Source organism: Herpetosiphon sp., assembly GCF_003512625.1.
GTDB classification, from domain to species: Bacteria; Chloroflexota; Chloroflexia; order Chloroflexales; family Herpetosiphonaceae; genus Herpetosiphon; species Herpetosiphon aurantiacus.
Window position 1 is genome coordinate 24964 of sequence record NZ_DOPT01000081.1, and the last position, 57671, is coordinate 82634.

General features: G+C 51.7%; 50 protein-coding genes and 1 riboswitch (1 of these 51 running past the window's edge). Of the genes, 24 read left to right on the forward strand and 26 right to left on the reverse strand.

Going from position 1 to position 57671, the window contains the following annotated elements; all coding sequences use genetic code 11:
* Positions 1-41: 41 nt before the first annotated feature.
* From DEF47_RS17420 to DEF47_RS17435, 4 genes are all read left to right on the forward strand, one after another.
* A complete protein-coding gene (locus DEF47_RS17420) occupies positions 42-1313 on the forward strand; it encodes an acyl-CoA dehydrogenase family protein (protein WP_012188513.1) in 1272 nt (423 codons plus the stop codon).
* A 67-nt stretch (positions 1314-1380) separates the two neighbouring features.
* Positions 1381-2532 (forward strand): oxygenase MpaB family protein, encoded by a 1152-nt coding sequence (locus DEF47_RS17425; protein ID WP_012188512.1) that lies wholly within the window; start codon positions 1381-1383, stop codon positions 2530-2532.
* 80 nt (positions 2533-2612) lie between these two features.
* A complete protein-coding gene (locus tag DEF47_RS17430) occupies positions 2613-3917 on the forward strand; it encodes a phytoene desaturase family protein (RefSeq protein ID WP_012188511.1) in 1305 nt (434 codons plus the stop codon).
* A complete protein-coding gene (locus DEF47_RS17435) occupies positions 3914-4765 on the forward strand; it encodes an RNA polymerase sigma-70 factor (RefSeq protein WP_012188510.1) in 852 nt (283 codons plus the stop codon). Before DEF47_RS17430 ends, DEF47_RS17435 begins: the two co-directional genes overlap by 4 nt.
* 169 nt (positions 4766-4934) lie before the next feature.
* Here the strand turns inward: DEF47_RS17435 and DEF47_RS17440 are convergent, their stop codons facing one another.
* Complete coding sequence (locus tag DEF47_RS17440) at positions 4935-5405, reverse strand: SRPBCC family protein (protein ID WP_012188509.1); 471 nt, start codon at positions 5403-5405, stop codon at positions 4935-4937.
* A gap of 195 nt (positions 5406-5600) precedes the next feature.
* On the opposite strand from DEF47_RS17440, the gene DEF47_RS17445 reads away from it, so the two are divergent.
* From DEF47_RS17445 to rdgB, 4 genes are all read left to right on the forward strand, one after another.
* The gene (locus DEF47_RS17445; protein ID WP_012188508.1) at positions 5601-6041 is read left to right on the forward strand and encodes a GNAT family N-acetyltransferase; all 441 of its coding nucleotides are present in this window, start codon (positions 5601-5603) and stop codon (positions 6039-6041) included.
* A 129-nt stretch (positions 6042-6170) separates the two neighbouring features.
* On the forward strand, positions 6171-7403 hold the full coding sequence (ilvA, locus tag DEF47_RS17450; RefSeq protein WP_041304061.1) for a threonine ammonia-lyase: 1233 nt from the start codon (positions 6171-6173) through the stop codon (positions 7401-7403).
* A 47-nt stretch (positions 7404-7450) separates the two neighbouring features.
* Positions 7451-8257, forward strand: coding sequence for an HAD family hydrolase (locus DEF47_RS17455; protein ID WP_012188506.1), 807 nt, complete (start codon positions 7451-7453; stop codon positions 8255-8257).
* An 11-nt stretch (positions 8258-8268) separates the two neighbouring features.
* Positions 8269-8868 (forward strand): RdgB/HAM1 family non-canonical purine NTP pyrophosphatase, encoded by a 600-nt coding sequence (gene rdgB, locus DEF47_RS17460; RefSeq protein WP_012188505.1) that lies wholly within the window; start codon positions 8269-8271, stop codon positions 8866-8868.
* Positions 8869-9054: 186 nt separating this feature from the next.
* Here the strand turns inward: rdgB and DEF47_RS17465 are convergent, their stop codons facing one another.
* On the reverse strand, positions 9055-10932 hold the full coding sequence (locus DEF47_RS17465; RefSeq protein ID WP_012188504.1) for an ABC transporter ATP-binding protein: 1878 nt from the start codon (positions 10930-10932) through the stop codon (positions 9055-9057).
* 4 nt (positions 10933-10936) lie between these two features.
* Positions 10937-12853 carry an ABC transporter transmembrane domain-containing protein gene (locus tag DEF47_RS17470; protein WP_041305451.1) on the reverse strand — a complete coding sequence of 639 codons (1917 nt, stop codon included), beginning with the start codon at positions 12851-12853 and terminating at the stop codon, positions 10937-10939.
* A gap of 470 nt (positions 12854-13323) precedes the next feature.
* Here DEF47_RS17470 and DEF47_RS17475 point away from each other — a divergent pair, with 470 nt between their 5' ends.
* The 10 genes from DEF47_RS17475 (at position 13324) to DEF47_RS17520 (ending at position 26332) form a co-directional block, all read left to right on the forward strand.
* Positions 13324-15723 (forward strand): tetratricopeptide repeat protein, encoded by a 2400-nt coding sequence (locus DEF47_RS17475; protein ID WP_012188502.1) that lies wholly within the window; start codon positions 13324-13326, stop codon positions 15721-15723.
* A gap of 77 nt (positions 15724-15800) precedes the next feature.
* Positions 15801-17063, forward strand: a complete 1263-nt coding sequence (gene purD / locus DEF47_RS17480) for a phosphoribosylamine--glycine ligase (protein ID WP_012188501.1) — start codon at positions 15801-15803, stop codon at positions 17061-17063.
* Positions 17060-17680, forward strand: coding sequence for a phosphoribosylglycinamide formyltransferase (gene purN / locus DEF47_RS17485; protein ID WP_012188500.1), 621 nt, complete (start codon positions 17060-17062; stop codon positions 17678-17680). The genes purD and purN overlap by 4 nt, the downstream gene beginning before the upstream one ends.
* 77 nt (positions 17681-17757) lie before the next feature.
* Positions 17758-19308: an acyl-CoA carboxylase subunit beta gene (locus DEF47_RS17490; RefSeq protein WP_012188499.1), complete on the forward strand. Its 1551-nt coding sequence runs from the start codon at positions 17758-17760 to the stop codon at positions 19306-19308.
* Positions 19309-19670: 362 nt separating this feature from the next.
* Positions 19671-20066, forward strand: coding sequence for a hypothetical protein (locus DEF47_RS17495; protein WP_124033424.1), 396 nt, complete (start codon positions 19671-19673; stop codon positions 20064-20066).
* Between the two features lie 100 nt (positions 20067-20166).
* On the forward strand, positions 20167-20676 hold the full coding sequence (locus tag DEF47_RS17500; protein ID WP_012188497.1) for an RNA polymerase sigma factor: 510 nt from the start codon (positions 20167-20169) through the stop codon (positions 20674-20676).
* Positions 20639-21718: a LysM peptidoglycan-binding domain-containing protein gene (locus DEF47_RS17505; protein WP_012188496.1), complete on the forward strand. Its 1080-nt coding sequence runs from the start codon at positions 20639-20641 to the stop codon at positions 21716-21718. Before DEF47_RS17500 ends, DEF47_RS17505 begins: the two co-directional genes overlap by 38 nt.
* Before the next feature lie 10 nt (positions 21719-21728).
* Complete coding sequence (locus tag DEF47_RS17510) at positions 21729-23522, forward strand: CHASE2 domain-containing protein (protein ID WP_012188495.1); 1794 nt, start codon at positions 21729-21731, stop codon at positions 23520-23522.
* A 6-nt stretch (positions 23523-23528) separates the two neighbouring features.
* A complete protein-coding gene (gene amaP / locus DEF47_RS17515) occupies positions 23529-24365 on the forward strand; it encodes an alkaline shock response membrane anchor protein AmaP (protein WP_012188494.1) in 837 nt (278 codons plus the stop codon).
* A gap of 206 nt (positions 24366-24571) precedes the next feature.
* Complete coding sequence (locus tag DEF47_RS17520) at positions 24572-26332, forward strand: DUF11 domain-containing protein (protein ID WP_012188493.1); 1761 nt, start codon at positions 24572-24574, stop codon at positions 26330-26332.
* A gap of 84 nt (positions 26333-26416) precedes the next feature.
* Here DEF47_RS17520 and DEF47_RS17525 read toward each other — a convergent pair whose 3' ends face one another.
* Entirely contained in the window at positions 26417-28021 is a 1605-nt protein-coding gene (locus DEF47_RS17525) for an ATP-binding protein (RefSeq protein WP_012188492.1), read from the reverse strand.
* A gap of 125 nt (positions 28022-28146) precedes the next feature.
* On the opposite strand from DEF47_RS17525, the gene DEF47_RS17530 reads away from it, so the two are divergent.
* Entirely contained in the window at positions 28147-28614 is a 468-nt protein-coding gene (locus tag DEF47_RS17530) for an Hsp20/alpha crystallin family protein (RefSeq protein ID WP_012188491.1), read from the forward strand.
* Positions 28615-28664: 50 nt separating this feature from the next.
* On the opposite strand, the gene DEF47_RS17535 is transcribed toward DEF47_RS17530, so the two are convergent.
* Positions 28665-31637, reverse strand: a complete 2973-nt coding sequence (locus DEF47_RS17535) for a Kelch repeat-containing protein (RefSeq protein ID WP_012188490.1) — start codon at positions 31635-31637, stop codon at positions 28665-28667.
* A 460-nt stretch (positions 31638-32097) separates the two neighbouring features.
* On the opposite strand from DEF47_RS17535, the gene DEF47_RS17540 reads away from it, so the two are divergent.
* From DEF47_RS17540 to DEF47_RS17560, 5 genes are all read left to right on the forward strand, one after another.
* Positions 32098-32436: a hypothetical protein gene (locus tag DEF47_RS17540; RefSeq protein ID WP_012188489.1), complete on the forward strand. Its 339-nt coding sequence runs from the start codon at positions 32098-32100 to the stop codon at positions 32434-32436.
* 21 nt (positions 32437-32457) lie between these two features.
* A complete protein-coding gene (locus tag DEF47_RS17545) occupies positions 32458-32823 on the forward strand; it encodes a roadblock/LC7 domain-containing protein (protein ID WP_012188488.1) in 366 nt (121 codons plus the stop codon).
* Positions 32824-32960: 137 nt separating this feature from the next.
* Complete coding sequence (locus DEF47_RS17550; RefSeq protein WP_012188487.1) at positions 32961-33455, forward strand: roadblock/LC7 domain-containing protein; 495 nt, start codon at positions 32961-32963, stop codon at positions 33453-33455.
* 78 nt (positions 33456-33533) lie between these two features.
* Positions 33534-34109, forward strand: a complete 576-nt coding sequence (locus DEF47_RS17555; RefSeq protein WP_012188486.1) for a GTP-binding protein — start codon at positions 33534-33536, stop codon at positions 34107-34109.
* Between the two features lie 54 nt (positions 34110-34163).
* Positions 34164-34970, forward strand: a complete 807-nt coding sequence (locus DEF47_RS17560; RefSeq protein ID WP_012188485.1) for a DUF4388 domain-containing protein — start codon at positions 34164-34166, stop codon at positions 34968-34970.
* A gap of 55 nt (positions 34971-35025) precedes the next feature.
* Here the strand turns inward: DEF47_RS17560 and metX are convergent, their stop codons facing one another.
* The 21 genes from metX to DEF47_RS17665 form a co-directional block, all read right to left on the reverse strand.
* On the reverse strand, positions 35026-36198 hold the full coding sequence (metX, locus tag DEF47_RS17565; RefSeq protein WP_012188484.1) for a homoserine O-acetyltransferase MetX: 1173 nt from the start codon (positions 36196-36198) through the stop codon (positions 35026-35028).
* On the reverse strand, positions 36195-36566 hold the full coding sequence (locus DEF47_RS17570) for a hypothetical protein (RefSeq protein ID WP_012188483.1): 372 nt from the start codon (positions 36564-36566) through the stop codon (positions 36195-36197). The genes metX and DEF47_RS17570 overlap by 4 nt, the downstream gene beginning before the upstream one ends.
* A 283-nt stretch (positions 36567-36849) precedes the next feature.
* Positions 36850-38130: a homocysteine synthase gene (locus tag DEF47_RS17575; RefSeq protein ID WP_012188482.1), complete on the reverse strand. Its 1281-nt coding sequence runs from the start codon at positions 38128-38130 to the stop codon at positions 36850-36852.
* 149 nt (positions 38131-38279) lie between these two features.
* Positions 38280-38387: riboswitch (SAM riboswitch) on the reverse strand.
* 153 nt (positions 38388-38540) lie between these two features.
* Positions 38541-39251 (reverse strand): ABC transporter permease, encoded by a 711-nt coding sequence (locus tag DEF47_RS17580; RefSeq protein ID WP_012188481.1) that lies wholly within the window; start codon positions 39249-39251, stop codon positions 38541-38543.
* Between the two features lie 163 nt (positions 39252-39414).
* Positions 39415-40185 carry an ABC transporter ATP-binding protein gene (locus DEF47_RS17585; RefSeq protein ID WP_012188480.1) on the reverse strand — a complete coding sequence of 257 codons (771 nt, stop codon included), beginning with the start codon at positions 40183-40185 and terminating at the stop codon, positions 39415-39417.
* A 96-nt stretch (positions 40186-40281) separates the two neighbouring features.
* Positions 40282-41304 (reverse strand): thiopeptide-type bacteriocin biosynthesis protein, encoded by a 1023-nt coding sequence (locus tag DEF47_RS17590; protein WP_012188479.1) that lies wholly within the window; start codon positions 41302-41304, stop codon positions 40282-40284.
* Between the two features lie 30 nt (positions 41305-41334).
* Positions 41335-42333, reverse strand: coding sequence for a lantibiotic dehydratase C-terminal domain-containing protein (locus tag DEF47_RS17595; RefSeq protein WP_012188478.1), 999 nt, complete (start codon positions 42331-42333; stop codon positions 41335-41337).
* Positions 42330-45017 (reverse strand): lantibiotic dehydratase, encoded by a 2688-nt coding sequence (locus tag DEF47_RS17600; RefSeq protein WP_012188477.1) that lies wholly within the window; start codon positions 45015-45017, stop codon positions 42330-42332. The genes DEF47_RS17595 and DEF47_RS17600 overlap by 4 nt, the downstream gene beginning before the upstream one ends.
* 11 nt (positions 45018-45028) lie before the next feature.
* On the reverse strand, positions 45029-46225 hold the full coding sequence (locus DEF47_RS17605) for a M50 family metallopeptidase (RefSeq protein WP_012188476.1): 1197 nt from the start codon (positions 46223-46225) through the stop codon (positions 45029-45031).
* The gene (locus DEF47_RS17610; protein WP_012188475.1) at positions 46218-46940 is read right to left on the reverse strand and encodes a nitroreductase family protein; all 723 of its coding nucleotides are present in this window, start codon (positions 46938-46940) and stop codon (positions 46218-46220) included. The genes DEF47_RS17605 and DEF47_RS17610 overlap by 8 nt, the downstream gene beginning before the upstream one ends.
* Positions 46937-48769 (reverse strand): nitroreductase family protein, encoded by a 1833-nt coding sequence (locus DEF47_RS17615; protein WP_012188474.1) that lies wholly within the window; start codon positions 48767-48769, stop codon positions 46937-46939. The genes DEF47_RS17610 and DEF47_RS17615 overlap by 4 nt, the downstream gene beginning before the upstream one ends.
* Positions 48766-49584 (reverse strand): TOMM precursor leader peptide-binding protein, encoded by an 819-nt coding sequence (locus DEF47_RS17620; RefSeq protein ID WP_012188473.1) that lies wholly within the window; start codon positions 49582-49584, stop codon positions 48766-48768. Before DEF47_RS17620 ends, DEF47_RS17615 begins: the two co-directional genes overlap by 4 nt.
* Positions 49585-49601: 17 nt before the next feature.
* On the reverse strand, positions 49602-50915 hold the full coding sequence (locus DEF47_RS17625) for a YcaO-like family protein (protein WP_012188472.1): 1314 nt from the start codon (positions 50913-50915) through the stop codon (positions 49602-49604).
* A gap of 2 nt (positions 50916-50917) precedes the next feature.
* Positions 50918-51448 (reverse strand): hypothetical protein, encoded by a 531-nt coding sequence (locus tag DEF47_RS17630; protein WP_012188471.1) that lies wholly within the window; start codon positions 51446-51448, stop codon positions 50918-50920.
* A 153-nt stretch (positions 51449-51601) separates the two neighbouring features.
* Complete coding sequence (locus tag DEF47_RS17635) at positions 51602-51790, reverse strand: thiocillin family RiPP (RefSeq protein WP_012188468.1); 189 nt, start codon at positions 51788-51790, stop codon at positions 51602-51604.
* A gap of 36 nt (positions 51791-51826) precedes the next feature.
* Positions 51827-52015, reverse strand: a complete 189-nt coding sequence (locus DEF47_RS17640; protein WP_012188470.1) for a thiocillin family RiPP — start codon at positions 52013-52015, stop codon at positions 51827-51829.
* A 38-nt stretch (positions 52016-52053) separates the two neighbouring features.
* Positions 52054-52242, reverse strand: coding sequence for a thiocillin family RiPP (locus DEF47_RS17645; protein WP_012188469.1), 189 nt, complete (start codon positions 52240-52242; stop codon positions 52054-52056).
* 37 nt (positions 52243-52279) lie between these two features.
* Positions 52280-52468 (reverse strand): thiocillin family RiPP, encoded by a 189-nt coding sequence (locus tag DEF47_RS17650; protein ID WP_012188468.1) that lies wholly within the window; start codon positions 52466-52468, stop codon positions 52280-52282.
* Between the two features lie 37 nt (positions 52469-52505).
* Positions 52506-52694, reverse strand: a complete 189-nt coding sequence (locus DEF47_RS17655) for a thiocillin family RiPP (RefSeq protein WP_012188467.1) — start codon at positions 52692-52694, stop codon at positions 52506-52508.
* 198 nt (positions 52695-52892) lie between these two features.
* Complete coding sequence (locus DEF47_RS17660) at positions 52893-56045, reverse strand: AfsR/SARP family transcriptional regulator (protein WP_041304047.1); 3153 nt, start codon at positions 56043-56045, stop codon at positions 52893-52895.
* 22 nt (positions 56046-56067) lie between these two features.
* A protein-coding gene (locus DEF47_RS17665) for an ABC transporter permease (RefSeq protein WP_012188465.1) crosses the window boundary here: on the reverse strand, positions 56068-57671 show its 3' portion. Its footprint extends 838 nt past the window's final position; only the last 1604 of its 2442 coding nucleotides appear in the window; its start codon lies off the right edge, out of view; the stop codon is at positions 56068-56070.

Below are 57671 nucleotides of genomic sequence, written 5' to 3' on the forward strand. Positions count from 1 at the left end.
CTTTTGACTTTTGATTTCTGCCTTAATACATGGGGGTTCTCATGGCGATTGATTTTAAATTATCCGAAAGCATTGATACCCAACGCCAAATGGCGCAGATGGTTGCCGAACAAATGATGCGGCCTGTTTCACGCCATTTCGATGAGCACGAACACGATATTCCATGGGATTATATCAATGCGATGTGGCCAATTATGCGCCAAAATCCAATGTTTGGTGCTGTTGATAAACCGGAAACTGCAACCGACCCCAGCAAACCCAAAAAGCCCAAAACAGGCAATGTGCGCATGGTGCATTTGATCGAGGCGCTTTCGTGGGGCGATGCAGGTATGTATCTGACCACTCCAGGCGGCGCGTTGGGTGGAGCTGCCGTCGCCGCTGCTGGCACCAACGACCAAAAAAATCGCTTCTTGGCACGCTTCGGCGAGAGCGAAACTCCGGTTTGGGGTTCGATGGCGATGACCGAGCCACAAGCTGGCTCGGATACCTCGGCAATTCGCACCACCGCCGTGCGCGATGGTGATTCGTGGATCTTAAACGGCGAAAAGATTTATTGTACTGGCGGTCGTTTGTCGCTCGAAGAATCACAAGGTTTGGTGGTGGTTTGGGCGACGGTCGATCCCAAATTGGGTCGCGCTGGAATGAAGGCTTTTGTGGTCGAAGCTGGCACACCAGGCATGCAAGTAACCAAGCTTGAGCACAAGATGGGGATTCGCGCCAGCGATACCGCCGCAGTTGTATTCACCGATTGCCGCATTCCATTTGATAACGTGCTCGGCAACCCCGAAATTCCGAAGGCCGAGGCAACAGCTGCCAGCGCTGACGCGCCCAAGGGCTTCAAAGGTGCGATGAAAACCTTCGATGCCACCCGCCCAGCCGTGGCTGCTTCAGCCTTGGGGATCGCCCGCGCCGCCTTGGAATTGTTGCGCGAACAACTTAGCCTTGCTGGCATCCCAATCCGCGACGATGTGCCAGTTAATGAGATGAGCGCGATCGAACGTGATGTGTTGGAATTAGAAGCCCAGCACAAAGCAGCGTGGTTGCTCACCCTCAAAGCCGCTTGGATGATGGATTCGGGTGAAGCCAACACCGTCGAAGCCTCAGCCTGCAAAGTCAAAGCTGGCGAAGCTGCAACCGTCATCACCCAAAAAGCGGTTGAACTCTTGGGGCCATTAGGCTACACGCGCGAACTGCTAGCTGAAAAGTGGATGCGCGATGCCAAGATCAACGACATTTTTGAAGGCACTGGCCAAATCAACCGCTTGATCATTGCCCGCCGGATTTTGGGCTTCTCGTCACGCGAATTGAAATAGGCTTTACTATTGAGCACGTGCTGGTTTGCCAGTACGTGCTTTTTGATTTTTAGCCAAGAGGTCGTCCATGCAAGCCCCTGCGAGCGTTATCAACCATGCCAAACTTCAAGCCACCTTTGGTCAAGCCAGCTTCGAACAACTCGTCCAAGCCACCTATCAGGGCGATCCATTAGCCGATGCAGTGATTGCTGAATTTGCTCAATGTGGGCGAACTGCCCGCCAAGTGCTACAAACCGGCTTGGTTGAAGGGCTGGCTCAGATTGAGGGCGATTTTCCGGCAATTCGCGCCTTTGTTGCTGCCGCCGAAAGCTTGCCCGCTTGGGTTGAAGTTTCACGGCTTGAACGCGGAGCACAAGCCTATTGCTCAATCGGCGTGCTTTGGCTAACCTTGGCGCTCGGCCCAGGTTCGTTGGTGCATACCTACAGCGCTCCGACCATCGCCGATCTGTTGGTGCAAACAGGCGATCTTGAGCATATGGCGACCAAACGGATCATCGAAACGGGCACGTGGGGCATGGCGATCGCCATTCCACAGCAACTGCAACGCGGCGGCTTGGGCTACGTGCATAGTTTGCAAGTACGCTTGTTGCATGCCCAAATCCGCAGCGCCATGCTCAAACGCGGCTGGGATCAAACCAAAACGGGCTTGCCGATTAATCAGCTTGAAATGGTACGAACGTGGCTCGATTTTACCTATGTGCCATTTACCGCGCTGGCACGTTTTGGTATCGATTTCACTGCCGCTGAATTAAGCGATTTGTATCATCTGTGGCGCTATATTGGCTATTTACTAGGAATTGACCCCAGCATTTACCAGCATGTCGTCGATCAAGCCTCGGCAGCAGGTTTGTTGGCATGGGTTGATGGTAGTATGCAGCCGCCCAATGCTAACTCACGCCGTTTGACCGCCGCTATGATCCAAGCAGTGAGTGAATTGGTGCAACCGTTGATCAAGCGTTCGTTTAAATTTTCGTTTGCCTTGGTAACCGCGCTGACTCACCATTTTCATGGTCGCCAACTTTCGCAACAACTGGGCATCAAACGTTCATGGATTAGCCTGCTGGTTCCATTGGTTGTTTTGGCAAATCGTTGGCAACGCCGTAAATTGCGCCGCAATCCCAACGCTTGGCAAACCCAAATTCAGGCTACCGCTGCCGATTTTCGCGAACGAGTGGTCAATGCCAACCCAACTGCCTATCAACCCAAAAAAGATGGCTAAAATCAAATAGCTTGCATGTCACATTGCAGGCTACTCAATCGTCATAGCTCTAGAATGTTTTTTACAAACTGGAGTTAACGATGCATACGCAAAAACCGGTGGTGGTGATTGGCGGTGGGTTGGCAGGCCTGACGGCGGCAAATTATCTGGCGCGGGCAGGCAAACAGGTGATCATTTTGGAGCGGGCTAAGCACTTGGGCGGGCGTGCTCGAACTAATCGTGAGCATGGCTTTGAGATTAATTTTGGCCCGCATGCTTTATATTTGAAGGGTGCTGGAGCACGCGTGCTACGCGAATTAAACGTGTTGCCATTTGGCTCGAAGCCGATCGCACCCGACGTGCTGTTGGCTGAGCAACAGCTTTATCCAACCAAATCAATTAAAGCAGCACTCAGTACATCGTTGCTCAATCGCCGCGCCAAATGGCAATTTTTGCGTAGCTTTGCCAAACTTCCATTCACCAACCCAACGCATTATGCCGATCGCAGCTTTGCCCAATGGATCGCGCAGCAAGCCGATGAGCCACGCGCTCGCCAATTGTTGGCGATGTTTGGGCGTTTGACCACCTATGGCGCTGCTAACGACCTGCAAAGTGCTGCTGCCACCCTCGAAAATATCAAAACTGGCTTGGCTGGAGTGTTATATGTTGATCATGGTTGGCAAGTGATCGTTGAATCGTTGATCAACAAAGCGCGGCAAACAGGCGTTGAACTACGCACCAGCCAACGGGTTCAAGCAATCCAGCCAAGCCATGCAGGGGTGACAATTCAACTAGCTGATGGGACGAATATTCAAGCCGAAGCAGTGGTTTTGGCGGTTACGCCGCAGGCAGCCAACGAATTAATCGGCACAAGCCAGCACTTTCAGCGCCACTATCAACGGTTGTTGCCGATTACCGCCGCTTGTTTGGATGTGGGCTTGCGCCAATTGCCCCAACCACAGCGACGCTTTTTGCTCGGCGTTGATCGGCCTTATTATGCGGTTGCCCACTCTAGCTATGCCAAACTTGCCACTCAAGGTCAAGCATTAATTCATGTGATGAAATATCTCGACCCGCGCCAAACCTATGATCCCAAGCAAACCCGCGCCGAATTAGAACAATTATTGGATCAATATCAGGCTGGCTGGCGTGATCAACTGGTTACCAACCAATTTTTGCCGTCGATCACCGTTAGCTATGATACACCGCAGGTGCAATTTGGCGGCTTGGCGGGGCGAACACCCGTGGTTTTGAATGATTGCCCGAACGTTTATTTGGCGGGCGATTGGGTCGGAATCGAGGGTCAATTGGCCGATGCCAGCTTTGCCAGCGGCTACACCGCAGCCAAACAGCTGCTGCAACCAGCCACTCAAAGCCAGATGCGCAGCGTAGGAGCTTTGGCATGAACCATGTTGAGCTATTCGAAAGCTATCGCGGCTACGTGTTTGGCATTGCCTATCGCATGCTTGGCAGCGTGATGGATGCCGAAGATTGTTTGCAAGAGACCTTTTTGCGCTGGCAAAGCCATGCCGAGCAAGTTGAAAACCCACGGGCTTGGCTGGCAACCGTGGCAACGCGCTGGTGCCTTGATCAGCTTAACACGGCACGCCATCAACGTGAGCAATACATCGGCGAATGGTTGCCAGAACCATTAATTATCGCCGCGCCTAGCAGTAACGTAGAACAACTCGAATCGTTATCAACCGCATTTTTGGTGCTGCTTGAACGGCTTTCGCCAGCTGAACGCGCAGTTTTCTTGCTACACAAAGTTTTTGGCTACGAATATAGCGAAATTGCCGAGATTGTGGGCAAAACTCCAGCGGCCTGTCGCCAACTTGGCCATCGGGCCGCCGACCATGTGGCCCAAGCTCGTCCACGCTTCAAGGTTGAGCCAAGCGTGCAGCAACGGCTGAGCGAACAATTTTTACAAAGTTGTGCAACTGGCGATTTAAATGGCTTGATGAGTTTGCTTACCGAGGATGTTGTATTGCGCAGCGATGGCGGCGGCGTAGTCCAAGCAGCGCGGAACCCAATTTATGGGCCGACGGCAGTTGGGCGTTTCTTGCTCGGCGTATTGCCCAAATTGCCTGCCAATAGCATATTTGAGCCACGCCTGATCAATGGTCAAGCTGGGTTTGTAGCACTGGTCGATGGGCAGGCCAGCGGCACGTTAATCTTAGATATGCTTGATCAACAGATTGCTGGGATTTATATTATGCTCAACCCGCAAAAATTACAGCATCTTAAGCCTTGAACTACTTGTCATGGATCGTTGAGTTGGCAACCCATGACATGCCTGCATCCCCTGCCCCTGCCCTGCTCCCGCACGCGAGGTGAGGGAAATCCCTCGATCATGAAGTTTGGAAAGCCCCTCGCCCGCCGCAGTGGGAGAGGGGTTGGGGGTGAGGGTATGTACTCAATCGTTAGGTACTTTGGGCACGATATTGATTGCTGCGCAGGTATTGATTGAAGGTCTCAAATTCGGCCAAATACATCTTGCGTAACAATCCAGGTGATAAAAAGCGCTCGATCAAACCCATCAGGCCGGGTTTTGGCTCAGATCGAGTGTGCAAAGTTAGCTTCGAGCGATTTTCACCATCGGGCGTAACCGTAAACGTGGTGATAATCCCCAAATCATAATCAGTTTCGACCAACACACTGCCTGGGCTTGGCTCGGTCACGTGCATACGCATGGTTTGCTTGCGACCAAAGGCTTCGGTTTCAGTGACAAAAATCGTGCCCTTGCCAATGCCGCCTTGCTCAACTGTCAGGCTTTTAAAATATTTCTTCGGCACAATATGTGGATGCCCATCGCGATAATCAGCAATAATTTGATACACCAGTTCGGCGGGGGCTTCGATCTCCCCGGTAATTTCAAAAATAATTGGTTTCATAGCACTTAGCTCCTCACTAAAATACTTAAGCATTAAAGGCTACTATCGATCAAAAATCAAACAGACCTAACCTAGACGAAACAGGAACTCGATCTGTGACATGCCAATTAATGCGCTATTCTAGGCCGAATTATGGTACGATACTAGCTACCATAGTCGGATATTAATTGTGTGCAGCCGCACGAAGGAGTTGCGATGCAAATTATCCAAGCGAGTTTGGATGAACTTGAGCGCCTTGTACCATTATTTGATGGCTACCGCCAATTTTATCGTCAAACAAGCGATCTTGCTGCCGCCCGCGCATTTTTACACCAAAGGCTGAGCAATAACGAATCGATCATCTTTTTGGCGCAAACTCCTGAGGCTGGTTTAGGCTTCTGCCAACTGTACCCTAGTTTTTCATCGGTTTCAATGCAGCGCTTATGGATTTTAAACGATCTGTTTGTGGCAGAACATGCCCGTGGCCAAGGTGTGGCTTCAGGCTTGCTGAATGTGGCTCGTGATTGGGCCGTTAGCACCAATAGTAAAGGACTCGTATTAGAAACCGAAGCGAGCAATACAAGCGCTCAACGGCTCTACGAGCAGCATGGCTGGCAACGAGATCTGGCCGAGTACTATTACTTTCTCAACGTCTAACCGTTATTCAATCGTTTACCAACTAGCCAAAAATCCAAAGTGGCTATGGTACAATAGCCCCATTGACTCGCAACGATGCGGGTCAATCCTCATTGTGGAGGATTTGAACTCACCATGGTAGAAAAGTCTATGCCAACGATTGATGACATTTATGCCGCAGCCCATGTTTTAGGCTCGATTATCACCCAAACGCCGCTCTTGCCAGCTGAACAACTGAGCCAAGAGCTTGGTGGCCAAATTATTTACAAAGCCGAAAATACTCAACGTGCTGGTTCGTTCAAAGTGCGTGGAGCGTATACCAAAATCAATTCGCTCTCCGATGAAGAAAAAGCCCGTGGCGTAATTACCCATTCGGCAGGCAACCATGCCCAAGGCGTGGCCCTCGCTGCTCAATTGAATGGCATTAAAGCTACCGTCGTGATGCCGGAATTTGCCCCATTGGCCAAAATTACGTCGGCCCAACGTATGGGTGCAGAGGTTATTTTGCATGGAGCTTCGTTTGATGATGCTGGGTCGTATGCCCGCGAACTGCAAGCCCAAACTGGCGCAACCTATGTCCATGCCTTCGACGATCCCTTTACAATTGCTGGCCAAGGCACGCTCGGCTTAGAAATTGCCGACCAACTGCCCGACCAAGGCGGCACGGTCGTCGTACCAATCGGCGGTGGCGGGATGATGGCAGGGATTGCCCTGGCCTTGCGTTCGCTGCGCCCCAATGTGCGATTGATTGGGGTGCAGGCAGCAGGCTGCCCATCGATGATCGCCTCGCAGCAAGCAGGCAAGCCAATTGCTGTGCCCCATGCCGCGACCATCTGTGATGGAATTGCGGTCAAACGCCCAGGCGAATTGACCTTGCCGATTATCAATCAATTAGTTGATGATATTGTAACGGTTGATGACGATGCAGCAGCGCGGGGCTTAGTGCATATTTTGCAATATAGCCGCATGGTGGTCGAGGGAGCAGGAGCAGTTGGCGTGGCCGCCTTGCTTGAAGGCGCAATTCGCTTGCGACCAAATGAGCCAACGTTGGTAGTGCTCAGCGGTGGCAATATCGATGGCAACTTCCTTGCTCGAATTATTGAGCAAGTTTTGGTCAAACAAGGTCGCTATTTACGCGTTCGGACTAGTGTTCCTGATCGTCCGGGAAATCTCGCTCCCTTAGTTAATGCGATTGCCCAGGCTGGGGCGAATGTGATCGATATTAGCCATCGGCGGGCAGTGTGGCAACTCCCGCTTGATCGGGTGGGAATAGAGATGATTCTCGAAGTGCGCGATGAAGCGCATGGCCAATCTATCATTGACATGTTGGAAACACACGGCTATCACATCGAGCGTTTTGGCCAGCGTGTGTGGCCGGTGTAATCGATGGTTGATGCGAATGCTCGCATGAACTATCTACGGTAGGGCTTATGCCAATTCGAATGATTGCAACCGATATTGACCTTACCCTGCTTGATGACCGCGGCCAATTGCCCCCGACCAATATCGAGGCGTTGGCCTTGGCTGCTCGTCAAGGGATTCGCGTGGTTTTAGCCACTGCCCGCCGTCGTGAAGCTGCCCAAGAAGTTGCCCAGCGTTTGCATATTCCAACTGCGCTGGTTTGCCATAATGGCGCGCGTATTTGGGATGAACGTGGGCGCGAAATTGCCCATCACACCATCGATTTGGAGTTGGCTCAGCGCATCGCGGCCATGGCCGATAAACGCAGTTTACCAGTGGTTTTCACGATTGATGAAACTAACTTTGTCACGGCCCAAGCCAGCAATTTAGTCGGCTCGCGTACCGTTTGTACGCCTGTATCATCACTTGAATTGATTGTGCGGCTGGCTCCCACCCGTATTTTATGCCATGGCGAGCTGGCAACCCGCGCAGTTGAAGAGATTTTGGGGCGTAATTCACAATTAAAGCAATTTCGCTATTTGCGCAGCACTGGTGAAGTTTATTCAGCAGTTATTTCGCATGCCGAGGCCACCAAAGAACGGGCCTTGGAACATCTCTGTCAGGCATGGAGTATTCAGCAAAGCGAGGTGCTAGCAATTGGCGATGCTGATGCTGATGTCGGGATGTTGCGCTGGGCTGGCGTTGGGGTTTCACTAACTGGCAGTATGCAGCAGGCCATCGAGGCCGCCGATTGGGTTGCACCTTCGGCGCGTTTCGGCGGAGTCGCCGTCGCGGTGCATCGTTATGTCTTACAACATCAAAATGTCCGTTCCTAGGGTAAGGATGTATGCAAAAGCTATTAATTGGTTCAAATAATGCCCATAAAGTCGGTGAACTGCGGGCAATTTTCAGTGGCTTGCCCTTTGAATTGCTAACCTTGGCCGATGCAGGCATCGATTATGAGGTTGAGGAAACGGGCACAACCTTTGTTGAAAATGCCCGTTTGAAGGCCGAAACCTATGCCCAAATCAGTGGCTTGCCAACCTTGGCCGACGATTCAGGGCTGGAAGTCGCAGCCCTTGATGGCAAACCTGGCATCTACACCGCCCGCTGGGCCTTGCCCGACCTAAATAACCCACATCGGGCTTACGCTCGGGTACTAGAAGAACTCAAAGGCAAGCCATTCCACGACCGAATTGCCCGTTTCGTCTGTGTAATTGCAATTGCTTGGCCCGGCCAACCAACCGAGGTGGTTGAGGGTATTCTGCCTGGGGTAATTGCCGAGGAGCCTCGCGGTGTTGGTGGTTTTGGCTATGATCCGGTGTTTTACCTTTTGGATTATGATAAGCATTTGGCAGAGCTTGACCCTGAGGAAAAAAACCGCATCAGCCATCGCGGCCAAGCCTGTGCACTTGCACGTGAGGTTTTGGAGCTTTTAGCCAAATAAGCTTTTGATCCACGAAGGGCACGAAGAGCACGAAAAATTCTGTTTCGTGTACTTTGTGCCCTTTATTTTCAATTCCGCACTTCTGCTTTAAGCACAAAACCACGAAGGATACAAAGAGCTGAATTATTGAAGAATACATTCTTCGTGCCCTTCGTATCCTTCGTGGATCAACAACAAACCGCTTTTCTAAACTGCTACTTCCTCTTCGCGCCGAAATTGGCTCATATACAAATCGTAGTATGCGCCCCGTTGCGCCAAGAGTTCGGTATGTGTGCCACGCTCGATCACTGCACCATCTTTGAGCATCAACACCAAATCGGCGTTGCGAATTGTACTCAAACGGTGGGCAATCACAAAGCTGGTTCGGCCTTGCAACAAGCTATCAAAGGCCTGCTGAATCAAGCGCTCGGTACGAGTATCAACACTCGAAGTCGCTTCATCCAAAATCAAAATACGTGGATTGGCCAGCGCAGCACGGGCAATCGAAATTAATTGACGTTGGCCTTGGCTCAAACCACCACCACGCTCGCCGAGCACCGTTTGGTAACCATCACTCAAACGCTCGATAAAATCGTGAGCCGAGGCTAATTTAGCCGCTGCAATCACTTCTTCATCGCTGGCATCGAGCCGCCCATAGCGAATATTGTTGATCACCGTATCGGAGAACAAGAACGAATCTTGTAGCACGATACCAATTTGGCGGCGCAAGCTAGCAGCTGTTACATCGCGCACATCGATTCCATCAATCTTAACTGCGCCACCAGTGACATCATAAAAACGTGGCAGCAAGTTGATGATTGTGGTTTTACCAGCTCCAGTCGGCCCCACAATCGCAATTGTTTGGCCTGGCTCAGCCGTAAAACTGACACCGCGCAACACGGGTTCGCCCTTTTTGTACTCAGCTTTAGCATCAACCAACTCAACTTTGCCCACAATCGCCGGCATTTCGCGAGCATCGGGCTTGTCGGTCACATCGGGAGCTTCATCGAGCAAATTGAAAATCCGTTCGCCGCCAGCAATCGCATTTTGCACGTTGGTCCACATCACAGCAATTTGCTGAATTGGTTGGTTGAAGCGTTGGACATATTGCAAAAAGGCAAATACCAAGCCCAAGGAAATTGCGGTCGAGCCAAATAATGGTTGATCGCGCAACACTGAAAGCCCGCCAACCACCACAACAATCGCAATCGCCACATAACCCAAGGCTTCGAGCACTGGGTTGAGCGCACTGGTAAAAGTGGCGGCCCGCACGTTGGCATCGCGATTGGCGGCGTTGGTACGCACAAATTGGGCGATGCTTTCTTCTTCGCGATTGAACGCTTGTACTTCCCGCGCTCCTGCGATGCTTTCTTGCAAGCCAGCGTTGACGCTACCCATCTGTTGACGAGTTTTGCGGAAGGCTTTGCGAGCTTGGCTTGAAAAATAGAAGGTTGCAATCGCCATAAACGGCACAACGCTCAAGCTCAGCAAAGCATACGGCACATTTTCTTGCAACATCTTGATGGCAACCCAGCCGATCAGCAAAATGCCGCCAAGCACGTTGAGCAAGGCAAAGCCCAGCATCTGCTGAATCGTATCGGTATCGCTGGTGATGCGGCTCATAATGTTGCCAGCTTCATTGCGTGAGTAAAAACCCAACGACAAGCGATGAATCTGAGCAAATAGATCTTCGCGCATTTGGCGCAGGGCATGCTGGCCCGACCAGTTCATGGCATAAAAGGCCAAGCCCTGCAAAATCGATGTGCCAATGAACAAGCCACACAACAACAGCACCAACGAGCCAAGTCCACTCAAACGATCAGCATTGCTAATCTCGCTGTTGATCGTATCAAACCAGCAGGCGCTGGGGTTGGGCAGCAAATAGCAATCGATCGATTGGCCGATCAAATCGGGAGTAAGCACCTGACCCCATGTGCCGATAACAATTAATAGAATGGCAAAGGCAAAGCCAAACCATTTTTTGCGAAAGTAAAACCCAAAGCGAGCCAGCGTCGCACCTAAGCGTTGGGGCTTCTGAGCTTCGGCTTCGAGTAAGTGGCGGGGACCGCCTAATCCACCCATCATAGCGCTAAGCCTCCTCAACGCTTGAGCTTTCAAGCGCTGCAATGTCGGCATCGCCGACCAGTTGTGAATTGTAAATTTCGGCGTAGATGGCGCTACTTTCCATTAATTCTTCATGGTTGCCACGCGCCACGACTTGGCCTTTTTCGAGCACCAAAATTTGGTCGGCATTCAAAACGGTGCTAATCCGTTGGGCAATTACCACGCTGGTGCGGCCTTGCATCAATTGATCAAGCGCCTTTTGAATCCGATATTCAGTCATCAAGTCAACGCTGCTGGTCGAATCATCCAAAATTAAGAGCCGTGGATTGAGCAACAAAGCGCGGGCAATTGCGATCCGTTGCTTTTGACCACCAGACAAGGTTGCACCACGTTCGCCAACCGAGGTATCGTAGCCTTGCGGGAAAGTCATAATAAAATCGTGAGCTGATGCAGCTTTAGCGGCTGCCTCAACTTCTTCAAATGTCGCCTCAGGCCGCCCGAAAGCGATGTTATCGCGAATTGAACCACTAAACAGATTGGTTTCTTGCAGCACAATCCCAATCTGCGAGCGCAAGCTATCAAGTTTGACATCGCGCAAATCATGACCATCGATCAAGACTGCGCCTTCGCTGACATCGTAAAAGCGTGGCAGCAAGTTGATGATCGTCGATTTGCCGCTACCAGTTGCGCCGAGCAAGGCGATGGTTTGGCCTGGTTTGGCCTCGAAACTCACATCACGAAGCACTGGATCGCTGCTACCAAAGTAGCGGAAGGTTACATTGCGAAATTCAACATTACCTTGAATGGCAGGCAATTCTTGGGCATCAGGTTTGTCGGTAATTTCGCTCTTGGCATCGAGAATTTCGAAAATCCGCGAGGCCGAAGCCCCAGCCTGCGCCATCAGCGAGATAATAAAGCCAAGCTGACCCAAGGGAAAAAACACATAGACCAAGTACAAGCTAAATTTTTGATATTCACCTAAATCAAGCGTGCCGCCCAAAATTTGGCGACCGCCGAAATAGAGAATTCCCGCTTGGCCAAGTTGGGCCACCAAAAAGATTACCGGAAACAAAAACGAAAAGACTTTGCTAATTCGCAGTTGTTGCGACATCAAATCGGTTGCCGCCAGATCAAAGCGTTGCGATTCATATGGCTCGCGGGTAAACGCCTTGACAACTTTGATCCCCGCTAGGTTTTCTTGCAAAATCGTGTTAAGCGCCGAAAGTTTGCGTTGCACCACCCCAAACAAAGGCTGACTGACCTTGCCAAAGATCATAAACATGACCATGGCGACGGGCAACAAGGGTACAACCACTAATGAAAGCTTCCAATTGGTGAAGAACAAAATCACCAACGCGCCAACCAAGAGCAACAACGCTTGAGCAGTTAAAATCAAACCTTGGGCAATGAAGGTTCGCACTTTTTCCACATCATCGGTAGCGCGAATCATCAATTGGCCTGTTTGATTTTGATCGTAGTAGGAGAATGAAAGGCGTTGCACCCGCGCAAAAATCTGATTGCGCAGATCAAACGCCACACCTTGCGAGGTTTTTTCAGCCATATAGGCTTGCACAAACGAGAAAATTCCACGCATAAACGCAAAAGCCACAATAATCAACGCCGCATTAATCAACAACGATTCAGCATTGGTTTGATCAAGCCGCAATTGTTCGATAGTCGTGCCCGCTTGTTGGGCAGCGGCAGCTTGCATAGGCTCAGGCACTTGCTTGAAAATAATTCGCGCAATTGAGCCGCTGGTTACCGCATCGATCATGTTTTGCACCAATTGCGGCACTGCCAATTGGGCTAAGGTTGCGAGTGCCAAGGCCACATAGGCCAGAATCGCCGATTTACGCTGAGCACCAAGGTAGGCGATCGCACGACCAAGCCCCCCCGACCCACCGCCAGCTTTCTGACCACGCTGTGCTTGGGGTTTTCCCATTTGTGCTTGCACGTTGCACATCCTTACAATTTCAATTAGTTAGCTGAACTAACTAATTGTACGCCTAGTTTCAAAAAGATCAATCATACTCTAGTACGAGAAAGTGGTATGGATGTGTTGATCCACGAAGGACACGAAGCACACGAAGGAGGGAAACGGAAACCACGAAGCACACGAAGCACACGAAGATGAGGCTATAGGCTATGAGTTACCCTCACCCCCAGCCCCTCTCCCACTGCGGCGGGCGAGGGGCGCTCTTGGGATGGGTTCCCCCTCGCCTGCTAGGCGGGAGAGGTGGTCAGGGGGTGAGGGCATGCTGGCCGTTGTTCATCTGATAAACCATTACATCTATGCCCTTCATCCCTCATCCTTCATCCTTCATCCTTTCCCCGATCCGCTATGTTCTGCGGCAGGCTTGCACTATAATAGAGTTGTGAGGTGTGTTGTGCATCACTGATAGGATTAAGCCGATGGGAATTCCACGCCATATTCCATTACCAGTTACACCGCTGCTTGGCCGCATCCAAGAAATGGCGCAACTTGAGCAGCTTTTGCCCGATCCCACAATTCGTCTTGTTACCTTGGTTGGGCCTGGTGGCGCGGGCAAGACGCGCTTAGCACTCGAAGCAGGCCGCACAGTCTGCGAGCAATTTGCCGATGGCGCGTTATTTGTCAGTTTGGCCCATGTCTATGATGTTGATCTGGTGCTACCAACCCTAGCCCAAGCCTTCAACCTCAGTCGGCTGGGCAATCAGTCGCTCTTGGCCAGCGTTGGGGCGTGGCTAGCCGACCAAGAATTATTGCTGATTTTAGATAATTTGGAGCAGGTGATCGATGTTGCCGCCTTGTTGGTGCAGCTGTTGGCCTTGGCTCCCAAATTAACCTTGTTGGTGACCAGCCGCGAAGTATTAAATGTGCAGGGCGAATATCGCTTGCCAGTGCCACCGCTCAGCCTGCCACCCAGCAGCCAACCCATGGCAATCGAGCAATTAAGTGAATTTAGCGCAACCCGCTTATTTATTGAACGAGCCAAAGCTGCTCGCCCCCACATTCCACTAAATGCCAATGATGCCCAAAGTATTGCCACAATTTGTCAGCGCCTCGATGGCTTGCCCTTGGCGATTGAGTTGGTTGCGGCCTATACCAAGGTTTTTACCCCGCAAGAATTATTAACCCGCTTCAGTTATAGCCTCGATGTGCCAGTTGGCGGCGCACGCGATTTGCCCAACCGCCAGCAAACGTTGCGCCAATGCATCGATTGGAGCTACCAACGTTTGACTCCTGAGGAACAAACGGTTTTTTGTTATCTCAGTGTACTCGTTAGTAGCTGGACGATGGCTGCCGTTGAGCAAATTTGCGCAGGTCAGGCTAATGTCGTAGCAACCGTTTTAGCCTTGGTCAATAAAAGTTTGGTAGTCGAGCAAACCACCCACGATGGCCAAACTCGCTTTACCATGTTACATACCATCGCTGAATTTGCCCGTGAGCAAGCAGTGCTACGCGAGGATTTTCAAACGATCTGCCAACGCCATGCCAGTTATTATTTGCAGATGGTCGCCCAAGCCGCGCCGCATTTGCGCGATCAGCAACAAGCGCTTTGGTTACGTCAACTTGATGCCGAGCAAGGCAATATTTATGCAGCTCTCCAATGGACGCTTGATCATGCCGTGGTTGAATCAATTGAACTCTTTCCATCAATTAATCTGTGGATCACCTATCGCCGTCGTCATGGCGATGTTTGGTGGATAGGGCGCATGCTTGAGGCTAGCAGTAACATCCGCTCAGGCGCACGGGTCGAAACGCTTTCCACGGCGGGCTGGTTTATTCTCAATCAAGGCTTATTTGCCCAAGCCGAAACAATTTTTGAGCAGGCGTTGAGCCTCGCCCGCGATTTGCAAATTCCCATGAGCATTGGCTTGGCCCTGCATGGCGTTGGCGAAATTGCCTATCATCGCGGCGATTATGCCCAAGCAATCACGCTCTACGAGGAAAGTGTGCAAATTTTCGAGCAGCTTGATGATCATAATGAATTGGCTTGGTCGCTTGATCATTTGGGGCGGGCGTGTATTCAGCAAGGTCAATGGAAACGCGCTGCGCTGTTGTTTGCTCGTGCTCATCAGCTTTTTGCGCGCTTGGGTCATTTGTGGGGCGATGCCTTTGCGCTCAATCATTGTGGCATCGTCGCCGCCGCCCAACAAGATTATGATCAAGCTCAACATTTTATCGAAGCCAGCATTGCAATCGCTGAGCAATTGCACGATCCATGGCATCGCGCCGAGGGCTTGCATCAATTAGGATTAATCGCTTTGGCCCGCCAACAGCACGATCAAGCATTAACTGCCTTATACGAAAGCTTCAGCCTACGCCGCCAACATCAACTCTTGCCGATGATCGCGAGTTCACTCGAAGCCTTGGCGCGGGTCGCCCAAGCTCAACACCATTGGTCGTGGGCGGTGCAATTGAGCAGTCGCGCTGCTAGTTTACGCTTGCAAAGTGGCGAGCCTATGCCAGCCACCGAGCAACGCATTCAACAACAGGTCTTGGATGAAGCCAAAAAATTGTTGGGCGAACCGCAATATCACCACGATTGGGAGCAAGGCCAACAGCTAGAATTGGATATGGTAACGTTACGTCAACCGACCCCGCAAACGCCAACCCCGCTGTTGACCAAACGCGAACATGAATTATTGACCTTGATTGCCCAAGGCAAAAGCAATAGCGAAATTGCCCTAGAATTGGTGCTTAGCCCATTTACCGTGAACAATCATTTGCGGGCGATTTATCGTAAATTGGGCGTTTCGACGCGGAGTGCAGCAGCCTACATTGCCCGCGAACGGGGCTTGCTCGAAAGCCTCGAACAGCGTGTTTAGGCCTGATCCGCAACTGGCTGTTCTCGGATTATAATAGGGCTTGAACCCGTTACGAGCCTATTGAGGATAGCAACGCAATGCGAGTATTACTTGTTGGAGCCGGCGGGCGTGAACATGCCCTAGCATGGAAAATCGCCCAATCGCCATTATGCGAACACCTGTGGATCGTCCCTGGTAATCCCGGCACGGCAACGCTTGGTACAAACGTCGATTTAGCCGCAGACGATGCTGCTGGCATTGTGGGTTTAGCCACCCGCGAACAGATAGATTTGGTGGTTGTCGGGCCAGAAGCGCCCTTGGTCGCAGGCTTAGGCGAGGTCTGCGAGGCTGTCGATTTGGCCATGTTTGGGCCTTCGTCTGAGGCCGCCCAACTTGAGGGCAGCAAAGCCTTCGCCAAAATGATTATGCTTGAGGCGGGCGTGCCAACCGCTGCTGCCCATACCTTCGATAACTCCGCCGCTGCAATCGCCTTTGTTGAAGCCGATCAACAGGCTTGGGTGGTTAAAGCTGATGGTTTGGCCGCTGGCAAGGGTGTGATCGTGCCCGAAGATGGCGATGTTGCCGCCACAATCAGCGCCATTCGCGAATTGGCCGCGACCAATGCTGGCACGCGCTTGGTGCTTGAAGAAAAACTAACTGGCCCCGAAGTTTCGTTATTGGCCTTATGCGATGGCGAACGGGCGATTCCGCTGATCGCCGCTCAAGACCACAAGCGCATCGGCGATAACGACACTGGCGGTAATACCGGCGGCATGGGATCATATGCGCCAGCCCCAATTTTGCCCTATGCCGAAGCGCAAGCCTTGGTTGATGTGATTTTCACGCCAGTGCTGCGCACCATGGCCGCTCGCCAAATTCCCTATCGTGGGGTGTTATATGCTGGTTTGATGCTCACCCCCAACGGCGTAAAAGTCATCGAATTTAATGCCCGCTTTGGCGACCCCGAAACCCAAGCCTTGCTGCCCTTGCTCAAAAGCGATTTGCTCGAACTGCTGCACAAGGTTGCCACCAGCAATTTGGCCGATGTCACAATCGAATGGCACGACGGCGCGGCGGTCTGTGTGGTGCTTTCGGCGGCAGGCTATCCCGCCAAACCACGCACCGGCGACGTGATCACTGGTTTAGATCGTTTGCCCAGCGATGTGCTAGCGTTTCAAGCGGGCACGGCCACCAATGCTCAAGGTGAGTTGGTAACCGCAGGCGGGCGGGTTTTGGGCATCACCGCAGTTGCGCCAACATTGCGCGAAGCCCGCGATAAAGCCTACGCCGCAACCGAATTGGTCGAATTTGCTGGCAAATATCAACGCAGCGATATCGCCGCACGGGGGTTAGCAGAATGATGCGGCTTGCCGTGATGGTATCGGGCAGTGGCTCCAATTTACAAGCCTTGATCGATGCTCAAAAATCGCACCAACTCAACGCCACAATCAAGGTGGTGATTTGCGACCAACCCAAAGCCCAAGCGATTAGTCGCACCTTGGAAGCACGGATTCCAGTGATCTGTGTGCCATTGGCAAAAAAAGCCAGCCGCGAGCAATGGGCCGCCCAAATTAGCGAATTACTGGCCGCTTTCAAACCCGATTTAGTTGTGATGGCAGGCTGGATGCGGGTAATGCCAGCCTCGTTTGTTGAACGCTGGACACCGAATATTATCAATCAGCACCCAGCTTTGTTGCCCCACGATGGCGGCGAATGCTATACGCTCAGCGATGGCCGCCAAATTCCGGCGATTCGCGGGGCGCATGCAGTACGCGATGCCTTGGCGCTGGGCGTGCCAGTTACTGGTTGCACGGTGCATCAAATTACGCCAATCGTTGATGTTGGCCCCGTTTTGGCGCAAGTTGAAGTTGCGGTCTTGCCCGACGATGATCAAGACAGTTTGCACGAACGAATCAAACAAGCTGAACGACGGATTTTAGTTGAAGTAATTAACAATTTAGCCCAAACAGTTGCCTAAATTCCGCCCTAGCCGTAGTAATTTCCGCTGGCACTCTTGCCTGCTACGGCTAGCGCTATTCTGTGGGAGATATGTCAATGACGACAACAGCAGAAAAAATCGCTGAGTTGCGGCGACGGCGTGAACAAGCAGCAACCACCGATCCCAAGGCCGCCGAAAAGCAACATGCCCGTGGCAAATTGACCGCGCGTGAGCGGATCGAACGCTTGCTTGACCCCGATTCGTTTGTCGAACTCGATGCCTTGGCCGTTCACCGCTCAACCGCTTTTGGCTTAGAGCACAAACGGATTCTTGGCGACGGCGTGATCACGGGCCATGGCACGATTGATGGTCGCCAAGTTTGTGTGTTTTCGCAAGATTTCACCGTGCTTGGTGGTTCGTTGGGTGAAGTATTCGCCGAAAAAATCGTCAAAGTGATGGATTTGGCGATGCGCATGGGCGTGCCGCTGATTGGCATCAACGATAGCGGCGGCGCACGCATTCAAGAGGGCGTGGTCGCGCTAGGTGGTTACGCCGAAATTTTCTATCGCAACGTTGTGGCTTCGGGCGTAATTCCCCAGCTTTCGATTATCGCCGGACCATGTGCTGGCGGTGCGGTCTACTCACCTGCCATGACCGACTTCATTCTGATGGTCAAGGGCACATCGCAAATGTTCATCACCGGACCAGATGTGATTAAAACCGTGACTGGCGAGGAAGTGACCCAAGAACAATTGGGCGGTGCGATGACCCACAACAGCAAATCGGGCGTGGCGCATTTTGCTGCCGATGATGAGGATGAATGTTTCGAGCAATTGCGCACGCTACTTTCGTTCCTGCCGCTGAATAATATGGATGATGCACCGATCATCGAGCCAACCGACGATCCCAACCGCATGGATGATGCCTTGCAAAGCATTATTCCCGATCAGCCTAAAAAACCCTACGATATGAAAGCCGTGATCGAATTGATCGTTGATGATGGCTTTTTCTTCGAAGTTCAGCCGCATTATGCGCCCAACTTGGTAATTGGTTTTGCGCGGCTTGATGGCATGCCCGTGGGTATTGTGGGCAATCAGCCTGCCGCCTTGGCCGGAACCTTGGATATTGATTCATCGGTTAAGGGTGCACGCTTTGTGCGCTTCTGCGATGCCTTCAATATTCCGTTGATCACCTTTGTTGATGTCCCAGGCTTCTTGCCGGGCACGCATCAGGAGTATGGTGGCATTATTCGCCACGGCGCAAAACTGCTGTATGCCTATTGTGAAGCGACTGTACCAAAACTGACCGTGATCACGCGCAAGGCCTATGGTGGAGCCTACGATGTGATGGCCTCGAAGCATATTCGCGCTGATTTCAACTTTGCATGGCCTACCGCCGAAATCGCCGTGATGGGGGCAAGCGGCGCAGTATCGATCATCTTCCGCAAAGAAATTGCTGAATCGACCGATCCTGTGGCAACCAACGCTGAGTTGATTCACAATTACGAAGAGCGGTTTGCCAATCCCTATATTGCTGCCGAACGCGGCTATATCGATTCGGTGATCGAGCCACGCGAAACCCGCCCAGCCTTAATCAAAGCGCTGCATTTATCGCGTACCAAACGCCAAAGCCTGCCACCACGCAAACATGGCAATATGCCGTTGTAATCGAGGGGTCAGGGGCTAGGGATCAGGGGTCAGAGTTTTTTGACTATTGGCTATTGGCTCTAGGCTTTTGGGATTGGGATCAGTAAATTGACCACGAAGAGCACGAAGGACACGAAGATCATGCTTCGCGTCCTTTGTGCTTTTAATGTTTAGCCACAGAATTTACAGATTTATCTCAGGATGATTGATCGTTATTCATCCTTCATCCCTCATCCTTCATCCTTCCCAAGTTTACCCCTTGTTGGTGAGTGCTAAAATACTGATTAATCACCAGTGCGAGCCTATTGCCGAAGGAGCATGGCATGTTGGATAATTGGTTGGGGCGCGATAAAGCATCGCCGCAAGCGCCCAAGGAGGAACCCATGAGTAGTAATGATGCGTCACGCCCAACGCCCCCACCACGCCAACCAGACGATGGCTTAATTCGCCGCCCACGCCCCAACGACCGCGATAATGCCTTTAATTTGGCGCTCGAAGATTTGCGCCGCCAAGTGCAGTTGCTCTACGAGAGCATTGGGGCACTGGCCGAACACTACAATGAAACTGGTGGCGATCCCCGCCGCGCCCGCGATTGCCGCGATTGTAGCCATTTTCGGGTTGGCTTACATGTGCCATGTGTGATGGGCGTTGATCCGCATACCGCCCCATATTTGGCGGTACGCTGCCCTAAATTTGAGGAAACCAGCGAAAATCGCAAGCTAATCAATCGCGATGAAGCTGGCTTTAATGCTGCGGTGCGGCGTGCTCGCGAAGGCTAGTTAGCAATCCCGTAATGTCATTCTTCTACGATCACGTCAGCACAAATGCGCGACGTGATTCTTTTTGTTCAGTTTGTGCGAAAGTGATGGGTATCAGCCAATGGCTCAACCAGCAAACGATTCAGCAATCATCGCCTTATTACAACGTGGCGATCAACAAACGTGGCGCATGCTGGCCGAACAGTGGTCAGGCGAGCTTTACAACTTGGCTTGGGGTGCAGTGTATCAGGCTGATCTCGCCCAAAACATTGTTAACAAGGTTTGGGCCACCGCAATTCGCACCATCCACAGTGTTGATCAACGGCTAGGTCTGCGTTTATGGCTCTACACCATCAGCTGCCATGTGATTCTTGATCATTGGCGCGATTATGGCCATACGCCGCAAACTGCTAGCCTGATTAGCGAGCTACAACATTTGCCCGAAGCCATGCACTTGGCACTGTTGCTCCAGCTGCGCCACAATGAATCGGTTGCGATGATTGCTGAAATTCTTGGTCGCACCCAACGCGCCACTGAACAACTATTACAGCAAGGCCAGCAACGGCTCAAGCTTGCTGGGGCAGAGGAATTTTATGGCATCAACCAAGCAGCAGCTGCAGCAGGCGATTAATCAGGCCTTGCCTGAACAACAGCTTAGCTATAGTCAACAACAGGTCATCAATCAAGCGCTTGAACAACAGCTGGAGCAAGTTCGCCAGCTTCAGCCAACCCGTGATCGGCGCAAAGCCCCTAAAACCAAACGCCGAATTTGGCAATGGCAATGGAGTCGGGCGCAAATTTTTGCATTAATTGTGGCAACTGCTCTTTTATTTTTTGTTACCTACGCCACCTTAGCCACATCGGCTCCTAGCGTGCCCCATAATGCCAGTGTGCAAATTTTCGATGGCACAGCCGTGATCAACAACCTTCGTACTGGCGCTGAACGCCGCTTAAACGCTGGCGATGTAACCATTTTAGAGCCAGGCGATACAATTCAAACTGAAACCGGTCGGGCATTAATTACTTATTTCGATGGCCAAACTACTACCTTGCAAGCCAACGCTCGCCTAACCCTTGAAACCATGGATAGCCAAAATGGCGGCCAACAAATTCGGCTTAAAGTTTGGTTTGGCCGCACGCTCAATGGAGTCAAACGGTTGCTTGGGCCAAATGATCAGTTCGAAGTTGAAACGCCATCCTCAGCAGCTTCAGTCCGTGGCACAGAGTTCACTGTCGAATCGCGCAATAATACTACCACCTTTTATGCCACCGACAAGGGCAATGTGCAAGTGGCGATGGATGGTCAAACGGTGTTTGTGCGGGCTGGCGAACAATTATTGGCCGAGCAATCCAAACCATTGGTGGTTCAGCCCCAAATCTCGCCAACCAATACCCCAACCAACACGCCAACACCAACGGCGACGGCCACGCCAACCAATACCCCAACCAACACGCCAACGCCAACGGCGACGACCACGGCCACGCCAACTGCAACGCCAAGCGCAACGCCAACGGCCACACCACAGCTTTACATTACCCAAGCTGGCGATACAATCAATGGCATCGCCCAACGCTTTGGAATCACCCCTGATGCTTTGGTCAACGCCAACCCGATCATTCGTGATCGTGATGAGATTCCGATTGGTTTAACTTTGATTATTCCGCAGCCATAGGAGCAGTTTGGTGCTACGTTCGCAACAAATTCGCCGTGGAATCTGGTTTAGTGCAACCGGGCTGGCATGTTTGCTAGCCCTCTTGCTGAGCGATAGCTGGGGCTGGCGCAGACAACTCGATCGCTCAGCTGCCGATCTATTGGTACGCCAACTTGCCAGCTATAGCCCGCAACCAGCGATTATTATCGTCGCCATCGACGATCAAGCGCTCAGCAACGAGACAGGCTTTGGGCGGCTGACCGAGTGGGATCGTAGCATCTATGCGCGGTTGTTGGACAAGCTGCACGCTGCACGGGTGATCGTCTTTGATATGCTATTTACCGGGGCCAATCCGGCTGGAGATCAAGCGTTTACCCAAGCGCTCGAACCCTTAGAGCACCCAATTTTGGCAGTTTCGCGCGATAACCAGACCAACCAGATTATTGAGCCAGCGTCGCAATTGGTCACTGGCAGAGTGGTTTTGGCCCATAGCGATATCATTGCCGACTCCGATGGGGTGGTGCGGCGCATTCAAACTCATTATGATCAAACTGCGCTCTATCCGGCGATTGCGCTAGCCAGTGCTCAAGCATGGTGGCATCTCCCAGCAGGTTTGCAGATTGAACCCACGGCCACAACCCTCACTAATGGTGTGGTAATTCCGGTCAATAATTCTAGCTTTATGTTAAATTATGCTGGGTCCAACCACACCTATCCGCAAGTGAGTTTGCTGGCAGTGCTCAACGGCGAGGTTGATCCAGCCCTATTCAATGATAAAATCGTGCTGATTGGCTCGACTGCTGCGGCACTTGGCGACCGCTACACCACCCCCACCAGTGCATTAATGGATGGAGTTGAAATTCATGCCAATGCGATTGGCACAATTTTAAACGCCAATGCGCTGCGTGAACAAAGCTCTAGCAGTCGGCGATTCATTACGCTTGGTTTAGTGCTAGCCCTCACATTAATCGCCATGATTCGGCGGCCATGGCTGCTATTTAGTGGCATGGTGATAGGGGCAAGCGTGATGGTGATTAGCGCAGTCAGTGCCTTGCAACAGCAATTGCTGCGCATCGACTTGGCAAGCCCATTGTTGGCAATTGGCTTAACTGGCTTGGTGATGCTGTTAGTGCAAAACAATCTTCAACGCCAAGATCACACCCAAGTGCTCGAACTTTTTGCCAAACGCACCCCGCCCAGCGTGCTCAGCGAGCTATTAAAGGCTGCCGAGCGTGGTCAATTGCAGCTTGGCGGCGAGCGCCGCGAAGTCAGCATTGTTTTTATGGATATGCGCGGCTTTACCAATTTATCCGAGCGCTTGCCACCAGAAGCTATGATGCAAATTATCAATACCTACCTGAATCTGATTGCCAAGGCATTAATTGGCCATGGTGGCACGCTCAACCAATACGCAGGCGATCAAGCTATGGCAATTTTCAACGCGCCAGTCGCCCAGCCCGACCATGCGCAACGAGCCATTCGTGGTGCAGTGGCAGCATTAGAGGCAATTGTGGCCTTTAATCGTTCAGCTGCGGCCCAAGCCTTGCCCGCACAAGCCTCGTTTGGCGCTGGGATCAACACCGGCATTGGCGTGGTGGGCAATGTTGGGGCCCACGAGCGCTACGACTATAGCGTGATTGGCGATGTAACCAATGTAGCAGCCCGTTTATGTGGCGCGGCTCCGGCCAACACAATTTATCTTGGCCCCGACACACTTGCCGAAGATTTGGGCGATTTACAAAGCCTGATTCAGCCGATGGGTGCATTGGCGCTCAAGGGCAAGGAAGCCTCGCTGGAAATTGCCGCGATTGTAGTAGCCGAGTAAGCGCACATGCAAGGATTTAACCGTTTAGCGATGACAATAATTGCCTTAGCCTTAGCCGTCTTGGCAATCACGATTGCTCTCCTGCCGCTGCAAAGCTTTGATTTGGCCTTGCGTTCGCTCCAATATTTGCGTGCTCAAGCGTTAATTTATAGTACAACCACGCGGATTGTGGCAGGCATTGGGGGCTTGTTGCTGCTTGGGTTGGCGTTGGCCCAGATGTTTATTCGCCAAAGTCAATATGTACCCGTGCGCAATACTGGCTCAGGTTATGCCCAACTCGATTTGCAAACCATTCAGCGGGCTGTTGATCAAGCACTTGGGCAGGCTCTCGATGTACGCAGCGGCAAAGCCCAAGTTCAAGGTTATGGCGAGGGTGTGGCAATTTACACTGAGCTTGAATTGCACCCAACCGCGCATTTAAATGATACCTTGGCCTATCTGCACCAAAGCATTCGTGAAGAAGTTGAAGAGCGTTTGGGCGTGGCAATCTTGACGCTCAAAAGTAAGGTCAAAACTCAGCCTTACCCCAATGCCCCTCACAGCCAACCCAACGAAGCTGGCTCGGCTCCCGAACTCGACCCACGCCAACCAGCGTGGGATCTACGTGAGTTGCGCCGTCGTCTAGAACGAGGCATTTTGAATCAGCCCAACGTGGTTGATCTCGAAGTAGTATTGGGCTATCACCCTGATGGGGCAAGTGTGTTTGTGCAATTATTTCTCGAAAAAACTGCGCCTGTCCCAAGCACAATAGCCAATGTCGAGCGCTTAATTCACACCATTGTGGCAGATGATTTCCGTCTAAGCGTCTACGAACTGCGGGTGACCAGTCAAATTATTGAGTAACTATCTAGGCATAGTGGCTTTAGTGGGAATTTAGTCCTATAATTACGCCTCAAGTTGCCTCTCGTGGGGGATGGCAAAAGGACTATTGATTGCATACAATACGCTAGACTTATTACGGCCTTTACTCAACCATACCTATTATTTTTCAAATGTCGTTAATGTGGTCATAGCACATTTCGTTCTTTTTCACCCGCCAAGGAGTTTTTATGGGTCGGCAGCACTTTCGCTATCAACGCCTCGCACTACTCAGCCTTGTGGCTTTGCTGGGAGTGTTAGTCACACCAACCAAAGCCGTCGAAATCCCGCCAACAGGCGCATCGGTGTACCTCCAAACCAATGGGCCTACCAATACCTTGAATAACGGTGATTGGTACACCAATAGTCTGGCAGGTGCAGGTAATGGTTATCATTACTTTACGGTTGATATTCCATGTGCTTGGCCGAGCACTGAGCCAGTCCATATCGATATCTTTAGCCCTGAAATGAATAGTAATGCCCCCCTCAGCGACGAGATTCGTGGTGGGGTGTACGATAATACGCAATTTGAGTTCTATGCTGCTGGCACGCCGATTGTTGTTCCAGCAACGCCTGGCCCAGGTGCGGCTGGTAGTTTGATTCAACAAACCTTTGTGCCTGCTGGCACGCCTGAGGCATGGTTGCGCTTCTACACAATTGCCGCACCTGTCACTTGTGGTACGTATGTTTTGCGTTCAGCCACTTCCGGCAACGACGAAAATGGTTGGCGCTTGCGGGTTGGCCGCGATAACGACGCTGATCCCAATAACGCGCCACCAGCCAACACCGATAATTTCGATGGTGTAGCTGGTACTGGCGATGAAATTACCCTTGGGATGCGTCAGGCTTCGTTCCAACACGACGCTGGTGCAGCAGATGTTGTCGCCACATGTTTAACCTTGTATGAATATGTTACTCCTGGTCAGCCCAGCGTTAGCTTTAATAATTTTGATATCGATAATGTCCGTCGGGTGCGTTATTATGCGCCTGGTGATGCGAGCTACACGCCTATGGGCAATAGCGGTGGCATCGTGGGCAGCCTTAGCAACGACCAAATTTGGAATGGCACTGGCGCAACCTTAGCCACCCGCGTCGGCGATACGATCAATAACCCAGTTTCAGGCTGGTGGCGGATCGTAACCTGTACCAGCAATCACAATCAGTTTATTCAAGAAGGCCAAACTGGCACACCAGCCTACTACGAACAGCCACCAACGCCAGTCATGGCCTTGAGCAAAACCGATGGCGTTACCTTGGTCTTACCAGGCGATACGCTGAATTACACCATCGCCTTTACCAATACTTCCAACAGCACGGCCACGCCAGGTAGTGCAACCAACGTTACCTTAACCGACAATTTACCACCCGACACGACCTTTGTCAGTTGTGCGATTAATCTGCCATTCACTGGTACATGTAATCATGCTGCTGGTGTGGTGACCTTCAATATTACCCAAATAGTTCGCCCAGGCGAAGTTGGCACACTCAACGTTCAGGTAACCGTCAACGATCCGATCACCACGGTTCCGGTGGTCAACAATGTTACCTTGACCTTCAACGATACCTTGAACAATGTGTTCCAACCATTGAACGCCAGCGATAGCGATTTGGTCAATCCAACTGCGGTAACTGTGGTTGGCTTCACGGCCTTGGTACGGGTCGATGATATTCAAGTGCGCTGGAGCACTAGCCAAGAATTGGAAACCCAAGGCTTCCATATCTATCGGAGCACCAGTGATGACCCAGCGACCGCCGTCCAAGTGACTGAGAACTTGATTCCAGCCTTGGGTGCGCAAACCAACTATCAATGGCTTGACACCAACGCTGAGCCAAATGTGCATTATTACTATTGGTTGGTTGAAGTCGATGCCAACAATAATTTGAGCATGATCGGCCCAACCGATGCACAAATCGAGCGCTACAGCATTTTCACTCCCTTCGTTATACGCTAAACTCGCTCCCAGCTAAAATAAGCAAGGCCGCGTCGAGTGACGCGGCCTTTGCATTTTAGATCACATTGATCAAGATTAATTTAACTATTCCCCATTGGCCAAAATCATGCTTGGCTCAACATCTGGCAAGCTGGGCGGGGCAATTGGCAATGTCCAATAGAAGCGCGAGCCTTTTCCCACCGTGCTATCGGCCCACATGCGGCCACCATGAGCCTCAATAATCGATTTCGTCAGATACAAACCCAAGCCAGCACCTTGAGTTTCACGTGCCAAGCGATTATCAACCCGATAAAATGGCGTAAACAATTTGGGTAGTTCCTCTTGGGCGATGCCAATGCCTTCGTCAGTTACATAACTGAGCACATGACCATTCTCCGGCCAACCACCCAAGCGAATCACGCCACCTTCTGGCGAATATTTGATCGCATTTGAAATCAAATTGGAGAGCACCATGCGAATCCGCTCTTGATCGGCATAGACATGCGGCAGTTTTGGCTCGAAACGCAGTTGAAATTCAAAGCGCTGATCAACCGTCGCGGCAAAGGCGGCCACCACATCAGCTGCCAACTCACTGAGATCAAAGGGCGCTGGGTGCAACCGCAAGCCACCCGCCTGCATGCGCGAAACTTCCAGCAAATCGCCAATCAAGCGGGCCAAGCGATCAGCTTCCTCTTCGATGCCAGTTAACATTTCGGCTTTAGTAGCTTTATTGAGCTTTACATCGGTGCGACTAAGCGTGCTGGCATAGCCTTTAATAATCGCAACTGGGGTTTTTAATTCATGCGACATCACCGAAATAAAGGTTGATTGTTGCTGCTCATCGCGTTTTTGCTTGGTAATATCGCGAATATTGGCAATTGCCCCACCAAAACGGCCAGTTGGTTCGCGCACCACACTATACGATGAGCCAACATAAATCTCGTGACCATCACGATGGGTCACCCAACCCTCAACCGAAGGATGATCATTGTCAGGGAAGAGTTGCAACGGACAGGCAGTTAAGCAAATATTGACTCCTTGCTGATTGTGAATTGCCAACACTTCGGCGCATGGTCGCCCCAAAGCCTCTTCACGCGACCAACCAGTCAAGCGCTCCATGGCCGCGTTGAAGCGGGTGATTCGCCAACGGGTGTCGAGCATCATCATGCCATCGGCGCTTGATTCAATAATGGCATCGAGCCGCCCACGTTCAGCAATTGCTTCGGCGTAGAGTTGCGAATTGTTGACCGCAATCGCCGCAAAATCGACAAATGCGCTGAGCAATTGACGATCATCAGCAGTAAAACCCACGTTGAGTGCCGCCCGCAACACCAACATCATGCCCAATTGCTGATCGCCAGTAACCATTGGCAACGCCACAACTTGGCGTAATGGCACATTCAACGCATTCGCCAGCCTGCTTAATTCATTCGACATGTGGCTTGATTGTGGGCCTTCACTTTCCAACACATGCAAAATTTCATCGAAGGCCGACCACAAACTAGGCGTAAGCCCATAGGCGGCGCGAATTTCGAGCCGCTGATTGGGATTGTACAAGGCGATCAAGCCATAATTACCCGCCAACAACTCGACTGCTTGGGCGATCACCAGATTGAGCAACGGCTCAGCATCAAGCTGGGCAGCCATTGCCCGCATCAAACGCAATAAATAATCACGTTGGCGTAATCGCAGATCCTGAGGCTCTAACATGGCTCTAACGCTCCATAGATGTTGTTCTAACACTGCCAGAGTATTATACAAACAGTTACGAAATTGATTGATGCAGACGACATCGACAGCAAAAACAAAATCTTTATTGCAAGGAGAATACCACAATGGCAACTATCAATCGTTGGTCACCAGTTGAAGAAGCTCTTAGCTTGCGCGATGCAATGAGCCGTTTGTTCGAAGAAAGCTTTGTTGCGCCATCGGCTGCAATGCGCAGCGGTTTGAGTGTTGATATGAACGTTTTGGAAAATGCCAACAGCTATATCGTTGAAGCTGCCGTGCCTGGTCTCAAAGCTGAAGATCTTGATATTACATTACAAGAAAATGTATTAACGATCAGCGGTGAAGTTCGCAGCGAAAAATTAAGCGAAGGCACCACCGCCCATCGCACCGAACGTCGCTATGGCCGTTTCAGCCGTTCGATCAACTTGCCAATGTTGGTCAAGGGCGACCAAATTAGCGCCACCTTGGAACATGGCATTCTACGACTCGACGTTCCCAAGGCCGAAGAAGTCAAGCCACGCAAAATTAGCGTGCATGTTGGTCCAGCCAAAGAACTCGAAGTTAATAAATAAGCCTTGAAAAACAAAAGCCCTGTGCGGAGTTACCGCACAGGGCTTTTTGCTTATTTAGAAGCCCAAGGTAGATAGACTTGATGTGTTTCGCTGGTCGGGACTGTCGCGGTTGGCGTTTCACTTGGCGTAATCGTGCCTACTGTGACAGTTGCGGTCGGAGTTTGCGTCTCAGTTACCGTTGGCACAGCCGTGGTTGGCAATGCTGTTGTCGGCACTGCTGTTGTCGGCACAGCCGTGGTTGTATTGGTTGCCGTCACCGTAATCGTCGGAGTCGGCGTGTTGGTCGCTGGCTCGGTGGTTGACGGTTCAGGCGTATTGGTTGAAGTCGGAGTATCGGTTGCCGTTGGCGGAACCGTCGTGGCGGTTGGCGTATTAGTTGGAACCTCGGTCGCCGTAGCGGTATCGGTCGCCGTTGGCGGCACGGTGGTTGGTGTGTTGGTTGGTGTATTGGTTGCCGTCGCGGTATTGGTCGCGGTCGGATTGCTCACCGTCGCGGTTGGTGCAGTCGTCGGAATTGGGGTTAATTGGGCATCGCTTGGCACAAAATTAACATCAGTCGTCAGATACAAGCGATCAACACGGAAACCATCCTCACGCATCCACAAATTCAGCGTGTATACTCCAGCACTTGGAATAGTGATAGTTGAAGGCACACCATCGGTTGTATCGCGGAACCAACGCCAAGCGCTGAAAATTGGCAAGGTCATCTTATCCGATGAGCTTGATTGCTGACCATTCAGGCCAAGGTGCACCGAATTATCGCCGCCACTATCGGCCCAGCCACGCAGCCACACATAATAGGTACCAGGCGTGGTGAACTTCACGCGATAATCCAGTTGTGGAGCCATCGTGGTGTAATTGGTATCCGAAAGGGTGCCAGTATTGGGCAAGACCGCCAAGTAGTTGTTGCCGCTGAAGCCAGGCCGATCAACATCATTGCGAGTTTGCCACGACCACTGACCACGCGCGGTATTGCCGTGGACTTGCTCGGAATCGAAGCCAACTTGACCATTGCTTTCAAGGTGGGCATTTTCGTCGGCAGCAATCCCTGGATTATAAATTTCGGTGATGTTGGTTTGGCTAAAGCCCGAAACCGTGCCACCCCCAGCAATATAAATTCGTCCGCCGTTAATCACAGGGAAGATGCCATGGCGGGCGGTCGGCATAGGCGAACCAGTGCGCCAGCGGTTAAGAATTGGGTTATAAATATCAACCCGATCATACACATTGCCAGTGACCGCGCCTGCACCATCAAGCGTTTCACCGCCAAAAATATAGAACTCGCCGTCATAATAAACCGCTTTGCCCATCCCACCACGGGCTTGCGGCAACGGCGCAATCGTTGTATCGGTCATGCTTGAGCGCCATGAATTAGCAACAGGATCGTAAATTTGGACAGTATCAAAGCCATTGGCAACATTATTGCCATCGCCACTACCTGGCCCACGCCCACCAAAGACATACAATTTGCTACCATCAGTCGCCGAAGCAGCGTGATTGCGCCCGCGCGGCATGGCGGCAACTTCAGTCCAAGTATTCGCGACTGGATCATAGCGGGCTACACGGGTGGTTGTACTGCCATTGATAATCCCGCCAGCAACATAGGCATAGCCATTGATCACGGCTGAGGAGCTAGCCCCAGCGGCAAACGGCATATCCGCGCCCATGGCCCAGGTGTTGGACACAGGATCATAGATTTGGACTTTGCCATCACTGTTATTATCGAGGCCACCAAATAAGTAGAATTTACCGTTTATTACTTCGGCGGCATGGTGATTGCCACGCAAGGCCCGTTGAGCCAAAGTGGTGGTTGAGCTATAGCTGCCAGTCGTCAAGTTGTAGCGCAAGGTTGCAGCATTGCCTTGACCAACCACATACATTTTATTGCCGATAATCCCACTGGCAACCTCGCCCAAGGGTACGGGCATGGTGCCGTTAGATTCCCATGAATCGGGCAAATTGCCAATCCAAGTGGTATCCGTTTGGCCATAACCGCCGCCAGTCGTCACCACAAGTTTGTTATTCCAAACATCGGCAACTGGGGTTTTACGATAGGCTGGCAACGAAACCAACTTCATCCAAACATCGCTTTTGGGGTCGTACATCAGCACATCAGCCGAAGCAAGGCCGCTGGTACCACCATTGATCGAGCCACCAATCACCAATAAACGGCCACGATAGCCAAAGGTTGATGAAGAAGTATGGCCTTTGGGAATGGGCATATCGGCAACCCGCGTCCACGTATTGGTTGCGGGATCATAGCGATCAACCTCGGCCTGATTGGCCGATTCTTCGGCTTTGCCATGCTGGCCACCAACGGCGTAAATTTTGCCATCGACCACCCCAGCAGCAGTATGGTTACGTGGGTTGGGCATGGCAGCGCGTGAAACCCAAGTTGGGTTAGCGAGGCTTAAATCGAGCATATAATGATCGCCGAAGTCAGTATCATCAAACACACCAGCGGTACGCACAGCCCCACCGAAGAAATAAATTTTACGATTAACAATCGCTGCACCAGCGCCACCGCGAGCAACGGGCAAGTCGATACCACGCGTCCATGTATTAGTAACTGTATTCAACTTCCACACATGGTTGGTGCTACCACCTGGGTTATTGCCCAAATACCCGCCGAGCACATAGATATTGGTGCCATCGGCAACAACTGGGGCATGGCTAATCGCCTCGGGAATACTGGCGATCCGTTGCCACGTATTACTGGCCAAATCATAAACATCGACCAAATCGGTAGCATTAATTTGGGTACAACAACTAATAAAGCCACCAATTACATACAACTTGCCATTGACAAAGACCCCTTGCGATTCAAAACGTGGTTGCGGCACGGTTGCGCCATCTTGCCAACTAAACATCGTCGTTGTGGCACTAGTGGCAACAGCCTGTGGTTGAGCAGTTTGAGCTTGGGCCTGCGACTGCACCAACAACCCCGTAATGATCAAGGTCAGCAGCAGCAACCCGCTCAGCAAGCGGGGCAACAAATCCCTTGAACGAGCGAAAAAGACCATAAAAACGCATCCTCCGCGAAGTTTAACAACGACAAAAGCTAGTAGAATAAAAAAGGACAAAGAGGCTAAACACAATAAATGTCAGGCAAGATCCTCCATGATCGAGCCTGATCATCTCATGGCAGCGATAATACCACGCTTTGTCCATGATCCCCATAGTACTTTGGGCGCAGTTCAGCATGACTTCGTGCGTTAATGTGCTCAACTAATGGTTAATGATGGGGGAGATCTTAATTAAAAAGTGTCAAGACTTACGCTGGGTGAGAGGGCTAAAATAGCGCGTTAGATTGATTACAAGCTGGCCTATGCCCCAAAAGTCCTAGGTATTACTATTTACAAACTCCTCTAGACACCCTGTCTATCCTATGCTAAGATGAGCCACCACAATTCGTCCAAAGCACAACGTTGGGTCTGTACCATGAAGAGGAGCGCTCCATCGGCAATCCAAAGGAGCAATGGCATGCAATTTGATCGAGCGGGTAAACGTGCCAGCAAACTGATCAATGATTATCAACTCACCGACGAGGAGATACACCAAATTATCGCCTCGGCGCGGATCAACCTTGCCACCTTCGACCCTGAATACAAAACCAACGTCACGCAACTTGCTCACGAGCTGAGCAAAAGTCGGCCAACGATTTATGGCTGGGCGGATCGTGCGATAGTTGCCACAATTGATTCGCTGCGCAATATCCGAACGGGGCGACCGCCGAAAGAAGCCCGCAGCCGCCTCAAACGGTTGCGAGCGCGACCAACGGCACGATTACGGCGACGATCCTCGGATTCTTCATTCTCGTAGTTCGAAGGAGAGCACACCTCCATGAGCAAGACACTGCGTGATGTGCTAAATCAATTTCGCACGCTGGAAAACGTAGAACTCGCTGCGGTTGCAGGAACCGATGGTCTTTTAATTGAAAGCTCAGCGCGTTCTGGGGTTGATGTTGACGCGATCTGCGCGGTAGCATCGAATGGCTTGGCCATGGCTGAGGCGCTCGGTCGGGAAATCAACAAAGGTGGCTCGGTGCAAACTGTGCTCGAATACGATCAAGGCTTGATCCTACTCGAACCAGTCAGCAGCGATGCTATGCTGGTCGTGCTAACCAGTTCACGCGAACTGTTAGGCAAGTTACGCTATATGGCTCAAGCCCATCGTGCCAACTTAGATGCAGCCTTGGCCGCGATCTAAGCAGCTTAGCAGGCTATTTTTGGCAAAATCGTCAAGAAAGCATGTTATATTGGAACGTCCTGTGCTATAATGAGCCGTAATCGCTCGTCTTTGCTTGGAAAATACTTCGCACTCCAGACCATGGATAGGTGGCACGTATGGACCCACAACTAGCTAGTTTAATTGTTCCGCCAGAGGAAGTCGCCCATATTGACGAATGTTTAACGCGCCTTGTGGAAGATACTGGCGGTAACTATGCGTTGCTGCTCGACAAAAGTGGCCAGGTTATTGCCGCTTCGGGTGATGGCAATCGCCAAGATACCACGGCCTTGGGCGCGTTGATCGCCGGATCGTTCGCCTCATCTCAACAGATCGCGAAACTGTTGCGTGAAAAGGATTTCCGCATGCTCTTGCAACAAGGCGTGCGCGAAAATCTCTTTATCGCCTTGATCGATGACCAATGGATTTTGACCATTATTTTCAATAAGGGTACGCACATTGGGCTGGTGAAGGTCTTGACCAAAAAGGCGACCGAAGAACTCGCCTCCGTCTTGGAGCGCGTGCGGAAACAACACAAATCGCGAGATGAAGTGTTGGGGAGCAATTTCCGTACTTCCATGGAAGATACGATTGATTTGCTTTTCCGCGACTAGGCTGGCATATACCCTTCCTAGTCGGTTGCTGTCTGGGGTTTTTTAGCATACGCTTCAGACTATGTTTTGAGAGGACCTATGGCGATTATCAACGTAGGGGTTCGCGAAATTCACTGTAAAATTGTCTATTATGGCCCCGGTATGTGTGGCAAAACGACTAATTTGCAGTATATTCACAGCCAAGTACCCCGCGAAGCAAAAGGCGATCTATTGTCGATTGCAACCGAGACCGAACGCACGCTCTTTTTTGACTTTCTACCGCTCGACCTTGGTAAGGTGCGCGGTTTCTCAACCCGTTTCCATTTGTACACGGTTCCTGGCCAAATTTTGTACGAACGCACCCGCGTCGCCGTGCTGAATGGGGCCGATGGGGTGGTTTTCGTCGCCGACTCGCAACGTGATAAGCTCCAAGAAGATATCAAAAGTTTGCAAGAGTTAGCGCGTAATATCACTCGCCAAAACAAGAAGTTCAGCGAATTCCCCATCGTGTTGCAATATAATAAACGTGATATGCCCGGCGCATTGCCAACTCCAGTCATGGATAAATATTTGAATCCTTTAGGCTGGCAACGCTATGAGGCCGTCGCAACCACTGGCGTAGGTGTATTCGATACACTCAAAGCCATTAGCAAACTCGTGATTAGCAAACTCTAAACCATGTCTCAACTGGCAGCCTCGCCTGCCAGTTATTGTCCGTAGGGTCACCGTATGGCACTTGAAGGTAATTTGCGAGATCTGAGTATCTCCGACCTGATTCAACTCGTTGACTTGAGTAAAAAAACAGGCGCAACTCATGTTCAGGCGCTCCAAGGCGATGAATCGGTTGAGGGCTACCTGTATTTTCGTGATGGCCGGATTACTGGTGCAACGCTTGGCAATTTGGAGCCGCTCGAGGCTGCCCTGACCTTCTTCACGTTCCACGAAGGTCAGTTCCGCTTTTATGAACAAGCTGTGCCACCGCCAACAATTACTTCATCCAACGAGATGATCATTATGGAAGGGATCGATCGCCAAGATCGCTGGGCCGAAATTGAGCAGTTTGTGCCCAATACTAATATCGTCCTGCGCTTGGTGCAAAATCCCGATACCGGCTCGCGGGATATTAATCTCGCTGCCGATGAATGGCGCGTGCTGACGATGATCAATGGCAAAAATACTGTTGCTTTGATCGCTGAACGCACTGGTTTAGGTTGGTTTCGCTCGTGCGAAATCGTGGCAAATTTGTTGCGCAATGGCTTAATCGAAAAAAAAGAGCTGAATCTGGCTGAGTCGTTGTTTCCTCAATTCGAGGAGATGGCCCGTGGAGCCTTAGGCAATTCAGCAAGCGTCTTGCTCTCCGAGGCCTATCGTCGAGTTGGCATCGAGCCAACCGCCAATAATGCTTCCAACGAGCAAGTTCATGCCGCAATCAGCGCATTCGAGGAGTCAATTCGTTTGTTGGTTGGTCGCCCGAATGCGACCCAATTGGCCGATAAATTACGCGAACGGGCTGTCCGCATCCTTGGTAGTCGCTAAGTAACTATCCATTTCCAAAGCAAAAACGCCCCGCACTTGCGGGGCGTTGGTTGTTTTAGGCGCTTAAACTGGCCAGCCAATCGATCAATGGCGGGGTTAGTTGAGCATCTTCAAGCAAAAAGGCATCATGGCCTTTGGTGCTATGAAAGGGATAATGCACAACTGTGCGGCCAGCTACCTGAGCTGCTTGTTGAATAAGTTCGCCATCACGCTCAGGGTAGAGCCAATCGCTGCTCCATGTCGCCACAAAAAACCGCGCTTGGGTATTTGCAAAGGCTGTGGTCAGGCCACCAGCTCGTTGGCTCAAATCAAAATAATCCATAGCCCGCGAAATCACCAAATAGCTATTGGCATCAAAGCGCTGCACAAACGCACGCCCTTGATAATCGAGATAGCTCTCGACCGCAAATTCAGGTTGATGGCTCCATTGGGGCGAGGCTTCGTGCTGCCAACGCCGATCAAATTTTTCTTCTAAGGCTTCAGCACTTAAATAGCTAATATGGCCGATCCGGCGGGCTGTAGCTAAGCCATTGACTGGGCCAGCCGTACCATAATAATCGCCGCCGCGCCAATCGGGATCACTAACAATCGCCTGACGACCAGCAGCACTCAAGGCCATGGCCATTGCCGAGGAACGCGCCGTGGTCGCTAAGGCAATCACACCTCGCACCCGATCGCCCCAGCTTGCAGCCCATTCGAGCGCTTGCATGCCACCAAGTGAGCCACCAGCAACCGCCAGTAAGCGTTCAATTCCCAAGGCATCAAGCAAACGCACTTGGGCTGCCACCATATCGCCAATCGTCAAAACTGGAAAACGGCTACCCCAGTGGGTTCCGGTGTGTGGGTGCAGTGATGATGGCCCAGTTGAGCCACCACAACCGCCCAAAATATTCGAGCAAATTACAAAATAGCGGTCGGTATCAAAGGCACGGCCAGGGCCAATAAAGGGTTCGCACCAACCAGCTTTGCTATCGTGAACACTATAACGACCAGCAGCATGAGCATCGCCCGAAAGCGCATGGCACAGCAAAATCACATTTGAGCGATCGGCATTGAGTTTGCCATAGGTTTCATAGCTTAGTTGCCATGGTGCTGGAATCAAAGCGCCGCTCGCGGTGCGAAACGGCTCAGTGAAGATCTGCACTTGCGGCGTTACAAAGCCAACCGACCGTCCCCAAGCAGGTTGGGTAACGGTCGGCACATCGCCCAAGGTGACGGTATCGGTCATAGCCGCGTACCTCCTTGGCGCAAGCGGGCGGTTTGTTCGTGATAGTACCCGATGATCGCATCGACCATGCTTGAACCGCACTCAACTGCTTCCGCTGGTAAATCGCGGACAGCCGCCCCCAAATCTGCACAGCTCGCAGCCAATTCGGCTAGCATTCCACTAACATCGATCATGGTGCCAGAAGCAGGGGGCATTGCTCCAGCTCGCTGCGGCACGGCGCGGAGTTGTGCCACAGCCCAGCGATTGTGGGCTACCAATTGTTCAACTAACGGTGCAGGATTTGCCGCTTTGGCCTGGGCAAGAACGGTTGTAACAAACTCGCCATGGGCTGAGCGTAAAGGCTTGAGTAAATCATGATTATGCGACATCGGGAACTCCTTGGTCTGTGGATGCTCAGCAGCAGTTGAGCATCCACCCGTACAATTTCGGTTAGGGTCGCAACTCCCTGACATGCAGCAGTGTCAACACACTCTCACTGCTGGCACGATTGGTAATGGTTCATCAGATTGCCAAATATCTGCGTTCCCTCACCCCCAGCCCCTCTCCCACTAAGCGGGCGAGGGGAGTCCGGTTTGGTGGTTCCTCGCCTCGCTCGGCGGGAGAGGGGGTGAGGGCATGAGCAACAATCCCGTAAACCACTACACTAAGCGATTAAGCAAGGGCTTGTTCCAAATCGGCGAGAATATCGTCGATGGCTTCAGTACCCACTGACAAGCGAACGTAATCGGCGGTCACACCAGTTGCCAAGCGTTCTTCATCGGTCAATTGTTGGTGGGTCGTAGTCGCTGGGTGAATTGCCAACGACTTCGAGTCGCCAATGTTGGCCAAGTGTGAGAACAATTGCAACTTGTCGATAAAGCTCCGACCAGCAGCCAAACCACCTTTAAGCCCGAAGCCAACCAATGCACCAGCACCCTTAGGCAGATACTTTTGCGCCAATTCATATGATGGGTGGCCGGGCAAGCCTGGGTAGTTGACCCATGCGACATTCTTATGTTCAGTTAAGAACTTAGCAACAGCCGCAGCGTTTTGCACGTGGCGTTCCAAGCGCAAGTGCAGAGTTTCCAAGCCTTGCAACAGCAAGAACGAGTTGAATGGGCTGAGACATGAACCAAAGTCGCGCAACAATTGCACCCGAGCTTTGAGAATGTAGGCTGGTGCGCCCAAATCAGCAAAGCGCAAGCCGTGATACGATTGATCAGGCGTGGTGTATTGGGTAAAGCGACCGCTGGCAGCCCAATCGAACTTGCCTGCATCAACAATCACCCCACCAATCGTCGTGCCGTGGCCACCAATAAATTTGGTTGCTGAGTGCACAACGATGTCTGCGCCGTGCTCGATTGGCCGCAACAAGAATGGGGTTGCAGCCGTGTTATCGACAATCAACGGCACGCCAACTTCATGGGCAATTTGGGCAATCTTTTCAAAATCAGGGATTTGCAACTTAGGATTGCCAATGCTTTCCAAGTAGAAAGCTTTGGTGCGTTCGTCAACCGCAGCGCGGAAGTTTTCGGGATCGCTAGCATCAACAAAGCGGGTTTGCACGCCCCAACGTGGTAAGGTGTGGTGGAACAAGTTGTAAGTGCCACCATACAAGTTGGTTGCTGAAACAATGTTATCGCCAGCTTCAGCGACATTCAAAATTGCAAAGGTTTCGGCGGCTTGGCCTGATGCCAGTGCCAGAGCGCCAATCCCACCTTCGAGCAAAGCCAAGCGTTGCTCAAACACATCATTGGTGGGGTTCATAATCCGCGTATAAATGTTACCAGGCTCGGCCAATGAGAACAACGCCGCAGCATGGTCGGTATCCCGAAAGGCATACGAGGTGGTTTGGTAAATTGGCACAGCCCGCGAACCAGTGGTTGGATCGGGTTTTTGACCACCATGGAGCGCTAAGGTTTCGAATCGGTTGAATTTCACTTCGTCAGCCATGATCAGGACTCCTTGTTTATAATCTTCGAATGCTACGGTTGTTCCGATTCGCGCCATTGCGATAGGCTTCAGTGCCTACGAACCAAAAAACCTCTCATCAGTTGATGAGAGGCTGTAAGTAACCATCGAAAGATAGGTTTGTGCGCCGCCCCTCATCTTCCAGAATGATTCTGTCGGACTTAGCACCAGTCCAAGCATTGCTGCCTGCGGTTGCCGGGGTTTCATAGGGCCGATCCCTCCACCCCTCTGGATGAGTTACGCAAGTGATATTTATTTGTATGCGCTATTTATAACATAGTTAAACAGAATTGTCAAGAATCAATTTCAAGTTACTTAACAATCTTGCTAAACAACCAAAAACCCATTCCTAGCTGATTAGCATCGGAATGGGTTTAGGGCTTGCTAATGGTCTATTCCCAGCGAAATAATTTGGTTGCCGAGCCAAGGCTGACCACGGTCAACAGCGCCAATACGGCCAAACTCGGCCAAATATTGAAACTTGATCCCAACCAATTTGCTTCGATTAATTGCACCAAATGGCGTGCAGGTATCCAAGCGCCAATCTGTTGAAGCAGGCCCGATTGGCCGGTCGTGCTCGAAACCAGCACCACCGCCATTGCCCCAAACACCAAAATGCTCACAACTTGGATGCTGCGGGTATTGCGAATCCGGCTGCCAAGCAAAGCTCCCAAGGCCGAAAAGGCGATTGATCCAACCAAAAAGCTGGCAATCAAGCCAAGTGGATTGGCAGGCAACGGCAATTTTAAAACTACCACGCTGAGTATTAAAACAACCAAGCCACCCAGCAATACCAACAACAAGCCAACCAAGGCTTGAGCCAACAAATAGCGCAACGGCGAGATTGGGGTGATTTGTAAGCGCCGCAACATACCACGCTCACGATAATTCACCAAGCTCATCGGAAACGCCATAATGCCAAAAATCATCGGGCCAAACGCCAACATCATCAAGGCATTGGCGGTTTGGCTCGGTCCAGCCGGCATTTGTAATCCCAAAACCAAGGCCATCACCGCTGGAAAAAAGACAATAAAACTGAGGTTGGTCAGATCACGCCCCATCAAGCGCAATTCAGTTCGTACAATTTGCCAAAAAGCGTGCATACTTCCTCCTGAATAGGTAATTGGGTTCCCTCAACCCCAGCCCCTCTCCCACTGCGGCGGGCGAGGGGAGTTCCAATCATCTTGCTGGGCGGGTTCCCCCTCGCCTCGCGTGCGGGAGAGGGGGTCAGGGGGTGAGGGCATGCCAATCAACTGTTAAACGCAATTAATGGGCGGGCTGGCCGATCAAACGTAAAAAGACATCTTCAAAAGTTACTCGTTCGGGGTGCGGCAAGTCGCGGCTGGGCACTGGTTGTTGGCGCAAATCATGTTGATAGGCCGCAATCATACGATCTGGCGTATCGAGCGCAATCACTGTGCCTTGATCAATCACGGCAATTCGGTCGCATAAACGCTCAACTTCTTCCATAAAGTGAGTTACTAACATCACGGTTTTGCCACGCTTGCGCACATCTTGAATTAAATTCCAGGTAATCCGCCGCGCTTGGGGATCGAGACCAGTCGTCAATTCATCAAGAAAAACAATTTCAGGGTCGTGGATTAGGCTAAGCGCAATAAACAAGCGTTGCTTTTGGCCGCCAGAAAGATTGGCAAAGGCGGTTTTGGCTTGCTCGGCCAAGCCCCATTCTTCGATCACTTTTTGCCAAGGCCGCGCTTGGGGATAAAATGAGCCAAACAATTGCAACGCTTCGGCCACGGTCAGGCGATCAGGCAGAGTTGCTTGTTGCAGTTGCACGCCAATTTTGCTGCGAATATATGAGCCATGCTGCTTCAAATCGCGACCCAAAAGCTGAATCGTGCCAGCAGTTGCCGGGCGTAGGCCAATAATACATTCCACCGATGACGTTTTTCCGGCCCCGTTCGGGCCAACAATCCCAAAAATCTCCCCAGCCTCAACACTGAATGAAACATCTTTGACTGCTTTATGGTTGCCATAGTGTTTTTGCAGATGTTCTACGACCAATACTGGAGCCATCGCATCCTCCTTCAATAGGGTATTCAGCTAGCTTAATTAAACAATGTAGCCTCCCGTAAAACGAGAGGCTAAGCGATACTAAAAGCGATATAGGTTCTAGCGTGGCTCTAGAATCAACGGCACACTGGTTGGAGCAACATCAAGTTCAGCAATTTGCACGCGATACAGCATATACAGCAATTGCAGCTCTTGCATCACGCTCAAGCCCAAGCGATTTTGCACCAAATGCAGATAATTGGGCACAAAGAGTAAGCCTGTCAGTGGATATTCGGCCAAAATGGCTGGTAGTTCAGCTTGATAGCGCTGAAAATGCGCTGTTACGCTCGATTGCAGCTGTTGCTTAGTCTCTGCCAGCTGCAAATCGGCAAAATGGTTGCGCAAATGTTCGCGCCAATCAGCAAATAATGGATACTGCTGGTTGTGGCGTAAGCTACCCAAACGCTGGCGAATTACTGGAGCTTGGCGTTCGTAATGCTGCTCCAAACCTTGAATAAAGGCCGCCCGATCACCCACCACCTGAGCAATCCAATAATCGAGGTAGCTGCGCACAATCAAGGCTTGGACATACGGATCAGGGCTAAATTGCTCCAGCAGATCGTGCACTAATTCAAGCACCCAAAACGAGCGAGCCACACCACTCGCTGCACTGGCCTGCAAGACCCGCAGGCAAATCGCACTGGAATAGGCAAAATGCTGCTCGGCCAAAGTCATACCCAGTGTGCCAGCATATTTGGCATATTCTGGCTCGTAGGTCAGATCGCGCAAGTAGCCTGCTGCATACAGTTCATCAATTGCCTGTGGCGTTTGCGCCAAACCGACTGTCGCGGCATGCTCTTGAAAAAAGCGCAACAACTCAGCATCGAGCAAGGGATCAATTGTAGTTGTGCGCTGTTCAGGCGGGCTTTGGTAGCGCAACCGCACATGATAGCCGCCCTCGCCGTAGCGAATAAAAAACCAGCGATCAATATGTGGCTGCAAGCTGCCGTGCTCACCAAAGGTTTTTTCCCAATCGAGCAGCATGCGATCGCAGACCTGGCGCAGATCAGGCTTGGTTGGGGTTGGCGTATTCGGTGGTTGTAGAAATACTTGGCGATAGTGCCATTGGCTTGGATTCGGCATTAGATTCCCCTTTCCAGCGCAAATTTCAGCTTAATATTGGTTCACCAGCAGTTGTTGTAGGGTTTGATCAGGTTGTTGTTGGCGCTGGCGTTCCAACGAGAGCAACAAACTACACAAATGCGCTTCTTCGGCGATACTCACGCTCAGGCGGTTATGGGTCAGATGAAACAGCGATGAAAGCGCAGCGTAGCTCGAACGAGCCAATTCTTGTTGTTGATTGCGCTTGATCACTGGCCCTGCATAGCGTTGTAAACCCGCCAACCCATTCTGCACAACTTCATGCAACGCTTCAGGCAATAAACTGAGGCGTTGGGCCAACGGCTGTTGATGAAACCGCCAATGTCGTTCGAGCGATTGGGCCACCAACGCATCCGATTGCAAAATAAACTCAACTGGAAATTCAAAATAATCAACCCAGGTTTGGCGCAAGCGCTCAAGCAGCTGGCTAATTTCGTAGCTTTGCAAAAATCCAGCGTGCAACAGTTCATCCAAAAAGATCCGAATGAAGATTTTGCGGGCCACCAAATCAGTTGTATGCGGAATGACATCGAGCGTCGCCCGCGCAATCACGGTTTGCAGCGCATAGTAGTGTTGCAAATCTTCCAGCGAATCGTGATCGCGCCCAATCGCGAGATCATGGCTGATTTCAAGTTGAATTGTGCCAGGCTGAGCCAAGGCCTGTACATCGGTATCCAGCCCCAATTTGCGGTTGAGAATCGCAGCCTGGGCCGAAAGTGGCTGGGCATCGCCACACAAATCAGGATTTTGGGCAAAATAGGCCGTAAAGCGCTCACGAATCAGCGGAATCGCAAACTCGCGCAAAACGTGCTCATCAGCAAAACAGGCGATACGCAGCTGATAGCCGCCTTCAGCAAAGCGCAACCAGGTAATCAACTCAATCTGTTCGTGCAATTGATCGAACAGCGGAGTCCATGCTTCAGCAATCAATCGATCAGCTCTCGGATCATATGGCTCGCTGATATTCTGCGGGCTATAGTAGATTTTGCCATTCAGCACTGCCAAACTCATATGCTGCCTCCCCGATTAAACTCAACCTGAAATTCAATCACATAGGGTTGTTGATCAAGATCAAACCACTGCTGCTGCGGGCTGGGCAGCATTTCTTCAAGCGTCAAGCTAACCTGATCATCAGCAATCACATGGCGCAACATCTGAATGCTGAAATAATTTTCGAAATCGAGCGCCAGTGGTTTGTGGTTGGTCCACATATTGAGATGTTTGCTGCTAAGTGGCCGTTGGATGCGTACAAACACTTCGCTCGGCAGGCCTGCTTGTTCCGCCCAGCTATACCAATTGAAAAAGCTCATAAATTCGTCGTTGGCGACGCTGCTAGGAATCGCGGCAGTTGGCACATTCCAGCTTTCACGTTGCAAGACCAAGCGGCCAATGCGTAAGCGTGGCGTATGGCTGATGGCATTGGTTGGTTGCTTGCGCGAAACCAAGGTTTGCTCACGCGGTCGCAATTGCTCCATGTGATAGCTGCTTGGGCTGAGTTGGGCCAGCACCCGTTGCAAAATTGGTAGCGAAACCATATGCAAAAAGCCCATATACAAGGGCAAAAGCTCTTGTTGGCTGCCATCAGCGTGGCGGTGATAAACTCGTAATTGATCAGCAACCGGATCGTGGGCAAGGCTCAAATCGCCAACGCCATGCTGAATCGCTTGCGAACGATAGCTTGGCTCGTCGGGCGGCACAATCACATTTGCCGTAAATGGCACATGAACTTGGGCATTATGTTCGAGCACCGAAACAATTTCGGCTGGCACGGCTTGAGCGTCGTTATGCAATGGTTGCCATGCCGATTGCACATAGGTTTGCCAGCTTGGCGCAGGCAATAAGCTCAAATAGCGCGTCAAGAAGCGCCCAAAGCCCGGCAAAGTGTAATTCAACACCACCAAATAATCGCCTTGCTCAAGCGCTGTTTGGCTACTGGCGGCCACCTGAAATTGAATACTGGTTGAGCCATAGTGATTATGTTGACCAAAATCGGCGGCAAGTTGCCAAAATGCATGGGGATCAAGCACACATTCTCGGGCTTCGCGCTCAGCATCAAGCGCTTGGTGCAAAAACTGGCCATAACGGCGTTGACGTTGTTGAATAGCGTTAATGCGCGGCATTGGCAGCTCGCCAGAATTGGCCGAGAGCCGATTATATTCAGGCGCAAAGCCTAGAATAGTGTCGGTTTGGCCGCCTTCGCCAAAGGCATGGGTGAAAATATCGAGCAGCCAACTTTGGGCTGGGCCACGCCCGTCGCGCTGAAAACCACACTCCAAAACTGGAGCCAAATCGCTAGCCAAGCTTGCCAATAATGGCTGCCCCAAATGCACCGCTACGTCATCCCAAACTACATCTTCAACGATTAGCGGACCAAGTTGGCTGCTGGTTTGCTTCAATTCGGGCGCAAAGGCCAAGATCTGATCGACGATTTGGCGCATGCTTTGCTCAAGCTGCCAACGTTGAGCAACCGTGGCTTGGGCATAGGCTTGCGCCGATTCAGCCAAACGTTGTAATAATTCACGAATTTGCCCAGCCTCAGCCGAGGGAACATCGGCTAATTGCTCAATCAACACCAGCACTGGATCACGATAATCTGAGGGCAAATCCAAATTGTAAAAGAGCAGGCCGCTGGTGAGCAATTGATTGATCGTTTGGGCAAGTTTGGCAGAGCTTAGCTCAGGATGTTGGGTTTGCAAAAGCTCCAACAATTCGGCGTAGCTCAATTGCTGTTGGTTGGCAAAAACTGCTAACACACTATCGAGCAAGAGCGAACGTTTACCACGGCGTTGCCATGAAGCAAAATATTGGTTGGGGTCATCAAGTTGTTGGCGCAAGCGCGAAAAAACTAAACTCTCGCCATCAACAAAACTACTCGGATTCAAGCGCAAGGGCAAATAAGCCTTGATTGCCGGAATGCGCACCAAAGCATTGCGAATTGCGCCAACCACCGAGCGCCGCAGTTGGCTGACTGCCCGCGCTTGGGGCATTTGGCCTTCAATCACAATCGGTTGAGCCAATGTTGGGTCAGCCGAGCCGAGCACCAAAGGGCCAAAATGGCTAAATGGGCTGGTTTTGCCGGCCATGCGCATCAGATATTGGTAGGCTCCAACTTCGGTTTTGCGTTCGCGGCTGCGCAACTGGCTGGGATCGGCGTTGATATAGCGCGGCAAGCTGCTAGCCAAGGTTGAGCTAGCCACTTGCACCGCTTTTTGAAAGGCTGGCTGGGCATAGCTTTGTTGCAACAAACGCCGTTTGGCTTGTAATTCTTGTTCAAACACCAACCGAGCCTCGCGCCAAGCCCGTTGCAATTGCTGCAAGGTGCGGCGAAACCGCAGCACCTGCCCGCGCAAGCTTGGATGCTCCAGATTGCGCAAGCTAGCGACATCGCTGCGCAAGGGCAAACGGCGATTGAAAATATCGCGTTTTAGGGCCACCAAGCTGCTTTTAAGCGAACCCTGGGTTGTGCCAATTAATGTGTAGAGCACATCAACAATTGCCTGGGTATGGTTATCGAGCCAGCGTTGTTGGCGCAAAATCACTTGAAACAGACCAATCGTGCGCTCAAACTTTAGGTTATGTAAATGGTTGTAGCTTGTTCCAGCCAAGCGTACCAAGACGGGCGAAGCAGGTTGCCAGGTTGGTTGGACAGGTTGATCAGCGGCGATCACAATGCTTGATTGATAAACATCAGTCATGGCCATGCTCCTTATAGTGCTGCGGCGTACATTCGCAGAATCGTGAAGCCATAGCTGGCAAAATGAAAGCCGATGTTGAACATAAAGAAAACCGTCCAGAGCAATGAAACTAAGGCATACATGTTATAGGCCCATTGCCATCGCCCTGATTGTTGCTCACTCAGCGGGTCGATAATCGGCGCAGCGCCAAACCAACCGCGTATGTTGTTGACGATGTTGCGCACAGTACGGCGGCGCAAATTGGGCTGCTCCAGTAAATTGGTAATAATCCAATAGCCATCCATGCGCGAAACAAATGGATTGAGGTTGATCAAACAGAGCAAGGCTGGGATGCCGCTATAGGCAAAAGCAATTTCATAGGCCAAACTATCGCGCGGCAAAAGCCAAAGCAAACTAGCAACGACCCCAAACCACAGCGCATCGACTAAGGGGCCAGCCGCTGCCACCGAAGCTCGCCGATATTTGCTCGGCACGCGGTAAATATCGCTGGTATCGGTAAAGAAAATCGGGATAAACCACCAGAGCAAGCCCATCCCAAAGCCAGCTGGCTTGGCTCCAGCCATGCGACAAGCCACAGCGTGGGCCAATTCGTGAGTCGCAATCTCGACCAGAAATAGCCCAAACAGCCAGAAAATCAGGTGCTTGCTGGCATCGGGGTGGGCTAGCATCAAGGGCGAAACCAACATCACGCCTTTGGTTACGATGTAGGTCAAGCCCACACCCAACAAACCAAGCATCAACAACCAAGTGACTGGATTCCACCACCAGCGCTGCCAAGCTACAATCCGTTCAATAAAACTATCGCCGCGAATCAGCGTCCAATAGAAACCACTGCGACGGCCCAAACGTGGGGCATCTTCTGAATCAGGAGTTGTGTTGGCCCAGGTTTCATGGACTAATAAACGGTGACGAGCGCATAAATCGCAAAAATGGCGAATCTTTTCAATGCTGACTTCAATGCCATAGCGTTGTTGCATTTCGGTTTGTAGCTGCTCGATTGAACGCTGACCATTCAGCAATTCCAAAATCCGCACGCCAACCACATTGGTGCGCATAAACGATGGCGAAGCTGGGCGGCCAACCACATATTGGTTGGTTTGCTGTTGGCTAAATGGCGAAACTTGCACATCATCAACAACGTGCGGGCGATAGTCGGTGCTGGCCTCAAGCGCAGCAAAATCATTCAGAGTTAAAGCTGGGTTAGTCATGAGTTTGCTCCTTGTGAGGATAGCCAGCAGCAAAACCGATTAAAACCTGGGTTTGATAGTCATCAAAGCCGAGCCAACGGGCTAATTGGCCTTGAATCACGCTGCCAGTGGCACAACCGATCATGCCGACGCGCTGAGCTGCAACATATAAACGCTGCAAATGTGCGCCGGCATCAAGCAAGGCCTGGCGATAGCCGCGATCACCAGCTTGGTTGATCGCGCTGGGCAGCGAGGTTAGCACTAACACAATCAATGGTGCTTGCAAAAATTCACGTTGAAAGCAATAGCGTTGCAATGGCTCCAGCGGATCGGCAGTACGCAATACGGCTAATTGATGGGCGGCGGGGTTATACACATAGCCACCCAAGGCCAAATCGGCGGATTTCAACACCAGCGGCGCAAGCAGGCTCAAGGGCTTGGTGGCTGGGTTGAGCGGGCGACTGGCATGCTCCAAAAAGGTCGCCAAATCAGCCAAATTCACTGGACGCTCAGCATATTCACGCAAACTTTGGCGTTGATTAATCAGTTGTTGATAGTTCAAATGGGTTGGATAGGCCGCTGGCAAAGCGATTTTGGCCTTGGCTTCAAACAGGCCTGACCACCATGAGCTAGCAAGCTGATTTGTCTCAGGCAGTGGGTTGCCCCGTTGCAAGCTTGTCCATTCGTGAATATAGGAACTGGCACTCACGCCAGCACCGAAGAAATGTTCGCTCATTGCAGCACCTCAGGATTGGGCGCAACCAGCCGCAGCACCAGCAACGGGGTTTCGCTTGGGCTATAGACCTGGAGCAGATCGCGCAGCTCTTGATCGTAGAAGGCGCTGATTTGCTCGATTTGCCAGCCTGCCGCAGCTGCCAAAAATTCAATTGCCTGCGCGGCAACGCCACAATCGTAGAGCGCGATCCGATACGATTTTGCGCCATATTTGCCTTCAACCCGCCCAATCGCCGCCGTCAGCACAATCAAACCCAAGGTTTGTTGATTCAGCGGATCACTGGGGAAGGCTTTGGCAACGTCATCCCAGCTAAACTGTGGGCGCATTGCTTCCAACGAAGCGTCATGTTGGTTCAAGTGATAGATGCCAGCCGCCAAATTGCTCAGCTTGTGATTGAGCAAATAGACCGTTTGCGAGGCTAGATTGCCGCCCGAAGGTACAAAACGTTGGCCAGCGGCGATCACCTGGGTGGCTGGCTTGCGCACAAATGCTTGCTCAAACAGCCAAGCCAAGGGCGCAATCGAGGTTTGAACTGGCAGTTGAACGCTCAGATCAACAGTTGAATCAGGCTGCCATTGGCCTTGCAATTCGCCCAGGGCATAGCGTTGGCTATTGGTATAACCCTTGGCTCCACTGACGATTGCAATCGCATTTTTTGGCGCATAATGCTGCTGATGCGCCTTGGGGAAAATCGCGTAACTGCGCTCATCGGTGTTGGCGTGATACCACAGCGGCAAATTCTCGAAATGGCCCGCGCCCACCAACAGATCGCGGGGCGCATCGAGGTTGGGCTGGCCGCAAACTGGGCACAACACCAAACGATGCACCGATTGCGCCACAAATTCAAGCGTCGTTGGATCAAGCACATAACGCACGCCGCCCGTAATCACCGGACTCAAACCCGAAATTAGGTTGCCAACCACTAAACTTGCTTGGCTCAAGGCTAACTGCTCGTTGAGGCTCAGCGGCGCGGTTGGCTCGCTTAATTGAGGTTCGTGGCTATCAACTTGCTCGGCACAGGCATAACAGCCAGCTTCACCAGCAAAGGTGGTTGGGCCAAGTTCAATATGCTGTGGGTGCAGCCAAAGTCGGGTAAAGCGAGTTTGCGCTTGAATTGCCCGTTGATTGAGCGCTTGGGTTAATTCGGCCTGCGCCGTGCTGGTCAGCAGACAGATCAAGCCATCGTGATGCTCAGCTAACCAATGATCAACTGCTGCAGGTAATTGATCAGCCTGCGGAACTTGAAGATCAAGCGCCAAATGTGGCAGGGCATAGGTTGTGGTTGGAGCTGAATTGGCCAGCCAAGTGGCGCGGCCTAAGCCAGCTTGCGCCAATTGATGCAGCAATGGAGCAACCAAGCGTTCGCCACCAATCAACAACAAAGGCGTTGTTTGCAAGCGTTGCAGCACTTCATAACGATTGCGACAGACCCGCGTTTGGTCAACAAAGCGGCTGTAAAAAGCTAGTTGTTGACTGAACGCACGGGCAACTTGCGGATCAAGTGTATTGCTCGGCAATGGGCCTTCTTCAAGCACCCCCTGCACATGCAACAACTGCAAGCTATCGTCAATCGTTGTGGGCTTGAATTGGGCCAAGCGTTCGCCAATCGTTTCGCGGGTGTTGAGGCCATTCAGCAAGGGCAAGAGTTGCGGCAGCAGATTGCGCACCGCTTTGCCACGCAACACCACATCTTGCGGCCCGCCCAGCAACAACAACAGCTGTTCGTTATGCCAAACTCGGGCAATTTCATCGGAGATCCGTGGGCGAGTTGGAAGTTGCACCTGCGGATCGCTCTGGAGTTGGCTGTGTAAATCAATTGCCTGGGTCATAGTGCCACCTCGCGGGCTTGCAAGCTTAATTTGGCCACCACCTGAGCTAATTGATCACGGCCAATCCAAGTAGTATTTTGCTGACCACCACAGGCTGAACAGTTTTCAAATGGCTCAACATGATTGCGGCTCACGCCAAGATTGAATGTATCCCATTGAACTTCGCGGCCCAGCGCCAACGGTGGTTGTTGGCCAAGCAATAAGCGCTCGATTTCGACCAAGCCATAGCTAGCAGCCAATTGATTGAGCGCCGCCAGCGAGGGCTGAAATAACGCTTGTTGTTGCCGCCGCAAAAAGCCATCACGCGCCTGCCAGACATCATTGCGGGTTTCGCACGAGCGTAATCGCGCTTGATAGCAGGCATAACAGGCGGTGTGATTGGGCAAAATCGTCGGCCCCAAGGTAATTTGTGCGCCCCACAGACTGAGCGCAGTCCATGGCGTGGCAGCCCGTAAACTGGCTTGATTCAGGGCTTCGGCTACTACCGGATAAGGCCGCTGGGTGATTAATGCAGCGGCGTGATAGCGACTGAGCAGCAAGCCCAAACCACCAGCAGCGAAGGGTCGCGCTAGCAGCTGAATTGGAAACGTGCTGGTCAATTCGCGAATCTGTTGTGAAATTGGGCCATGATCGGCGCTGGATAAGGCGGCAACGGTCACCTGGGCTAAGGGCAGTTGCCCCAAGCGAGCCAAGAGTGCCTGCGCCATCACTGCATCGGTCACCAAAAGCAAGCGAGCTGAGCGATTTTCGTGTAAACCTTGGGCAAACAGCCATTGCTGATGGGTTGCCACAAGGGTTGAATAAAGTTGATCCATCGGGCAATCCTTTCAAACTAGGCAAATGGCTGAGGCCAATGGTTTAATTCAGCTTCGGCCAAAACTGGGTAGCCCATGCGCTCCGGCACGCTATATAAGCGCGGCGTAGCCAAAAAGCGGGCATTATAGTTACAACTGAAGGGCATTAATTGCGGCGCAACCACTTTGATCGTATACAAACCAACTTCGCGCAAGGCTGGCAAGGTCAAATCGACCACAATCAGTTCCAGCCCAGCCCGCCGAAAAATATCGATCAAGCGTTGGGCTTCGACCGCAGGATCAGGATGATCGAGCCGTGGCAGTTGGTCGAGCGTGCGCCAGCGAGTTTGCTCAAACAAGAAATCAAAGGCTGGAGCGGTGGCCGCATCGGCATAGTAGGCAGCGCCATCACTCAAGCGCATAAAGGTGCGATAATCGGCAGGATCAAAGGGCAGCGGTTGGCTCAACGAATGCTCGATACCAATCCGCGAGGCTGCCGATTCGTCGAGCACTTTGCTGGGCAAGGCCAATGGATTGGTGCGGGTGGCCGACATCACCATTGTGCGTAGCCGACCATGGGGCGCAACTTGGACTGCATAGATCGTCGCAACCCCTAGATCGGTGGTTGCATCAAAAAAATAACTCTGAATTTGAGCCGCTTCGACCCGACTCAAACGTTCTTGGAAGGCTGGATCAGGGAATTCGCGCAAATCAACTTGGGGCAATGCCAACTTTTGCCACCAGGCAATACTCAAGGCATCGCGTTCGATCGCCTCGCCAATCCCAGTTACAATTGCTTGTTCGTAGCTGGCTGCCAGCGCCGTGCCAGTTGAAATCGAGGTGGTAAAGGTTTCGCCAGCATATTCAGGATGCATCCCAACATAGACCCCAATCGCCGGAACATACATCGGCTGGCCTGAAATCAGCGAATAGCCTTCGACCCAGCGCATGGGTTGGCGGTTGCTCGGCGGCGTGGTTGGGTTGGCGGGGTTGCGATATTCAGCATCAGAACAGCGGGGAAATAACTCTAAATCAACTGCTTCAATACCCAACTCTTGGCGGGTCGCCACAATAAAGTTTTGATGGGCATGCTTGACATTGCAATAACGTTCGAGTGCTTCACAATAGGATTTAGCCTTAGCCCATTCACGTTCCAAAAATACACCCGTGCCAGCTGGAGACTCGGCCATAGCCAGTTCGGCACAATGAATGTTGGTACTATAGACTGGAATTGCAGGATTGCCAGGCGTGCGCGGTAGTTCGGTCGCAGTGCCCAAGATTCCGGTGCGCGGATTCACCAACGGCGCAACCCGCGTCAAAATGTCATCAATTGATAAGAACGTCTTTGACATGATTACACTCCGTTAGCCGATGGTTGATGAAGTTGCTGTAGGGAATCGATTGGGTAGTTGCGGAAGGACGAGCAGCGCAAACATAATGGGTCACGCGGCAAACGGCCTAATTGACTGGTTCCATCAGCCCGAATCACCAGAATGCGGGCGGCGAGCTGTTGCAATTGATTGGTGAGCCAACGGGCAGCAGTTTGCCAAGCTGGCAGCGCCATCAGATAATCGCTGGTTGCGGGAGTGGGAAAAAGAGCGTTATACCGTTGAAAACAATCAACACAGCAATAATCATCAGCGCCAAACAATGGCCCAAGCCGCAGCGTATGCACCAATGGCTGAAGCACTACCACCAGCAATGGAGTGGACGCGACGAACGAGATTAAGCGATCGGCTTCCTCAACCTGGTTGGTGCAAATCCATAACCAGCTGGCGGGGCGTTGCGCGGTGGCTTTGTGCTGAAGGGATACACCCAAATCGGCTAGTTGTTCGAAGAGTGCGGCGTTTGAGGTTGAAGCATTCGCGAGCAAAAATCCATCCATCGTCATACTCCATTTAATCAGTCAAGGCTCCAGACCCTTGCGGTAGCCGGAGCCTGTGCTGTGTAGTCATACTTCCACCATATTTGGTACAGTGCTTAGGGAAGGTGCAAGCAGCAGAAGCAGTTTCCTGCTGCCTGGCTCCCTTACATCACACTATTGAGCTTCGATTGCAGCTGTACAGAAGGTGCTGACGGTACAAATCGTGCCTGAGGTGCTGAGTGAACCCAATGATGAGACACAAGCAGCAGCAACGTTGGTTACATGCTCTTCCAACTCATCAGCAAACAATTCGGTTTCGGCGGCGGTCACTTCAGCATCGATCAAGTTCTTTACATCTGACATAAGAGCATTCCTCACAAAGTAGCTAAGAGAGCCAGGCTATTTTTCAGCGACACCGGCGGTACAGAAGGTGCTGACGGTACAAATCGTGCCTGAGGTGCTGAGCGAACCCAACGATGAAACACAGGCGGCAGCGGCGTTGCTTACATGCTCTTCCAACTCATCAGCAAACAATTCGGTTTCGGCGGCGGTCACTTCAGCGTCGATCAAGTTTTTTACATCTGACATAAGAGCATTCCTCGCTAACTAAGAGTGGCTAATCCGATTTATTGGGCTTCAATGGCGGCGGTGCAGAAGGTGCTGACGGTACAAATCGTGCCTGAAGTGCTGAGTGAACCCAATGATGAGACACAGGCAGCAGCGGCATTGGTTACATGCTCTTCCAATTCATCAGCGAACAATTCGGTTTCGCCGGCGGTCACTTCAGCATCGATCAAATTCTTTACATCTGACATTGGGAGAATCCTCGCTAACTAAGAATGACAATTCAATTTATTGGGCTTCGATGGCGGCGGTGCAGAAGGTGCTGACGGTACAAATCGTGCCTGAGGTGCTGAGCGAACCCAACGATGAGACACAGGCAGCAGCAACGTTGGTTACATGCTCTTCCAATTCATCAGCGAACAATTCGGTTTCGGCGGCGGTCACTTCAGCATCGATCAAGTTCTTTACATCTGACATTGGGAGAATCCTCGCTAACTAAGAATGACAATTCAATTTATTGGGCTTCGATGGCGGCGGTACAGAAGGTGCTGACGGTACAAATCGTGCCTGAGGTGCTGAGCGAACCCAACGATGAAACACAGGCGGCGGCAACGTTGGTTACATGCTCTTCCAATTCATCAGCGAACAATTCGGTTTCAGCGGCGGTCACTTCAGCATCGATCAAATTCTTTACATCTGCCATGGGGTGGTACTCCTGTTAGACTAAGCAATTGTGCGTTTGTCAGCTGTGGGTGCGCACCTCGTTGTTGACAGGGCTATTACACCATATCGCCATGGCGTAAACTATTGGGCCAACGATAGTTAAACCGATATAAGAGCGATATATCAGCTATCGCTCTTGGTTAAAATACATTAATTAAACGTGTAAAAAAGTGAAGTGTTATAAGGAAATACGTTCGAGGCGTTTTCGAATGCGCTCAGCAGCACTAGCATTGCCCAACATGTGGTAGATGTCGATCAGGCGCAAGTAAGTTGGTTCGTGATAGGGGTCATAGCTCAACAAACGCTCAGCATAGGGAATGGCCTCAGCAGTCGGGCCATAAGCCAACAATAATTCCAAATAATCGCTGGTTGCAGCCACAAATTGGCTCAAAGCTTGCTCACGCCAATCCAGCACCCATTCGGCGTAAGCAATATCGCTTAATAAATCGTCCTGATATAAGGCCAAGGCTGCTTGATAGGCTTGCAAAGCGGCGGGCATGGCTCCCTGCTGGCGTTGCTTGGCGGCAGTTTGGAGCAAGGTTTGAAATTCAGCATAATCAGTATCGATCTGTGCCTGTGGATTTAAACGCAAGCCCGCTGCTTCGCTCAAGACAAAGGCCGAATTAGCGCCGCCGCTGCGTTCCGGCTCTAGCACATGCAACAGGGCATTCAAGGTCACGCGCAAGGCTCCATCAGCGGCTTGCGGCGTAAGATCAGGCCAAAAGTGCTCGATCAAGGCTTCACGGCTGATAATTCTTGGGCGTTGCAGCACCAATAAGGCCAATAGTTGGCGTGCCTTCTCGCGTGACCACTCGTTAGGATCGACCAATTCCGTGCCACGCCAAAGTTGCAAACTACCAAAAAGCTGGATTTTCAGCGCATAGGCTGGGCGCTGGCGAATGCTAGTTAAGCTGTGTTGGGCAATTTTGCGCTGCTGGGTTGAGGCTTGTTTAATCACTTCTTGCAAACGCTCAAGGCTGGCTGCTGAGCCATATAAGCCCAAAAGTTGCAAGAGCGCGGCTTGTTGTTGCGGCTGCTCGGCATACAGTTTCCAACAAATCTCTTCTAAAGCCGCTCGATCACGCTCAGCTAAAAATTGGGCGATTCGCTGTGGCGCGATTCCCGTGCGCAAGCCCAATTCTACCAACAGCGTGGTTAAATGCAGCGGCGTTGCGTTCATATGGCGGTCGCCATCGGATAAGTAATCGCGCCAAATCGTGGTCGCTTCAGCAATTAACTGCGGGCTAGGCTGAAGTTGCCAACGACTAGCCAGCTGCACCAAGCCTGCTCGCAAGCGTAAAATCGGCGATTGAGCGGCCTCGATCAGCGGTTTGGCACGCTCCAAAGCCGCCAAGGCCCGTTGATATTCGCCACAGCAAAACCAGGCTTGCGCCAACATCAACCACATGCGTGGATCAGCTCCATACAGCGCATCATCGCGAATCAAGCCGCGTTCGCTGAGCGTTGCATCATGCTGCGCCAGCTTAATTTCGCCCAAACTAGCCCAAGCAAAGGCGCGTAGTGCAAGCAAGCGATTGCGCATAATCGAGGGCAATGGCTCATCGCTGGGCAAGAGCAATTGCTGAATCAAACGCTCAGTCGTTGGCCGATCAGCTTCCAACAAGGCCAAACCGAGTTTCGTCCCGCGAGTTTGCAAACGAGTCAAACGCACGCCATAGCGTTCGCTTAAACGGCTGGCTTGATCAGCTAAATCTTGGGCAGCGATGCGATCGTCGGGCGCGGCACGGCTCATCAAGCAGGTTGCCAACAAATCGAGCAAACTCATGCGCATAGCTGGTTCGGCTTGAACTTGGGGGTGTTGCAACCAAACTTCGAGCCATTGAATGCCCTCATTCGGCAAGGTCAAAATCGTATACAAACCGCCAACGACGCAGGCCGCCACCCAACGCCAAAAGAAGGGCAATTCGCTTTGGGCTAAACTTTGAGCCGTCGCCAAGGCCTTGATATAGCGGCCACGCTTAATTTGAAACAAGAGCAAGGGAAATTTCAACAAATCACGGCGTTGGCGATACCAAACGAAGCTTTTGAGGCTAAAACTTTCACGCGCCACCGCAATCAAGGCTTGCTCATCGCCCTGCCAAAAATAGATCAAACATTGTTCGCCAACTACCTGAAAAGCCTCGGCATAACGTTGCTCAGCTCGATAGCGTTGAGCCGCTTGCGCCAAGGTTTGGGCGGCCAACCCAGGATCGTGTTCGCGCAAGGCCAGACCATCCAGATGCAGCAATTCGGCAGTTTGGCGCTCGGTTGCTGGCAGTTGTTGGAGCCATTGCAAGACTGGCTGATGTTGAGCCAACAGCTGCAAACCATGGTGCTTAAGCTGCTCGGCCACCTGCGCCCATTGTCCCAAACGACACCAAACATCCAAGGCTGCCGCCAGATGCCCCTGCTGCTCAAACCATGTGGCCGCTTGGGCCAACAATTGGGTGATTTCAGCCAACGGTTGTTGGCGCAGCACTTCCAACCAAAATGGCTCAAAGCGCCACCATTCGGCGTGATCAGGCAGTACAAAAAGATTGTAATGCCACAAACTAGCTGGATCAGGCGCGGCCATCGCTGTGAGCACCGCTTGATTAAAAAAGGGCAAGAGCGCGGCAAATTGGGCAGTGCGCCGCACCGCCTCAGGCAGTTGCCCCAACACATCTTGGGCAAGAAAATCGCTGACCGTGCCTTGATAGCCTGAGGGCAAGGCTCGCCACAAGCGCAAACCGGCAGGCCAGCCATTGGTTGCTTGCCAAGCTGCTTGGCGTTGGCTCGGGCTTTGGGTAGGCAATAGCTCCTGTAATTCGGCTTGGCTAAATCGCAATTCAGCGGCAGTTAATTGGCGATACTGCCCCCGTGCCGCCAAGCCAGCCCAATCAAGCTGTGGCAATTGGCGGCTGCTCAAAATAAGATGCAGGTTGGTTGGCGCAAAACGGGCCAATTCATTCAACAAACGCCAAGCACTAGCCTGCAAATGTTGACAATCATCAAACACCAAGGCAATTCGGCGCGGAGCCAAGGTGGCCCAGCAATCAAACAAATCGGCCAAGCTATTGATTGGATTGATTTGAGGGAAGCGGGCTTTGGTTAGGCTGCTCAACAAACGCTGAAGCTGATCAGCCTCGGTTGGGCTGTGCAGGCCATACCACAGCCAATCACCACCCAGCGTTTGCTGCATCCACTGGGCTAGCGCAGTGGTTTTGCCATAGCCAGCCGCCGCCACGACCATCGTCAAGCGACATGACCAACACGCCTCCAATTGAGCTTGAAGGCGTGGGCGTTGAATCAAATCATCATTCAGTTGGGGGTAATCAATTGCATATTGCACAACCCTAAGTTTAGCATAAAACTTATTCGTCGCGCAGCACATGCAGCGGGCGCAGATGGGCGGGTCGCCAAGCAACCCCCAAGGCAGTCAACAGCGCTAGGCCGATTGCAAAGCCAAAAATCAGCAAACCTGGCAAGGCATCTAGCCCAAGCCCAGCCTTGGGTTCAAGCGTATTAATCACTGTGATCGCAAGCCAAACTGCCAGCATACCAGCGCTACCAGCAATCAAGCCGACCAAGCTATATTCCATGCTGATGCTGCGCAATAAGTGCGCAGTGCTATAGCCAACCGCCTTGAAAATGCCCATCTCGCGGCGACGTTCAAACAATGCCAAACCAACGGCATTGGCGATCAGCACCATGCCCGCCACAAACGCCAAGCCAGCCACCGCCACCACAAACAAGCCTAACGAGCGATAGATCATTTGAGTAGTGTTATACATTTCAACTTCGTTATAAACAAAGGCTTGGGGAATCGCCTGATTAAACGTGTTGGTCGCAGTGCTCAATTGGTTAATCGGCAGATTGAGCACATAAATCAGCGTAACAGGTTGTGCAACCAATTGCGACACAGCGTCAGGGCCAATCACAATGGCGCTCGATGCTTGGCTAGCTTGATTTTCGTAGCGCCCAACCAAGCGAACGTTTAATCGACCGTTCGATCCAATCAATTCTAGCTCAGTGCCAAGCGGAATTTCGCTGAAAAACCATGTTGAAAACATCACTTGATCAGCCGCAGCCTGCCATTGGCCTTCGGTCAGCTGAATATCGCCGATTTGCGTGGCTGAGCGGGCCGAGGTTTCAAATTTCACGCCTTCAAGCTCGGGCAACGAAGTCTCAACTTCCAACAATTGAATTGGCTCAAGCGTTGGTTGCTGCAACTGTTGCAAGGTTTGGGCAACCTTGGAGGCCTCGCTGGGGGCAGTAATCACCCACATCGCCCGATTGAGATTGGTATTTGGATCGGCGCGGGCATCAAGTTCTTTTTGGACCGTCAATAAGGCTGCTGCCGAAAAGCCAATCGTAAACACCCCGATCGCCAAGGCGATAATTGCAAAGGCAGCCCGCTGACCATTGCGTTGCATATTGCGACTGGCCAAACGCAGCCAATAGCCAGGCAACGGCGTTTTGGCAACCAACAACAAAATCGCTTGAAACAGCCAATTGAGCAACGCCAAGCCCAACACCGCTCCCGCAAACAAGAGCATGCCCGCAACAAACGAACCCATGCTAATGCTAGCAACCACGGCAAACATGGCCCCTAGGGCTGTATACAACCCAACCATGGCGCGGCGGGTCGTCGGGTTAACTTCGATCGGGCCAGAACGTAGCAACGAGCCAGGTCGTACCGCATTGGCTTTTACAATCGCCACCATGCCAAAGATCAAGGTTGTGGCGATGCCCAAGCCAATTGCCCCACCCAAAATTTGCCAATCGACGACGGTTGGTAGGATGTAGGCGCTGCTACGTGCAAACAAATCGGTGAGTTGATCGCCAATTAATACGGCGGCCACAGCACCCAAGATACTGCCAATCAGTCCAAGCAACGCCGTTTCAAAGCCAAACAGCAACAACAATTGTGGGCCACGATAGCCTAAGGTTTTGAGGATGGCGATTTCGTTGCGGC

Excerpts from the sequence above, each read along its gene's own strand:
- amaP (WP_012188494.1), top strand. The coding sequence starts at position 23,529 with ATGCAAGGATTTAACCGTTTAGCGATGACAATAATTGCCTTAGCCTTA.
- DEF47_RS17555 (WP_012188486.1), top strand. The coding sequence starts at position 33,534 with ATGGCGATTATCAACGTAGGGGTTCGCGAAATTCACTGTAAAATTGTC.
- DEF47_RS17600 (WP_012188477.1), bottom strand. The coding sequence starts at position 45,017 with ATGACTGATGTTTATCAATCAAGCATTGTGATCGCCGCTGATCAACCT.
- DEF47_RS17435 (WP_012188510.1), top strand. The coding sequence starts at position 3,914 with ATGAACCATGTTGAGCTATTCGAAAGCTATCGCGGCTACGTGTTTGGC.
- DEF47_RS17570 (WP_012188483.1), bottom strand. The coding sequence starts at position 36,566 with ATGTCGCATAATCATGATTTACTCAAGCCTTTACGCTCAGCCCATGGC.
- DEF47_RS17525 (WP_012188492.1), bottom strand. The coding sequence starts at position 28,021 with ATGTTAGAGCCTCAGGATCTGCGATTACGCCAACGTGATTATTTATTG.
- purD (WP_012188501.1), top strand. The coding sequence starts at position 15,801 with ATGCGAGTATTACTTGTTGGAGCCGGCGGGCGTGAACATGCCCTAGCA.
- ilvA (WP_041304061.1), top strand. The coding sequence starts at position 6,171 with ATGCCAACGATTGATGACATTTATGCCGCAGCCCATGTTTTAGGCTCG.
- DEF47_RS17540 (WP_012188489.1), top strand. The coding sequence starts at position 32,098 with ATGCAATTTGATCGAGCGGGTAAACGTGCCAGCAAACTGATCAATGAT.
- DEF47_RS17470 (WP_041305451.1), bottom strand. The coding sequence starts at position 12,853 with ATGGGAAAACCCCAAGCACAGCGTGGTCAGAAAGCTGGCGGTGGGTCG.
- DEF47_RS17605 (WP_012188476.1), bottom strand. The coding sequence starts at position 46,225 with ATGACTAACCCAGCTTTAACTCTGAATGATTTTGCTGCGCTTGAGGCC.
- DEF47_RS17425 (WP_012188512.1), top strand. The coding sequence starts at position 1,381 with ATGCAAGCCCCTGCGAGCGTTATCAACCATGCCAAACTTCAAGCCACC.
- DEF47_RS17625 (WP_012188472.1), bottom strand. The coding sequence starts at position 50,915 with ATGTCAAAGACGTTCTTATCAATTGATGACATTTTGACGCGGGTTGCG.
- DEF47_RS17590 (WP_012188479.1), bottom strand. The coding sequence starts at position 41,304 with ATGCCGAATCCAAGCCAATGGCACTATCGCCAAGTATTTCTACAACCA.
- DEF47_RS17655 (WP_012188467.1), bottom strand. The coding sequence starts at position 52,694 with ATGGCAGATGTAAAGAATTTGATCGATGCTGAAGTGACCGCCGCTGAA.
- DEF47_RS17650 (WP_012188468.1), bottom strand. The coding sequence starts at position 52,468 with ATGTCAGATGTAAAGAACTTGATCGATGCTGAAGTGACCGCCGCCGAA.
- DEF47_RS17630 (WP_012188471.1), bottom strand. The coding sequence starts at position 51,448 with ATGGATGGATTTTTGCTCGCGAATGCTTCAACCTCAAACGCCGCACTC.
- DEF47_RS17520 (WP_012188493.1), top strand. The coding sequence starts at position 24,572 with ATGGGTCGGCAGCACTTTCGCTATCAACGCCTCGCACTACTCAGCCTT.
- DEF47_RS17610 (WP_012188475.1), bottom strand. The coding sequence starts at position 46,940 with ATGAGCGAACATTTCTTCGGTGCTGGCGTGAGTGCCAGTTCCTATATT.
- DEF47_RS17505 (WP_012188496.1), top strand. The coding sequence starts at position 20,639 with ATGGCATCAACCAAGCAGCAGCTGCAGCAGGCGATTAATCAGGCCTTG.
- DEF47_RS17495 (WP_124033424.1), top strand. The coding sequence starts at position 19,671 with ATGAGTAGTAATGATGCGTCACGCCCAACGCCCCCACCACGCCAACCA.
- DEF47_RS17430 (WP_012188511.1), top strand. The coding sequence starts at position 2,613 with ATGCATACGCAAAAACCGGTGGTGGTGATTGGCGGTGGGTTGGCAGGC.
- DEF47_RS17615 (WP_012188474.1), bottom strand. The coding sequence starts at position 48,769 with ATGACCCAGGCAATTGATTTACACAGCCAACTCCAGAGCGATCCGCAG.
- DEF47_RS17580 (WP_012188481.1), bottom strand. The coding sequence starts at position 39,251 with ATGCACGCTTTTTGGCAAATTGTACGAACTGAATTGCGCTTGATGGGG.
- DEF47_RS17595 (WP_012188478.1), bottom strand. The coding sequence starts at position 42,333 with ATGAGTTTGGCAGTGCTGAATGGCAAAATCTACTATAGCCCGCAGAAT.
- DEF47_RS17645 (WP_012188469.1), bottom strand. The coding sequence starts at position 52,242 with ATGTCAGATGTAAAGAATTTGATCGATGCTGAAGTGACCGCCGGCGAA.
- DEF47_RS17475 (WP_012188502.1), top strand. The coding sequence starts at position 13,324 with ATGGGAATTCCACGCCATATTCCATTACCAGTTACACCGCTGCTTGGC.
- DEF47_RS17560 (WP_012188485.1), top strand. The coding sequence starts at position 34,164 with ATGGCACTTGAAGGTAATTTGCGAGATCTGAGTATCTCCGACCTGATT.
- DEF47_RS17550 (WP_012188487.1), top strand. The coding sequence starts at position 32,961 with ATGGACCCACAACTAGCTAGTTTAATTGTTCCGCCAGAGGAAGTCGCC.
- DEF47_RS17545 (WP_012188488.1), top strand. The coding sequence starts at position 32,458 with ATGAGCAAGACACTGCGTGATGTGCTAAATCAATTTCGCACGCTGGAA.
- DEF47_RS17585 (WP_012188480.1), bottom strand. The coding sequence starts at position 40,185 with ATGGCTCCAGTATTGGTCGTAGAACATCTGCAAAAACACTATGGCAAC.
- DEF47_RS17640 (WP_012188470.1), bottom strand. The coding sequence starts at position 52,015 with ATGTCAGATGTAAAAAACTTGATCGACGCTGAAGTGACCGCCGCCGAA.
- DEF47_RS17455 (WP_012188506.1), top strand. The coding sequence starts at position 7,451 with ATGCCAATTCGAATGATTGCAACCGATATTGACCTTACCCTGCTTGAT.
- DEF47_RS17500 (WP_012188497.1), top strand. The coding sequence starts at position 20,167 with ATGGCTCAACCAGCAAACGATTCAGCAATCATCGCCTTATTACAACGT.
- DEF47_RS17440 (WP_012188509.1), bottom strand. The coding sequence starts at position 5,405 with ATGAAACCAATTATTTTTGAAATTACCGGGGAGATCGAAGCCCCCGCC.
- DEF47_RS17635 (WP_012188468.1), bottom strand. The coding sequence starts at position 51,790 with ATGTCAGATGTAAAGAACTTGATCGATGCTGAAGTGACCGCCGCCGAA.
- DEF47_RS17535 (WP_012188490.1), bottom strand. The coding sequence starts at position 31,637 with ATGGTCTTTTTCGCTCGTTCAAGGGATTTGTTGCCCCGCTTGCTGAGC.
- rdgB (WP_012188505.1), top strand. The coding sequence starts at position 8,269 with ATGCAAAAGCTATTAATTGGTTCAAATAATGCCCATAAAGTCGGTGAA.
- metX (WP_012188484.1), bottom strand. The coding sequence starts at position 36,198 with ATGACCGATACCGTCACCTTGGGCGATGTGCCGACCGTTACCCAACCT.
- DEF47_RS17490 (WP_012188499.1), top strand. The coding sequence starts at position 17,758 with ATGACGACAACAGCAGAAAAAATCGCTGAGTTGCGGCGACGGCGTGAA.
- purN (WP_012188500.1), top strand. The coding sequence starts at position 17,060 with ATGATGCGGCTTGCCGTGATGGTATCGGGCAGTGGCTCCAATTTACAA.
- DEF47_RS17420 (WP_012188513.1), top strand. The coding sequence starts at position 42 with ATGGCGATTGATTTTAAATTATCCGAAAGCATTGATACCCAACGCCAA.
- DEF47_RS17530 (WP_012188491.1), top strand. The coding sequence starts at position 28,147 with ATGGCAACTATCAATCGTTGGTCACCAGTTGAAGAAGCTCTTAGCTTG.
- DEF47_RS17465 (WP_012188504.1), bottom strand. The coding sequence starts at position 10,932 with ATGATGGGTGGATTAGGCGGTCCCCGCCACTTACTCGAAGCCGAAGCT.
- DEF47_RS17445 (WP_012188508.1), top strand. The coding sequence starts at position 5,601 with ATGCAAATTATCCAAGCGAGTTTGGATGAACTTGAGCGCCTTGTACCA.
- DEF47_RS17575 (WP_012188482.1), bottom strand. The coding sequence starts at position 38,130 with ATGGCTGACGAAGTGAAATTCAACCGATTCGAAACCTTAGCGCTCCAT.
- DEF47_RS17620 (WP_012188473.1), bottom strand. The coding sequence starts at position 49,584 with ATGGATCAACTTTATTCAACCCTTGTGGCAACCCATCAGCAATGGCTG.